This window comes from Pseudomonas sp. NPDC089569 (assembly GCF_050280625.1).
Taxonomy (GTDB): domain Bacteria; phylum Pseudomonadota; class Gammaproteobacteria; order Pseudomonadales; family Pseudomonadaceae; genus Aquipseudomonas.
In genome coordinates this window covers 1-48,572 of record NZ_JBNNVQ010000042.1, presented here as the reverse complement: position 1 = coordinate 48,572, position 48,572 = coordinate 1, and the positions used below count along the sequence as shown (strand labels likewise).

The window sequence follows — 48,572 nt, the reverse complement described above, 5'->3', positions numbered from 1 at the left end:
GGTTAGCCTGGTACTCGCCGGTTGCGATTCGCAAACCAGCGTAGAGCTGAAAACCTGTAGTAGTTCATCATCGCCGCGTTGCCCTTGTAGACGTTCTGCGCGGTGAAATCGAGCATGTGGTCATGGAACCAGTGGGTACTCATGGTTTCGCGCCAGTCGCCGCGAATCTTGATGGTGCCGTGGTCGCACGTCTTGAGGCCCGGACTTCCATCGTTGGTCCACAGGGTTTCACCCGGCGCGCAAGGGAATGCCGCCCGAGGATCGCTTGCGGTGGTATTGATGGTGTCGTAGCCGGCCAACTGGATCGGCCAGCGATAGTCGTAGTACTGCCCCGGAAAGAAGAATGCGTTGGCATAGCCGTCGCTTTCCGCCGGCGCATGGCCGTTGTGCTCGTGGGTGGTGATGGTGTGCAAACCGAAGCCCATGTTGGCCGACGGGTCGATGGGCAGGCCGTTGTAGTGACGCATCAACACCGGTTGACCGTAGCGCACCATCAACAACTTGGGCGGGAAGGTGCCGTCGAACGTCCACAGCGAATTGTGGTTCTGTATCGGGAAGTTGGGGTGGAAACGTGGACCGACGCCTTTGGAGGTGCCGTCCGTTGCCGTTATGCCCGCCACGTTGTGGTACAGGCCGCCCGGGCCGAATTCGCCCACGGCATAGTGGTGCATCTGCACGTTGTCACGCACACCGCCATTGAGCCGGGCACCTGTCTGCACGGTCTTGTAGGCGTTTTGCGGATAGAACTCGTTCCAGCGCTGATGGGACCAGCCTTTTCCTGGTGGACGACCCTCGGCGGACGCGCCGATGTGCCGGTTGAGGAACTGTTCGATCTGCGCCTGCCAGGGGTTGCGATCGACCGTGTTGGAATACTGGCTGGGAAACGGCGTCAGCCCCGGTTGGCGCAAGAACTGATCGAGCGCTGCACTGGGCGGCGCGCTGCGGGCCACGCTGGTAGGGTCCTGTTGCGGCAACGGGCCGATGGCCGCCGCCGGAAACGGCAGCGGTGCTGGCGGTGTGGTGGGGTCGAGTTTTTCCGGTCCGAACTCCTCGAACAGCATCAGTTGCTGGGTAAAGGGCTGCGCACCGTACAGCGGGCTCGGCTTGCCATTGGTGGGGTAGTTGAAACTGGTTTGTGCGGCGGGTGGCAGTATGTTTTCCACCCGTGTGGTATCGCGTGTGCCTTTGACGCCGTCAGGCAAATCGAAGGAATCTTCGTTGGCCTCCGGCATGGTCAAAATGGCGTTCAGCGCCGCTGGTTCGTCAGCGGGCTCGTCCTGGTAAGCCGAAGGATCGGTAGGTTCTGGCTGTCGTTCGTCATCGATGGGGCTGGCGCGCAGTGTCGCTGTGCCCAGCGCCATCGTCAGCAGGACACCCAAGGGTGCTATCAGTCCTAACCGTTTGAAGTTGTACCGCGCTTTTCTGTCCATCACCAGCCGCCTCGTAGTCGTGAAGGGGGTGATGGTGGTTTTGCAAATCCCTCGCCAAATTTGTAACCGCTTTATACAAAAGTATTAACACCCACCAAAACAATGGCTTATCAACATCAATGTGCCATGACCGGGGAAAACGACTGGGGAATGACACCCGCTAACGGGGATAGTTCATCCCCATTTTCAGGGGACCAACATAAACGACAAACGGACACGGGTGCCCTCGCCTTCACGGCTGTCCAGTGCCACCGCACCGCCGAAACGCTCCATGATCCGTTTCACCAGCACCAGCCCGACACCGAGCCCGCCTTGCTTGGTGGTGAAGAAGGGACGGAAGGCCATGCGCCGCTGCTCCTCGCTCATGCCCTTGCCGGTGTCGCTGATCACCGCACTGATGCGCTGGGCGCCGTTGGGCTCCAGTGCAACGGTCAAGGTTCCGCCCTCGTCCATGGCTTCCAGTGCATTGGCCACCAGGCTGTTGAGGATTTGCGTCAACTGTATCGACTGACTCATGACCATCGGCGTCTCCTTGGGCTCGAAGACCACGCTGATCCCGGCCTTGGCGATTTGCAGCTCGAAGGCCATCAGGCTGTCATGCACTGCCGCCACCAGGTTGACCGATTCGGCCTCGTCGGTCAGAGGCCGCAACGATTGCAGCAACTCACGTACCCACTTCGACATGCGGTCGACCTGGCCGATGATGTCATTGATGTTCTTGTGTGCCGGGCCGTCGTCGAACTCCAGCGCCAGTTCGGCGCTTGAGCGAATGGTCGCCAGGGGATTGCGCAGGCTGTGGGCCACCGCCGACGACACTTCACCCAGGGCGACGAACGTTTCATTGGTGATCAGCTGCTTTTGCTGGTTCGCCAGCAGGATCGCCGCACGCCGCACGATCCAGTACAGCCCCAGGTAAATCAGCCCGCCGCCCAGGGCCGTGGCCAGCCAGATCAACACCAGGCCGCGCTCCATGCGATTGATCAGGTCTTGCGGCTCTTTATAGATCTCGACCATGGCCGTGACGTTTTTGCCGTCGGCGTCGAACAGCGGAATGTAGTTTTCTATGAAGATGTATTCCGGTGGCGTGACGAACTTCTGCTCCATCCGTGTCTTGTCCACATTGTGATAGCTGGCCGACACCGGGATCTTGTTGTTGAAGGCCTGGTCGAGGTCTTCGTCGGCGTGGATGGTCGTGCCCATCAGCGCCGGATTGGTCGACCAGATCACCATGCGATCGGGTGCATAGATGTTGGCCAGGATCACGTCCGGCAAGTGTTCGATGTGGTCGAGAAATTCGCCACGGGCGTTGGCGCGGGCCAGTGGATCGACGTCGTTAAATTCCCGGTCCTTGCGCGGATCGAGCAGCTCGCCCATGGTCCGCACATTGGGTATCGCCACGTGGCGCACCTCGGCGGCAGCAATCGCCTGAATGAACTGCGAGGTCAGCAACGCATCGCGTTGAATGCTTTCGGTAATCACGAACCTGGTCGACACCGCGCCGAGCGCCACCGCCACCGTGCCGATCACCGCCATGCTGATCAGCGAAAACCAGCGCAACAGGTTGAACGGTTGTTTGCGCGTGCTCAGGCGAATATCGCCCTTCTCTACCGGAAGTTTTTTTGCAAGCGTGATCATGTAAGCGTTCCCATACAATCCCTTAAGGTTTATAGCCCACCGCTGGCAGTTTGCCCGACTACGGGTCGATTTCCCCCCCACCTTCCCCCACCCCGCCCGCTTGCCCCACCTACCCCCAATCCTGGGGAAAAAGGCCCTATCCCGTTTTTGGGTGATGGCCAGCGGCCGCCTGGCAAACGCCTGTGGACCGGGCATTTGAGAAACATTTCCAATGATTGGCATGGGAGTTGCCGAAGACCTGCCAACTGACCCGCATCCCTAGGGGCAGGTACTTTGATAGAGGGAATACTCATGCACCCTTTACTGTCCAAAACCACGATCGCCCTGATCGTGAGTGCGCTGGCCCAAGGCGCTGCGCAGGCCGCGCTGTTTGCTGTAGACCCCGGCGCCTATGTGCCTGCCAACGGTAATTTCGCCGCCTGGTATCAAGACACCCACGGTCGTACCCTTGACTTGTGCCTGTCAAAGGCTGTCAGTTCCAGGGTTGCCGGCGCACCCGGCGCACCGGCCTACATGTGCCTTTTGAATCCGAGTCCCGGCATTTTCGATGACACTCTTGCCATTGCTTTCCCGGGCAATTTTCCCGATGAAGCGTTCTGGTTCACCGGCGACGGTTCCATCGTCGATGCCGCACGGGGCATCGACCTGACCTATGTCAGCGCCGTAGAAGCGGCCTTCAGCGGAGGCGATCCACTGGAAGGCGACCAAATCAGTTTCGCCCGGATCCGTATCCGGGTCGACGTCCCCACCGCCGGTACGTATGTCATCACCCACCCCTACGGCGTGGACGTATTCAACGTCGACACCCCCGGGCGCAAGGCGATCAACATGACCCGCGACATCGGCATTGGCGCGCCCAAAACCTATGACGGCGCGCTCAAAGGTGATGTCGGCCCATTCCTGCGCAGCCTCAACGGCCCTTACACCGAGACCAACCCGGCCAACGGTGCGGTCGAGCAATTCGTTGGCGATCCGAACCTGGAAGAAGCCTTCACCGGCAGTCCGTTCAACACCAATTTCATCCGTATCGAAGGCCCTGGCGGCATTGATCTGCGCACGACGGTGATGGCCATTTCCGGCAAGTTGTCGACGGTGGCACGCCCTACCCCGATCATCGCCGAGCGCAGCACTTACTCGCGCAAGGCCGGTTCAGGTGCACCTGTAGCCCAGCAGGACGTGTTCGTCATGGCCCCGCCGCCACCGGCCAGCGTGACCCTGACCAGCAACAGCCCGGTGTTGAACCTCAGCGAAGCGGACACCACCGGCCACTGGTACGCCCAGTCCGCCACCAACCCGACGTTGCCGAGCACCTTGCAGGTGACTGCCGACAACCACCTGGCCATCCCCACCAGCTCGCCGACCACGGTGCCTATGCCGCTGACCGACCTGGTGGTGATTTCCCAGGCTGAATACAACCTGCATACCGGGCAACTCACCGTCGTGGCCTCCACCAGTGATGAAACGTCGCCGCCCGTGCTCACCGTCACCTCCGGCACGGGTGTCGCCATCGGCGCCCTGAGCGGCGACGGCGCGGTGAAATCGCTGACGACCGGCATCTCGCCGATTCCACCGGCCAAGGTTCAGGTGACGTCATCCAATGGCGGCACCGACACCGAAGAAGTGGTCATTGTGCAATGAACGCACTCATGCCCAGATCCGCATCAGGAGGCACTATGAACAAGTGGCCACGCTTTGCGCTCAACGCGCTCGGGCTGACTATCTCGCTCTCCGGCAGTGCGTTCGCGCAACTCGCCGCCGTCGACACTGGCCCCTACACCTTTGCCACGGGGAAATTCCCCATGTGGTATCAAGACACCAACCTGCTCTCGCTGGAACTGTGCCAATCAAAGGCCACCAGTTCGCGGGTAGCTGGCGCTCCCGGCGCTCCCGCCTACATGTGCATCCTGAACCCGGAACCCGGGGTCTTCGACGACACCCAGCCGATCGTGTTCCCGGATAACTGGCCACCGGAAGCGTTCTGGTTCCTGGCTGAAACCAACATCCCCAACAACGCCGCCGGCTATGGCGTGGATGCCTACGTGGCCGGGATCGAGGCGGCTTTCGCTTCGGAAAACCCCATCGATGGCGATCAGCAGAGCTTCGCGCGGATTCGCATGCGGGTGAACATTCCCATCGCCGGGACCTACAAAATCACCCATCCGTATGGTGTGGAAACGGTGACCGTTACCACGCCAGGTCGTCGGGCGATCAACATCACCCGCGACGTCGGCATCGGCGCACCGGGCAATTTCAGCGGCGCACTCGCCGGCGCGGTCGGGCCATTCCTGCGCGCCAACGGTGGGCCTTACACCGAACTGAACCCGGACACCGGCGCCATCGATACCTTCATCGGCGACCCGAACGTCCCCGCTACGGTCACCGGCGGCCTCAACGGCAACAACCTCCTGATGATCGAGGGGCCGGCGGGGACCATCCAGACCAACCTCTTTACCGTCTCCGGCAAAATCCTCGACAGCCGCGCGCAAACGCCAGTGGAAATCGGCCGCGCCACTTACCGCCGTACCTCTTCGGGGCCAGGCACCAGCAGTACCCAGGTAGAGGTCTTCGGCAAAGCGGCCAATGGCTCCAGCGTGTGCTTCCGCGAATCGGTGGCACTGGTGCCCGGACCACCACCAACGCCTTGCCTGACCGCCATGGTTGGCGACCCCAATGGCCAGTACTTCGCCCAGCGCCTGGTCGGCGCCAACGTGCCACCCGTGGTGGTGGTTACCGCCTCGGATCCGACCAACGTCACCCGGCCAACGGCGGTGTCGAGCAAGGTCTCCGACGTGGTGAAAATCCAGACCGCTCGCTACAACTGGAGCAACCACAGCCTGCTGATCGAAGCCAGGTCCACCGATGAAGTAGTGGTACCGGACATGGTTGCCCAGGGCTTCGGCCGGCTGACCAAATCCGGCACGCTGCAGACCCTGACGGTTGCCGACCTGCCGCAGCCACCGGCCACCGTCACCATCAAGTCCGCCGCGGGCGGTAACGACACCGAAGCGGTCGTGGTCGTCGGCACCGCACCGGACACCGGTGAGAACCAGGCACCAATTGCCGTTGCCGACACCGGCAGCACCAGCTTCGGCGTGCCGATCACCCTCAACCTGCTGGCCAACGATCACGACCCGGACGGCAACACACCACTGACCATCACCGCGCTGACTCAACCGGCCACCGGCCAGGGCACCGTGGCGTTGAACGGGACCACTACCGTGGTCTACACCCCACCAGCGGTGGTCAACGCACCACTGACCACGACCTTCACTTACAAGGCGCAAGACGCCAAAGGCCTGGCCTCGACCACGGCAGCGACCGTGACCATCACCGTGGCACCCAACCAGGCGCCAACGGCCGTCGCCGATGCCGCCACGACCCTGGGTGTGGCCATCCCCATCAACGTGCTGGCCAACGACACCGATCCGGAAGGCAACGTGCCGCTCGCAGTCGCCAGCTTCACCCAACCACCGGCAGGTCGCGGCACCGTCAGCAGTAACGGCACGGTCCTGACCTACACCCCACCGGCCACCGTGACCACGGCCTTCACCACGACCTTCACCTACTTCGCCCGGGACAGCTTCGGCGCTGTGTCGACGTCGCCGGCCACGGTCACGGTGCAAGTCTCGCCACGGCCTGCCGCCGAAACCTTCACGGTGACCACGGCCACGGTGTCGGCCCGCTCCAACAACCGCTTCACCTGGGACTTTGCAGGGACCTCTTCGGTGACGACCGGCAACACCATCACCATCCAGGTCAGCACCCCGACCGGGCTGCAAACCCTGGGTACCACCACGGTACCGGCGACCGGTCGCTGGCGGCTGACGGTGAACAACACCACCACCGTGGTGCCTTCGGCCAACCCGACCGCCACCATCACCTCGTCCCAGGGCACCGTACGCACCGTGTCGGTGATCTCCAACTGAGCCGCCGCCCCATTGACTCGCCGAGTTGATGGGGCTGCCCTCAACCCAAAAGGACAACGCCATGAAAACGCCGACCGCCGCCCTGCTCTGCCTGCTCCTGCTTTGCAGCAGCGCAGGCGTGCGCGCCGACGATTTGATGGACAACGATGACCTGGCGCCCGGCGCCGATCTGGGTGAGCTGCCACCGCCGGTGGGCCAGCATGCCCTGATCGACCAGAACGGCCAGGCCAACATCGCACTAGTGCAACAGAACGGCCAGTCACTGCTCGGCCAGATCGTGCAGTCAGGCAGCAATCAGGAAGCCTACATCCTGCAACAAGGCACCGACCTGATGGCCTGGATCAACCAGCAAGGTTCCGGCAACGCCGCGTCAATCAACCAGAGCGGCAGCCACAACCGCGCGCAGATTACCCAGAACGGCAATAACAACGACGCCAGCATTGTCCAGGCAGGCTCGGGTCAAACAAGCTCCGTGACCCAGGCCGGCAACGGAATGAGCGTATCGGTTACCCAATATCGCTAAAGCACTGCACCACTTGGAGGTTCACCATGTTCAAACTGACGCCCATCACCGCCGCCATCCTGGTCGTGGTCAGTGCCCATGCATTGGCCAATGACAGCGAATCGACCCAAAGCCAGTACGGCACGGCCAACATTGCCGACGTGAAACAGACCGCGGCCCCATTCAGCACCGTCACTCAAACGCAATACGGCCAGGGCAACGACGCTGCCGCCGTGCAGGACACCGCCAGCACCACCATCACCCAGACCCAGTCCGGCGACTACAACGCAGGCTACGCCGAGCAACTGTTCGAAGAAGGCAGCACCATCACCCAGACCCAGAACGGCAGTATGAACACCGCCCACGCCAGCCAGTCGATCGGCGTCGGCGCCAGCGAAGCCCTGCAACATCAGGAAGGCACCGGCAACTTCTCGTTCGTCTACCAGGACAGTCAGGACGGCACCGCCGGCAAGACCTACCAATATGGCGACAACAACGAAGCCAACATCGAACAGATCCAGCTCGGCGTCGACAACCACGCCACGATCATCCAGTACGGCACCGCCAACTACGGCACGGCCGAGCAGATCAACCAGACAGGTGGCCAGATCAACATCAACCAGTCCGGCAGCACCAACTATGCCTACGGTGACCAGCGCGATGGCGAAGGCAGCCACCTGACCATCAACCAGTACGGCGACAACAACGGCAGCGAAGTCTGGCAGGACACGCAAGTCGCCAGCCAGGCCACCGTTAACCAGAACGGGATGAGCAACGAAACCATCATTGACCAGAGCTTCGGTGACCATAACGTCGCCACGGTGTTCCAGGCCGGCGACCTCAACGCCATCTACGCCGACCAGTTCGAATCCCTGGGCTCCACCGTCACGCTGAACCAGACCGGCACCGGCAACGTGCACTTCACCTACCAGACCGGCGACAGCCATGTACTGAACGCCACCTCCACAGGTAACGACAACAAGGTCTACGCCAGCAACTGGAAAGGCCCGCAAAAAGGCGGTCAGTTCGGCAGCAACCAAACCGCCAACGTCACCCAGAACGGCAACGGCAACACCGCCAACTTCACCCAGAACAACGTCGGCCATGTCATGACCACCAAGCAGACCGGCTACGGCAACAAAACCACCGTCACCCAGTCCGACAACTACAACGAGCTGTACTTCGACCAGAACGGCAGCGACAACATCCTCATCGCCGACCAGCGCGGCACCACCAACCTGGCCCAGGGCAGCAGCAACGGCAACGGCAACAGCACCGACTTCAAACAGGACGGTACTGGCAACCAGGCCTACACCGCACAGCTCTACGGCGACGACAACATGATCACCATCAAACAGGCCGACACCATGAACGTGGCCTACGTCACCCAGGGCGGTACCGGCAACATTGCCAACGTCGACCAGAGCGGCATGACCCAGACGGCCAGCATCCAACAGTTCGGCGACGCCAACCAGGCGACCGTCATGCAGAAATAATCGGGAGGCATGAAAAAGCCGCGGCCCTTGGGGAGGGTCGCGGTTTTTTTATGCGGGCACAGATCGTTCCCACGCTCTGCGTGGGAATGCCGCAACGGACGCTCCGCGTTCGGCTCTGGAGGGGACGCAGAGCGTCCCAGGTTGCATTCCCACGCAGAGCGTGGGAACGATCATCGAGGTGGCGACTGTACGCGGGTTAGCAGACCAGGAATCAAGGAACCCGGCGCACCGAAGTGCCCCACGCACAGCCACCATGACGCAGACCTGCCTGCACGACACACAGACTGTTCTAAAGGTGACACTGGCGAACCTTGAAATTGACTGGGCTGCTAAACCCGATCGCTGAATTGGCAGCGACCCGGTAACGATAGAGTCGGGGGTCCAAGGCGCACAAGCCGGCGGATTCTGGCGTAGTTGTAGGCCGCGACGCAAGGCGATGTAGCTTGCAGGAAAAAACGTTAAACGCCTTTAAACAACAGCCCCAAGCCACCACAGAACCCCTATGTGGGAGCGAGCCTGCTCGCGATGGCGTAGTGTCAGCCAACCTCAATGTTGAATGCGCAACCGTAATCGTCGGAACGCCGCCCGGAGCCGGCTCGCTCCCGCATCTTTGGGCGCAGACCCACATTGTAGGAGCCAGCGGTGCGGCGATCCGACTTGCCGGCGAAGACATATCTGGAGGCGCCTTCGCCGGCAAGCCGTGCTCCTACAGGGGAATGAGTACATCCGAAAAATCAGGTCGGCCGGTAGGCTGCCATCGCTGGCAAGCCAGCTCCCACATTTTTTGGGCGCAACCCCACATTGTAGGAGCCAGGCTTGCCGGCGAAGGCGTATCTGGAGGCGCCTTCGCCGGCAAGCCTGGCTCCTACAGTGGACCGAGTACATCCGCAAATTACGGGCCAGCTTCTAGGCCGCCATCGCGAGCAGGCTCGCTCCCACATTTGGATGGGGCACATCCGCAAAATGCGGGTCGGCTATCAGGCCGCCATCGCTGGCAAGCCAGCTCCCACACTGGACCGAGTACATTCGCGAAAATCAGGTCGGCTGTCAGGCCGCCTTCGCCGGCAAGTCGTGCTCCTGCAAAGGCCAGGGCCCGAAGGCCTCCCGCTCAATGGCCAGGCGCAGCATCCTCACCCTCGGGCACCACGCGATTCTGCGTCAGGTACCGATCCAGCGTCTCACCGCTGGCCGCCGAGTTATCCCCGGCCACCTGCCACAAGCGCCGCTCGATCCCCTGCGCCAGCAGATGCCCCACCGCCGCCTCGATGGCCGACAGCACACACAGTTGCGCCGGTTCGTTGGTGGTATAGCCGACCTCGGCTTCCAGCAGCTTCTTGAACTCGATGAACTTGAACACCCCGGCGCTGCGGCCCACAGAGTAGATGGTCTTGCTGGTCATCACGTTGGCCAGCACCTGACCGCTGCGTACATCCACCGCCCGCAGGTTCACGGTGACCTGGTCCACGCGGTACTCGCGGGAGATGTCGATGCCCAGGTAACGTGCCCCTTCCCCGCCGCTGCGCACGTTGGTGTCGTAGGCGATGATCCCGCCCTCGAGCATCATGTTCGCCGCTTGCAGCGGTGGCAGCTCACCCTGGATGTTCACCGGGGTATTGGGTTTCTTTTGCGAGGCGCGGATGATCTTGCGCTCGGTCAGAAGGTTCTGCAGCCCTTCGCGTTCGAGCACCACGAACCAGCCGCTGGCCTGCATGGCGTCCATCAGCATGCTCGCCGCGCCCTGGGTGACGCTGGTGGAGAAGGAGCTGGCCGGGGTCGGCTTGTACTGTCCGGTCTGGTCACGGAAGCCGTACACCACCGCCATCAACCGGCCCTTGGGTCGTGGCATGTTCAGCAAGTCGTAGTAGGTCGAGGCCCTGGGTGTCAGGGTCGGAATCGCGGTGTCCTGCTCGGCCGGCATCGGCTCGCGCAAACCGCAACCTTGCAATGTCGCCAACATCAGCCCTAGCGCAATTATTTTTTTCATGTCCTTGACTCCCCATCGACCCAAAACCCCATCAAGGAGTCAGGCCATTGACCTTGATTTCCGAAAGCTCACCACTCGCCCGGTCTGTCACTTGAATCGTCAATTGCCCTGAGTCGTCGACGACGTTGACGATAAAAGCATCGGTGGAAAGGCTTCCTGTGTTGCCCGTGTTGATGTTGTCCAGCAATTGCCCCAGCAATCTCGATTGCAGCTGACTGGTGAAGCGCTCCAGCGCCGAAGTCCCGGCTGCCGTTGTGCGGTTTTTCAAGTCGGGATCATCGAAGTCGTTCTGTGCCTGGGCATTGTTGAGCAACCAGGTGCCGTTCAACGGGTTGCCGCCGAACGATGGGTTGATGGGCGTGTAGACCAGCTCGGTGGCTTGCACCAACCCGCCGCCGACCAGGCCGAGCAGGCAAAACCCCGTGCACTGCAAGAACGTTTTCTTTTTCATAGTTCGTCCCTCTCAAGGTCCGTGGTGTCCTGCAGCAAGGTCTCCAGCTTGCGCTGGACAATTTGCCCGCGTACCCAGTCGGCGGCGTCGTAAGCCTCGTCCTTGAGTTCCACGGTGTTCGGCGGCAGGAAACGCCGATAAACCAAACGTTGCTGATATTCCACTGTGACCAGGCTGCCCCAGCGAGCCGAAGGTCGTTCGCGCACCACCAGGTTGAAATCCATGGGGCTGGTGGCGCGCAGCCGTTCACTGAACGAGTAGTAAAAGTCGTGGCCGATGTGCGAAATGGTGTCGTCGATGATGAAACCGAGCATTTCGTCCTCCTCTGCGGCCCAGGATGCAGAGGTGCTCAGCACCAGGATCAACGCCAGGCAGAAGCGGTTCATGGCTGCAACGCCTGCGGCAGTTGTGACTGGCCTTTGGGCGGGCCTGCCGGGCCATCGAGAAAGGCTTTTTCGGCAACGAACTGCCAGTCCTTGTAGCTGGCCATGCCGTTGAAGTCCGACCACTGGGCGGGGAAGTTCGCCTGTTTGAGCGGCTTGTCCGTGGACGGGCTGCTGACACCGCTGATACGTCCGTCGGTACCGCGCACCAGGAACCATTCACCGCCGCCGATCGGGTCCGGATACAGCTGGCGGATATGATGCTTGGCACTTGGAAAACGCTCGTCCTGCAACAGGTCGGCCAGCTCCTTGGGGTACTGGGCCAGGCCGGGCGAGCTGCGGTAGTAGCTGCGCAATGCCTGGGCGTACTGGGTGCCGACCCACAGCAGTTGGCGCTCGCGGTCACGGCGCGCGGCGGTGGCCCACAACTCGCCCGCGCTGGCCAGGCCCATGCCCATCACGATGATCAGAAACAGCACACCCAGGTAGGTGAAGCCGTCTTCGCCCGAGGGCTTACCACTCGGAATACAGGCTGCCATCATGCGCCCTCCCTGTGGCACCGCTTTTCACATCGGCCACCCCGCCGGCCACGCCCTCTGGGGGGGCCACCATGACCCAGCTGTCCTTGCGCTCGGCAATCGGGTCCATGGGCTGGTTGCGCAGGTAGCGCAGTTCGACCAGTTGTTCCAGTGAGTCGGGATAGCGCCCGGTGTCGCCGTAGTAGTGATCCAGCGCTTCGCGCATCGCCGACAGGCTCTGGCGCAACGTGGTCTCCTTGGAAGCCTCCAGGCTGTTGAAGTAGCGCGGCAAGGCGATGGTCATCAGGGTCGCGATGATTGCCATGACCACCATCAGTTCCAGCAGGGTAAACCCCTTTTCCCGGCGCATAGTCTCACCACTCCCGGTACGCGATGCCGTTGAGGCCTTTGCCGCGGGCCTTGGAGTAAACGTCGAAGACGTCCTCGCCCTCCCGCGGGTTTTCAGCCGAGCTGTCGTAGGAACGCAGGCCCCAGCCACCTTCGTCGTCACGCTTGACCGCCGCCAGCGGGTCATGGGGCACGCGCCGCAGGAAATAGAACTTGGCGCCCTTGGCACTGCGCACATCGCGCACGCCGTCGACCAGCACTTTCAGGTTCGGCGGGTAGCCGCTGCTGTCGAGCGTCTTCTCGATATAGCCGGCGTCGAAAGCGCGCTTGTAGGCATCGATGGCATCGCGGATCTGGTACAGCGCGGTGCGCAGTTCCTGCTCTTTGCCACGGCGCACCACGGTCTCGGTCAGCGGCGCGGCCATGCTGGCCAGCAGGCCGATCAGGGCCAGCGTCACCACGACTTCGATCAAGGTGAAACCGCGTTGCGAGGCGTTCATGATCAAGGCTTCCCGACAGTGATTTCGGTGGTCGTGCCGTTGGCGGCAACTGGCCGATTGGCGACAACCGGCGGATTGATGGGCTCGGGCTCCACTGCTCCGATCAATCGGCGGTCCGGCGCCTGGATGTGCATGCTGGTTTCGGTGCCGGTGGAGAACTCCATGTCCGATGGGCTCTGGTACGGCAGGTTGCGCACGATCCGCGGGGTGATCGACAGCACCAGCTCGGATTTGCTGACGTCGTCCTTGTTGCTGCCGAACAGGCGGCCCAGGCCGGGAATGTCGCCAAGGCCCGGGATCTTGTTGCCGCTGGCGCCGTGGTCGTTGCGCACCAGCCCTGCCAGGATCTGGGTTTCGCCATCATGCAGACGCAAGGTGGTCTGGGCGTTGCGGGTATCGACCTGGACCGGAATGGTGCCCTGAGCGGTCGGCTGCAGCGGCGTAGCGTTACTGACTTCCAGGGCGACCTTGATCGCCACTTCGTTGTTCAGGTGCACGGTGGGCTGCACCTCCAGTTTCAAACCGACATCCAGATAAGTCACGCTTTCGGTGATCACCGGTCCCTGGGTGGAAGGCACCGAGGTGGCGCTGATGATCGGTACGCGCTGACCGATGTGGATACGCGCCTGTTCGCGGTTGCTGACCCGGATGACGGGGCTGGCCAGGGTGTTGATGTCCTTGTCCTGGGCGTTGATCTTGGCCTGTGGCGAAGGGTTGATGGTGATGCGGCTGGAGTCGATGCCCTTGAGTTGATCGAGCAGCGTCACTGGCGAGCCATCACTGTTGACCACGCCGAAGGTATTGGGCCATTGCAGGCCGAGGTCGAGAATGCGCTGGCGGGCGACTTCCATCACTTCTACTTCCAGCACCACTTCAGGGTTGGACTGGTCTTGAGATTGCAGCAGTTTTTCGGCCATGCGCACGGCGTCGCCGGTGTCGCGCATGGTCAGGGTGTTGAGGCGCTCGTCGACAAACACGTCGCGGGTCTTGAGCATGGTCTTGATCATGTTCAGCGCGGTGTTGGCATCAATGCTGGTCAGGTAGAAGGTGCGCATCACCAGTTCCTGATAGTCCTTGAGCTTCTGCGGCGAGTCCGGGTAGATCAGCAAGGTGTTTTCGTTCACCACTTTCTGGTGCAACTGGTTCTGTTGCAGCAGCAATTCCACGGCGTCCTCGATGCGCACGTCACGCACGAAGATGGTGGCTTTCATGTCCGGGCGCAGATCCTTGTCGAAGATGAAGTTCAGGCCGGCCACCTGCGACAGCACTTCGAAGATGGTCTTGAGGTTGGCGTCGCGAAATTCCAGGGTCACCGGTTTGTCCAGGCGGGTACGCAACTGCGGATAAGGAATCACGTTGCGGCTCTGCACCAGGCGGATGTTGCCTTGCAGCTCCTGGGCGCCTTCGTTGTTCGGGTCCAGTTCGAGGATCTGCCGCACCTGGCGATCGGCACCGTTGATGTCACCGCGACGCAGGTCGCCGCGGGCCAGTTCGAGTTTTTCATCGAGGCTGCGCATGTGGTCGAGCTGGCGCAGCGCGTCCTGGGCGCGGCGGTTGTTCGGCTCGATATTCAGCACCCGGCCATAGGCCAGGCGGGCCGAAGGGAAATCGCGCTGGGTGCGAGCCATGTCGCCCTGGGTCAACAGGGCCGTTACCGCACGGGCACGCGTGCTGTTGAGCAAGATATGCAAATCGGTGTCGCGAGGGTTTTCCCGCAGGCCTTCCTGGATCCGGGACAGGCCGGCTTCGTACTGGCCTGATTCAATCAGGGTGGACGCTTCATCCTTGGCAATTTGCGCCGAAGTACACGCGGCCAGCCCTGCACAAATGCAAATGCTCAACAGCAAACGTGATGTGTTCATTGCGCGCTCCCCACAGACAACGTCTGGGACATATGCAGAGGCAGATAGACCAGGCTCAGCTCCATGTCGGAAATCCGCTCGATCTTCCAGGTTTCGTCGATGACATCCCCCTTGCGCACGACGTATATTTTTTCGCCGTTCTGCAAAAACACTTGCAGATCGGAACGGTCATCCATCCTGCCGATGAACTGGAACGGCATCGGAGGGACCGTGGGGGCTTGCACTACCGGTGTGACGTTGACCGCTTGTTCGGTGACGCTGGCCAGGGTCGGCGCCGCTTTCCAGCTGCGGGCGGCGAACAGATCGCCCGCCGGGCCCAGGTCCTTGATTGCCGCAGGTGCGGCACCGGCCTTGGTGGCCGGCAGCGTGCCGCTGCTCTTGTCTTTGGCGGGCGCGACCACGGCGACCGCTTCGGTGTCGGTGTCGTCGGCTTTTTTGAAGTATTCGGGCAACCAGGTCAGCGCCGCGGACACACCGAGGAACGCTACCCAACCCATGACACGTTTATTGTTCATCATGACCTCGACAGGTAAAGGGTCATGCGGATCCGGCCGTTGAGGTCGGTGTCGGCGATCTTCTTGCGCTGCAACTCCACGTCCTCCAGCACCACCGCCGGCAACTGGCCGAGCAAGGCGTGCAGGAAGCGCCGCAGTTGCGGGTAGCTGCCGCGCACCGGCAGCAGAATCTGATAGCGGGCCAGGTGCGTCTTGGGATCGATGCCCAGCGAATATTCGCCCCGGGCCAGGGTGATGCGTTCCTGGGCGGCCAGTGCGTAGATCTTGTCGATGGCCACCGTGGCCTGGGGCTGGGCCGGCAGTTTGCTGCGGAAGTCGTCGAGCTGACGCTGTGGCACCACCGGAGGTGCCACCGTGCCGTCTTCGACCTTGGCCAGGTACTCGCTGGCTTCGCGGGTCTGCTGGCTCAGTTGCTGCAGCGATTGCCAGTCCGGCAACAGCCCGACCAGGCCATAGCTCAGCGCCAGCACCAGCAGGGCCACCCCTGCCAGGCCGGGCACGCCCAGGCTTTGCAGGTATTCGCGCACGATCAATTTAGGGATTTGCATCGCCGATCTCCCAGGTAGCCGACAGGTTGAACTGCACCGGGTGTTCCGGCACGTTGGCGACGATTTCGTGACTGAGCAGCGAGACGTCGGACAGCTCGTCGGTGGCCTCCAGACGACGGTGGAAGTCGAGCATGGCGTCCAGGTCCCGCGCCTCGGCCGTGATGCGCACCTGGCCCTTGCGTGCATCGGGGGTCAGGGACAGCAGCGCAATGTTGTCGCGCGGCATGGCTTCGAGGGTGGCGAACAGGCGCTCCCACGGACGGCGCAGTTGCTGCGAGACCTTGCGCATTTCGGCCAGGTTCTGTGCCTGCTCGCGGGTTTGCGCCGGCGTCAGGCTGACCTTGACGCCGCTGTCGCCGGTGAGCACTCGCTGAGTGGTTTGCAGATGACCTTGCTGCAGTTCGGCCTCGTCACTGAGGTGCTGTGCAAGTGCGATGCAGGTCAGCGCCAGTACCACGCCACCGGCCAGCAGGCTCCAGCCCAGTGGCGTGGAGCGGCGGCGTGGCTGAAAGTCGAGCATCAGGGCGCGCATGTCAGGCCACCGCCCGGGACATGACGTACAGGCAATCGTGTACGGCTGTCCGGTCCTCTTCGAGGGTCCTCAGGTGCACACCCGGCACGTCGGGGTGCGATTCGATGCGCGCCGGGGCGTGCAGGTAAACATTGAGCGGCCGCTCGCTGGTGGAAGCCTGCAACTGGCATTCGCGGCCGATCAGCGCGGTCAGTGCGGCATCGCTGTCACTGCCGCCCACAGAACGCACGGTGGTCCAGCGCCCCTGCCGCGCCACCAGCAACACGCTGCGTACCGGTTCGGCAACCACGAACAGGAAATCCCCGGCGTCGAAACTCTTGTCGAAATGATTGAACGCAGTCATCAGGTACGGCTGCACCGAGCGCAGGCGCAGTCCGCGACCGCTGGCCACCGCCCGCAGGCGTTCGAGCAGATCCTGTGGCAGAGCCGTGGCGACCCGGTCGTAGCCGGCCGGTTCGGCCGAGAGCACCAGGCTCCAGGGCTGGTTCGGAGCACCGTACAGGTCTTCGAAGCACAGCTGGGCGAAGCCCTGCAATTCGTCGGGGCTGCTGATCTGGTCGCTCCAGGGCACCAGGCAAAAACGGCTGAAGTGGCCGGAGATCACCACGGTCAACTCCGAGCCGGCGCGGGCATGTTCGCCCAGCAGGCGATCGAGGGTTTCCAGGGCCACGGTCCAGGCCAGAAAGCCTTCATCGATGAAGCCGACGCTGCCCAGCCACAGGGTTTGACTGCCCTGGCGCTGGCCGAGGCCGACACCACTGGCGCCGAGGACGGCGACATAACGCTCACGAGATAAAAGTGACACGATTGATCTCCTCGAGAGTGGTCCGGCCTTGTTGCACCAGTTCCAGCGCGGATTCGCGCAGCAGGCGCAAGCCACGTTTGCAGGCGTGGGCCTTGATTTTCGAAATCGGATGGCGCTCGACGATCATTTGCCGCAGCTCGTCGTCCAGATGAAGCAGTTCGGCGATGGCGCTGCGCCCGCGGTAACCGGTGCCGCGGCACAGGCCGCAGCCCTTGCCATGGACGAAGTGGTAGTGCGCGACCTGATGCGGATCGAGCCCCGAGGTTTCCAGCTCTTCTTCGCTCGGGGTGTAGGGCGTGCTGCAACCGCTGCACACCAGGCGGATCAGGCGCTGGGCCAGTACCGCATTGAGCGCGGACACCAGGCTGTAGGGATCGATTTCCATCTGGGTGAAACGGCCGATCACATCGAACACGTTGTTGGCGTGGATGGTGGTGAACACCAGGTGGCCGGTGAGTGCCGATTGCACGGCAATCTGTGCGGTGTCGGGGTCGCGGATTTCACCCACCATGATTTTGTCGGGGTCATGGCGCAGGATCGAGCGCAGGCCACGGGCGAAGGTCAGGCCTTTCTTCTCATTGACTGGAATTTGCAGCACGCCGGGCAGTTGATATTCGACCGGGTCTTCGATGGTGATGATCTTGTCCACGCCGTGGTTGATCTCGGTGATCATCGCGTACAGCGTGGTGGTCTTGCCGCTGCCGGTGGGGCCGGTGACCAGCACCATGCCGTAGGGTTCGGCGGCCAGGCGCCGCAACTGGCGCAGGGTTTCCTCTTCGAACCCCAGGGCCTGCAACTGCACGCCACAGACCTTGTCGGCCAGGTCCTGCTTGTCGAGCACCCGCAGCACCGCGTCTTCGCCGAAAATGCTCGGCATGATCGATACCCGAAAGTCGATCTGCCGGCCGCTGATGCCGATCTTGAAGCGACCGTCCTGGGGCACGCGCTTCTCGCCGATGTCCAGTTCGGCCATGACCTTGACCCGCGAAATCACCTGTTCGGCGAACTCGTTGCCCTGGATTTTGCTGATGTTGTTGAGCACGCCGTCGATGCGGTACTTGATCACCAGGCCACTGCCGGTGGTGCCCAGGTGAATATCGCTGGCATGCATTTTCAGGGCGTCGTACAGGGTCGAGTTGACCAGTTTGACCACCACGCTCGAGTCTTCGCTGATGCTGGTCAGCGACAGGCTTTGCAGGGTGTCGGATTCGGTATTGGCGTCGGACTGGGCGTTGAGCGACTCGACCGCGTGGAAGCTCTCTTCGTGGCGCGCCAGGTAGGCCTTGAGGTCGTCGGCATGCACCAGGTACAACGGCGCGCCGTGCAGGCAATCGTCGATCCAGGACAGTCGCGCCGTGTCGAAGGGGTCGGCAAACACGCCGATGACCGCGTCGCCGTGACGCAGCAGGATGAATTCACGCTTGAGGCATTGGGCCAGGGTGACCCGGTCGAATACCGGAGTGGCCTGGAACAGGCTGTCGGTGTCGAGCACCGGATAATGCAGGGTGGCGCCCAGGCACTGGATAAAGGGCATCGGGGCCAGTTCGCACAGTTCCCCCAGGGCTTGCAGGACCCGCTCGCCGGAGGTGGCGGCCAGGGAACGCGCCTGGGCTAATTGCTCACTGGAAAACCGGGTGGGAACACAGTCAAGCGGCGCTGCATCGACGACAAGGGATAGACGGTCCATGGCTTGCTCTCCAACGCCCGGGGCTTTGAGCCCTGTCGGCGCGGCGAGCAATTGCGGCGGGTGCCGGAACGTCTTGTCGCGCCATTACTCCCCGGTGAGCAATTGTTCGTCGTCTGGCGCTTTGGAGGCCGAACTTCGCCGGCGATCCGCAAGCACCCAACTACCGTCGTACAACTGCAGCGGGAAACTTTCGGTCCTGCTCTGGCGTCGCTCGACAAAACCTTCGGAACTGTTCACACCTGCTTTGGGTTCGCGCTGCATCCCCAGAAGGTCACACACTGCACGGGCCAGTTCCGCCATCGGAAACGGTTTGAACAGGATATGGCTGACTCCCAGTTGCCGGGCCCTTTCGCAGACTTCTGCGGTGGGGTGCCCTGTGATCAGCACAAAATGACACTTCCTGTTCTGGCGGACGGCATCGAGCACCTGAAAGCCTTCCATATCGGGCAAGCGGTAATCGAACACCATCACGTCGGGTGAAAAACTTTCGGCTTCGCCGATCGCTGTTTCACCGTTGTGAGCAATCCGGACTTCCAGCGCTTGCGCCTGCAGGTAACCCTGAAGGTTTTCCGCCAGCAGCTGTTCGTCTTCGACAACCAGTACTTTGTTTAACAAGGTGGACTCCTTGAAACCGCAGGTCCGAATACCGAGCCTGATGGAGTGCGCGCCTTACTACCTCTAACGCACACTTCATGCCAGGCTGAGCGCCGGTCGTTTTAATGCTTCATGTCCTTGAATTTAAAAACAATGCCTTTTCGTCCACATGCTGCCTCCCCCAAAATCGGGGAAAGTGGAACGGATTTGCATTGAAGCTTTCCCCCACTGTTGGGGAATCGCTCAATCGTCGGCAATCCGTTCGATCCTATTGCTGGAACGCAGTTGAGCCAGCGCCTGCAGACGAGCCTGAACCTGTTTCTGTCGGGCAAGGTACGCCCGAACCATCTCAAGTCCCTGATCCTCTGTGACATCGGCTGCCTCCATTCGGTTCTGCAAGTAAATCAAATGCCATCCCACCGCCGTGCGCACCGGCTCGCTGACCGCCCCCGGCGCCAGGGCAAAGGCCGCCGCATCGAACTCCGGCAGCATGCGCCCCCGTGGAAAGTAGCCCAGATCGCCGCCTTCGCTGGCCGACGCATCTTCGGAGCCGCTACGGGCCACGCTGGCAAAGTCGGCACCGTTAATGATGCGCGAACGCATTTCTTCCAATCGTAGTCTCGCGGATGTAACAGTGGAAGCCTCCGCACCCTGAGGCACCTTGATCAGGATATGCCTGACCTGAATCTGTTCGGGACGGTTCATTTCGGCGCGGTGCTCTTCGAAAAAGGCCCGGACCTGTTTTTCGTCCGGCTCGCCGACCTGGGTGAGTTCGGCGAACACCTGCCGGGCCGCCAGGTCACGGCGGGTGTACTCGATGTAACCGGCCTCGTCGAAACCGGCGTCTTCCAGGCGCCGGGCGAAAGCCTGCGCGCCGCCCATGGCCTGGCGGGTCTGATCCACCTGGCTTTGCACCGTGTCATCGCTGATCACTACCCCACGCCGGACGGCCTCCTGCCACAGCAGCTCCTTGTCGATCAGGGCGTCCAGCGCCGCCTTGCGCAACTGTTTGTAGGCGCTGGGGCTGCGGATGCTGGCAACCGCCCGGCCCTGATCCTCCAGGTATTCGGCGAAATAGCGCTCAAGACGCAGTTGGGAGATGTCCTGGCCGTTGACCCGCGCCGCCACGGGTCCATTGCTGCAGAACGCCACGGGTACCCACAAGGTCAACAGCATCAGCACCGTGTTGAGTCTCATCTTCAGCCTCCGCTCAGGGCATGGCGGTAATGGGTTTATAGGGTGCCACCAGGTAAAAGCGCTGGTCGGGCAAATCGACCGTCACCACGTGAGCCCCACTGAGGCCCAGGCGACGACCCGGGCCGAAGCTGATCAACGGGGTCAGGCCGGTATCGAAGTCATGCAGGCCCTCCAGGGCATTGACCAGTTTTTCGCGGCTGGCGTCCCGACCGGCCTGCTTCATGCCTTCGCTGAGCAGCATCATCGAACTGAACGCACCGACCTGCAGAACCGCGTGCTCGCCACCAAGGCGCTGGCGTTCACGCAACTGGGTCAGGGCCAGACGCCCGGCCAGCGTCCAGTCGCTGGGCACGAACGGATAGGCCAGGAACACCCGCCGGGAAAATCCGCTGGGCACCTGGAACAGATCCCCCGCCACCTGATTCGAGGCGGCAAACAGATACGGCACCTGCCCTGCCGTTTGCAAACGCTCGGCCAGTCGGCTGAAGCCGTTGCTGCTGCCCAGGTAGAACACCGAGCGCGAGCCCAAAGGCAACTCGTCCTGCGCCGATTGATAGGTTTGCAGGCGTACCTGCTTCCAGGCGTTGTCTTGCAGGTAGCGCGCGAGTTTCTCCGCGGCCAGCCGCTGGCCGGGCTCGTCGGGGTAGGCGATCAGGGTCGGTCCCGGCAGGACCCGCAGGCTGGTGGCGGCGTAGTCGGCCAGGGCGATCATCTGCTCGGGCAACCCCGGCAGCGGCTCGAAAATCTGCCGACTGAGCTGGGCGCTGCCCTGCAACGACAGCGGGCCGATCAAGGGCACGCCGGCCTGCTCAAGGCGTGACGCCAGCAACCCGTCGATGGCCGGTGCCAGCGGTGCGATCAGGGCGAACACTTGCTCCTGTTCGATCAGCTGGTTCAACGCCCGCTCGGCACTGGCGCGGTCCGGCCCCGGGTCGAGGATGGTCAGGCGCAGTTGCCGACCATGAATGCCGCCCGCCTCGTTGATCCGTGCCACACAGCCTCTGAGCACTGCCGCCACCGTCATGCCCTCTTCTCTCAACACGCCGCTGCCCGGCAACAGGGTGCCCAGGTGCAACGTATCGGGGGTGAGGCCCGGATCGCGATCATCGGCCAGGCGCTTGAGGTAGGCGGTGAGGTTGCGCTGATCGTTCATCGACAGCACGAAGCGCGGCATCGCCGAATCGAGCCGATTGTTGCCCGGGTCGCGCCCCTCCTGCACCGCCCGGGCAAACGTCGCCTCGGTATAGGCCGGGTAGGTGCGCCCGTTGATCTGCTGCTGGCCGTAGGTGCTGGTCAGACGGGACCAGGTCAGGTCCGGTGGTCGCACCCCGCCCTCGGGGCGCCCCAGGCCATCGGCACCGTGACAATTGGCACAGGGCAGGCTGCTGGCCGGCAGCAGCGTATCCGCAGCGCCGATGCGCGCCATGATCGACTCACCGCTGGCCGACACGCCCTCGCGGTACAGCCGCTTACCGGCACTTTCGCTGGGGGTCAGGCTCAGCGCCTGGGCCGTGAAGCTTGTGGCACCCAGGATAAGCAGGCCGAGGATAAGGGCGTTTTTCATGGTGCAGTCTCAGCGCCCGGCCACAGGCATTGTCAGCAACTGCAAGCGCTGGGCAATGGCGGCGGCCGGGGCATCGGGACGGATTTTGCTCCAGCGTTTGTTGGCCACATCCCCGACAATCAGCTGGGTCGAATGTTGCTCGGGAGTGGGCACGATCTGGCCGATACGACCCAGGACCAGATCCATTTGTGCCTTGTCGCCGGTAAGAAAAAGCCAGTGCGGGCCATCGACGCCCTGCTTCAAGGTGTAAGCCTTGAGGACCGCCGGCGTGTCGCGCAGCGGATCACTGGTAAGGGAAATAAAGGTCACGCCATCCGCCTTGTCGCCCAGAACCTCGCGCACTTGCTTGAGTTTTTGGGTGATCAACGGGCAGGCATCGGTACAACTGGTGAAAATCACATTGAGCAACACCACGCGGTTTTGCAGCGCATCACTGTAGAAACGCAGGGTGTTGCCGTTCTGGTCCTGCAACGGGGTATCGGTGAACCAGGTTCTGGCATCGTGGGTGCCGCCTGCCGGCTGCGCCGCGACTGCCGACTCCGCAGCAGGTGCTCCTTGCTCATGGCCCTCATGGGCAAACGCCACCGCACTGAAAATGCAGAAGCAGATGCTCAGGGCGATCCAGTCGATGGCTCTCATGGCTGTTGCTCCATGGCGATGGCGGTGTGCTTGGCGTGGGCGTTGCGCTGGCCGCTGAGCTTCTCGACTTCACGGCTGAGCACCGCCGGGTCGGTGAAACCGTAGTAGCGTGTCCAGTGGCGACTGTTGCCGTCACCGACCAGGATCAGCGGCTGGTGATTCTTGAAGTCGCCGCTGAAGCTGCCGAGGCCCTTGAGGGTTTCGTTGACCGATTGCGGGGAACCGGTGAGCCAGCTCCAGCCCGGACCGTTCTGGAAGGTACGGGCATAGTCGTTCAGGCGCTTGGCGTCATCGCGTTGCGGGTCGATGCTGATCGACACCAGTTGCACCTCGTTGCCCACCCGCGCGCCCAGCTGTTTCTGCACCTTGCCCATGATCGACGAGACCACCGGGCAGACCGTGGTGCAACTGGTGTAGATGAAGCTCATGACCACGATCTTGTTGGCCACCAGGTCTTTTTCCAGGCGCACGGTCTTGCCGTTCTGGTCCACCAGCGCCACGTCGGCGAACTTGACCTGGGTACTCTCGGAGCTCGCGCCCTTGGCTGGCATATGCCCGGCATGTTCATCCGCCGAGTGAGCCAGCGCCTGGCCGACGCCAACGGCCAGCAGGCAGAGTGTCAGCAGTCCACGATGTGCGAATCGGTTCATGTCGATGTCCTCTCAAGGGGCTTCGCCGGGCAGTACCCGGACGCTGGCAAATGTCTGGTCGTCGAACGTCGCGCCCAGGGACGCCGCACGCACGTGCAGGTACCAGGCGCCTTTCTGGTCGAGGGTCAGCGGGGCCTCGTACACGCCATTGCCGACCTCCCGCGCGGCGACTTCCTGAGGCCTGGAGGTGGGTGCCAGGAAGTAACGCACCTGAACGTCCTTGACCCCGCTGCGCTGCTGCTTCTGCTTGCCCTGCACAATGCGAAAGCGCACCACGTAGGGACTGCCCAGGGCGGCGGTGGACGTGTCGAGCATGAACTCCACTTTTGGCGTGCCGAGCGGTTGCGCAGCGCTGGTGTTGGCTTCAACCAGGGTGCTGAAGCAATGGATGATGTTCGGCTGGTTGAGCAGGAACGCCACGTCAAAGCGCCCGGCCGGCGGCAGTTTGATCCGCGCGCTGTACAACCCCGGCTCGACTTCGCGCAGGCTGCGGTCGATCACCAGCGCCGCCCGCGCCACCTGCCCCCGGTTGGGGTAGCCGGACATCGGCGCGTTCATGCCTTCGGCGTAGAAGTAGGTGGTGTTGTCCACCGGGTTGACCACAAACACCGCGTTGTCGTCGCGCGATACCGCCAGGCTCGACGCCAGCGGCAGGTCACCGGCCAGCCTGGGTGGCTGCGGCCCGGCTTCGAACCCCTGGCTGATGGGCGTGCGCCCCTCGCCCAGCGACGACAGGTTGATCATCGTCACCTTGGGCGATGCCAACCCGCGCACATAGGCATAGGCCTTGGTGAACACCACTTGATAAGGCTCGGTGGATACGTCCAGCTCATGGATCAGCGAGTCGGTGGCCGCGTCGATCACCGCTGCCTGGTTCTCCAGGGTATTGAGCACGATGCCGAAACGGCCGTCGGCGCTGAAACCCATCGGGCCGAGCCCCTGTTTCATTTTGATCACCCGCCGCACCGACTGGCTGGCGGCGTCGACCACGGTCACCGTGCCGTCCTTGCCGTCAGCCACATACACCGCCCCGGACAGCGGCGAGTACGCCACCGACAGCGGGTGCGAGCCGGTCTTGAGCTGTTTGATCAGGGTCAGGCTGGCGATATCGATGATGCTCAGGGTGCCGTCGTCGCGGTTGCTGACAAAGGCAAAACGGCTGTCCTTGCTGAAGGCGATTTCGTGGTGGCCGCCACCGGTGGCCAGGTGCTTGAGGGTTTTGAAGCTGCGGGTATCGATCACCGTGACCCCGGACTGCTCGGTCGCTTTGGCGTTGTTGCCGACCCACAACAGGCGTTCGTCCGGTTGCAGCGCAACGCGTACCGGGTTGCTGCCGGCCGCTACCGAATCGAGCAGTTTGAATTGTTCGGTGTCGATCACCGCGACCTCATTGGCCGTTGGCATCGACACGAATACGCGTTTGTTGTCGCGCGGGGTGACCCAGTCCATCGGTGCCTGCTTGATATCGATCCGGGCCATGGTGCTGGTGATTCCCCCCACCGACACTGAGGGATCGACCACCGAAACGCTGGCATCGCGGTTCATCACCAGCACGAAGTAACTGTTGAGATCGAGCAGCGGCCGCGCGCCGATGTTCGACTTGAGGAAAACCCCCACCCGCGCCTTGCAGCTCTGTTCGCGGCCCTGGGCCTTGTCGGCAGCCAGGGTTTCGGGGTCCAGCCAGGCGCCGGGGGCGACACCCGACAGCGGCTGGCCCGAGGCCTTGTCGGTGACGCGGAACTGCACATCGGCGAACTCGCCTTCACGCAACACGCCGTCGCCGGACAGCGGTTTGACCTCCAGGACCACCGACACACCATCGCGCTCAAGGGTCTGTCCGCTCCAGGTGTCGGGCATTGCAATCTCGCTGAGCATGTCCGGTGGCGACGTGCGCCAGACACCCAGCCAGATCAGCGCCACACCAAGAACCAGTGCGCACGTGGCAATTTTGATGGTCCTGTTCATTCCACATCTCCCCTTCAGATCTCTGCCTGCCTCACTTCCCACAGCAATACGGCCCTTGTGGGAGCGAGCCTGCTCGCGATTGAAGCCACCTCGGTCTTTCGTGGTGTTGGCAATGACGCCATCGCGAGCAGGCTCGCTCCCACAGGTGTTGCGTTGTTACGGTGCCGGTGCGGGCTCCGGTTCATTGGTCACCCGCAGCAGCCCCCACAACCCGGCGGTATTACCGAAAGAGGCGTTGTCGCGGTACAGGTAGTCCCCTGGTATCGCATTGCTGCCACCGGCACTTGGGTGCATGAAGCTGAAGTGCGCCGCCGGCAGTACGCTCTCGCGCGCGCCGATGTACATCGACATCGGGTTGAGCCCGAAGCGCACCGAGCCAACGCCCGGCGTACCCAGCGGATAGCCACCCACATCGCTTTTTTCCGACTGGAACGGGTTGACCGACCAGACGTGCCCATCGAGCTGGAAGGTCGAGCCGCGACTGCCGCCCGAAGGCATCAGGATGTGGGTACGGAATGGCTGCCCCGGTTTGACGTAGAACACCGGCGTTTGCGGATCGCCGCCCACCAGCGCATTGCTGTAGGCCATGTGCGCGTTCGGCACGTTGCCGTAGGTGCCAGGGCTGCCGGCATGACCGAACGGTGCATCCGGGGCCAGACCGAAGCGGAACCACATCGGTTCGATCCTGTAGTTGATGGCCATGCTGGCGTTGTCCTTCGGATCGTTCGGCACACCGTTACCTTCCGAGGCGATGCCTTCCACCGGCCGACCATTGGCCCAACGCGTGTTCAAGGCGCGCTGCCAGACCATCGCAAAGTCGCGGTAAGTCGGCTGGCCGGGCGCCGTGACCGTGGCCGAGGCGCGCTTGGCATCCTCCACCCAGGTGGCGCCGATCGGCAGGATGCTCATCGCGCCACCCAGGCCTTTTTGCGGCTGCTTGATCACGTCCGCCGGGGTGATGTTCAACCCACCAAACTCCACCGCCGTGGCGTTGATGTTGTCGACGTTGCGACCCAGTTGAGTAATCGGCTTGCCCTCACGTTCCAGGTGTCCGGCGTAGTACTGGTAGGTACGGGTCGGATACTCGCCGGTGTTGCCCACGCGTGGCGGTACGGTCTGTATCGGGTTGGCGCCGACATTGGTGCCGTCGGATTTGGTGATGTCATACGACAGCAGCTGCGCGTGCAGGCCGACATGGCTCGATGGCCGCAACAGGTTGTTGTTGAAGGTTGTGGAACCCATGCCATCGTTGCGGTCACGCTTGGCCAGACCTTGCAGGATGGCGGTCTGGGCCAGGTCCGGCATCACGCTCGGCAGGCGGTTTTCCAGGGTGATGTTGATGCAATCACCGGCTGCCGCACGCAGTACCAGCGGTTCGACAGGCACGCCGGGTTTGAGCTTGCCGGTAGTGGGGTCGAGGTCGGCCTTGCGCACATACAGGATGGCCGTCGGGTCATGCAGCGGCCCGCTTTGCCCGCCGATGGTGAAGGTCTCGCCATCTTCGGGATCGGTCACAGTCACCTGTGGGATGTTCACCGGCCGCGAATTGAGCACCAGGGTGCCGCCTGCCGGCTTCAACGGCCCGCCGACATGCTGCCCGATACTTTCGGCGTCGCCGATGGACAGCCCCAACGGATTGCCGAGGATGTCGTTGGCCAACGCCGCGACCACTTCATAATTGCGTTGCACGGTAGGCCTGGTGCCAATGCCGTTGGGGTTGGCGCCAATCCGCGGACAGATGCCGTCAAATGCAACGGTGTTGCGCATGCCGGTCGGTTTCGGATTGTTCGGCAAGGCGAACAGGTCGTTGCGCTGCGCGGTGTAGTTGCGCATCACGCCCCAGATGCCGTTCCAGTATCCCTCGATGGACGCGTCCATGGTGTAGAGGTAGTCACCGGTAGTGGCTGCCGCACTGGAGATCATCGACACCGGCGCGTTGAATCCCATCTGTTCGGAGATCCCCACCATTTGTGAAGCACGCCAGCCGGAGTTGGAGCTGTTGCCGAAGCCGGAGCCGCTTTGCAGCCACTTCACACCATGCAGGGTGACGTTGTGCTCCTCTTCGTGACCACCGGCATGCACCCGCAGCCGCACGTTGTCGCCGGTGTAGGTACGCAGCATCGGGGTGAACGGATCCCCCGGTTCCGCGCCGCCCTTGTTGATGTGTGGCGGGAACAGCGTGGTGCCGCCCGTGGGGCCGGTGGCCGCGGTGATCAGGTTCGGCGCCAGGTTCATCGCCGGGATCGCACGGTCGGTACGGCTTTGCATGGCGTACGCCAGGTCCCCGCCCAGGCCGTCGGCCTGCATGCCGCGCTTGCCGTCCGGGCCGACCTTGTTCGGGTCGAACACCCTCAGGGCCAGCGGTTCGTTGCGATAGTTGACGACGAACATGCCTGGGTCATCCACCGAAATCGCTTGCGGACAAGGACGGCTCGGGCAACCCGGTTTGACACCGCCGCGCAATTCCACCACCGCTTCGAGCAACTGGCTGGTGTTGTCACGTACCGGCGGGTTGATCGCATAGCGGAAGCTGTCGGCGGTGGCCGGAAAGGCTTGCGGGTCCGGCACGCCGTTGGGGCCTGCGCCGACATACACGCCGGCTTCATAGGCGTGCTGGAAGTCGCTGTATTCGAGGAAGAACTCGCGGAAGCTGTCGTTCTTGCCGTCGTTGTCCAGGTCACCGGTGGAAATCACCGCTTGCCAGGATGTCGGCCCGCCGTCCTGCCGCGCGCCGCTGTACAGCGGTTCGCCGGTTTCGGCATGGAACCAGGTGGAACCGGCCGGTTCGGCCAGCACGGTGGCGTACAGCCCGATCTGCTGGTGAGTCGATGGGCCGAGATGGTCGTGGGTGAAAATGGTGCCCAACCCGCGGTCGACACCATTGGTGTTCACCACCGGATCGACGAACCAGCGCTGCATGGCGGTACGCGCGCCGACCCAATCGGCCCGGCCAAACTGGCCAAAATACGGATGGTTTTTGGCCTTCGGACAGGCCGGGGTGCCGTCACGCGGGTCGGTACCTTCGCACTGGTTGAACTCGCGAATGGCGTGGATACGTTCTTGTACGGCGCCTGGGGAGAGCACGCCATCTTCGTAGTTCCAGCCGTTGGCCGAGCCGTCCGCCGCCGTCAGGTCCCATTTGGGCAGATGGATGTGCTGGCCGATTACATCGGTCGGTGTACGCACCTGATAGTCGTCCATCTCATAGACGGCCGGCACCAGGTTGGTTTGCTGGTACTGCACGCAATCGAAGGTGTTCATGCGCATCACCAGCGGCTCTGGTGGACGCTGTTTGGTGATCACCGGCCAGGCGTCTTCCCACAGTGCCAGGATGCGCGCTTGCGGGAAGTGGTAGCCAACCTTGTTGTACACCGCGTCGAACTGGATGTTCGCCGCCTTGTAGACTCGAGGGCGGTCGGCGGTAAAGGTCGAGGAACCGATAAACGACATACCGTCCAGACGCTCGCCACTGGCGAACTCACCTGTGCCGGCGCTGCTGGTCAGGCGTTTTTGCCGGTCATCCATGCAGGGTTCGTAGTACGGCGCACCGGCCACCGGCAAGGCGCCGTTGGTGCGGAAGTTGCGCGCCACGATCTGGTTGCCCGGCAGCAGGGCATAGCTGGGGTGATCTTTTTTGGCGTGGAATGCCATGGCCGCCTGTTCGACTTCGGTGCCCTCTTCCGGTAGATAAAGCGGTTTGGCGCGCTTCACTTCCTTGGAGAAGTCCAGCGAGGTCGTCACTGTGTGTGCCTCGCCGCCGGCGGAAAAGCCGTCCAGGGAATGCCGTCCCAGACCGCCGTCCCAGCCACCGGACTGATTCGGATCGAGGTTGGCCCACAAGGCCTTGCCCGAAGCTTTCAAGCTTTGCGCCGTGGCAGCGTCGAGCATGTCCAGCGGCGGAGTCGGTGGGCGCTGGCCAACCGAGCTTTCCATGCCGCCGATCCAGAACGGATATCCGGGGTTTTTCAGGGTGCCATCGGCATTGCGGTTGGCCTGGCTGCGATCGATCAGCGCCAATGAGCCGATGGCCTGGGAGCCACCGCTGCCACTGTGGTGCTCGCCGTCATCGTCACCCTCTTCTTCATCATCGTCGTTTGCAGCCACCTGAGTTTCGCCGATTTTCGGAATGACCACCACTTTGCCCGGCATCGGCGGCATGGCTTTGCCTGGCAGCGGAACAACAGCCGGAATCGGTGTACCGGCGACAATCTCGCCATCGGGCAAGGCCCGGGCATCGGCGGCCGGCTTACCGTTGCGCAAAGCAAAAGGTTCGCGATGGAAACCGTCGCTGCCTTGTTGCGACACCTCAAGCCGGGTGCCTTCTTCGAACACGTCATGCACGCGCCACATGGCCCACATGCCCTGGGCAAAGTGCGGGTAGAAGTGACAGTGATAAATCGCATCGCCTGCTACCCGGTTGCGGTTGCCCGAACCGCCGTTGGCGATTTCATAGGTGTAACCGGCTCCCGGACCTATGCCCTGGGCATCCACATAGTCGGAGTTATCGTCATTGGGGTTGAACAGCCATTGATGGCCGTGCAGGTGGAAGATGTGATGCTCGTAACCATTGTGGGTGTTGCGGAATTTGACGAAGTCACCGATGTAGCTGTGGGCGACGTTCGACGGTTCCGACGGATAAAGCGCTGCGGTGGCCTTGACCCCGACCTGATCGGCCCTCGGCACCTGCCCGGGCGCGATGCCTTCGAGTCCGGCGTTGGCGGGCACGTCCACCAGCATCGCCACGTCGCCGACGGTGTGGGCACTGAGGAAGAACTCCTCATAGGCACAGGACAGGCAATCGTGCATCGGTCCGACACCCAGGCGGTTGGCCACTACTTCGGCGCCCATGCCGCCGGAGCCATAGTTGATCATGAACGAATCGCGCGTCGGCTCCAGCACATGCGCCATGACCGGGTCGGCCCAGTACCCCGGGAAGGCTTGGGTGACAGCGGTCTCATCCTGGAACTGCGCGGAAAAATCGCGGAAAGGCTCCAATCGATTGGGAAGCGCCGGGTTGCGTTTGCCGATGCTTTCCAATGGATAGGTCGAGGCCGGGAAACTGCCGTCGGCGTTGCTGCCCATGACGATGGCATCGGCTTCACTGGAGACGATTTCACTGCCGTCGACCATGTTGATGATCGGCTTGCCGGCCTTGCCTTCGCGAATCCACGGCTCGCGTTGCGGGTAGCGAGCCTGATAATCGACGATTGGCTGACCCGCCGGCGTGCGTCCGGTAGTCGCCAATCGCATCTCTTCTTCGGTGATGGTGTTGCGATAGCTGCGACCACCCTTGGGCATGACCGCCACCTGGCCGAACAGCCCATTGGCGTTGTTGCCGGCTGCACCTTCGCTGCCGAATGTCGCGCCGCGGCTGCTCACCGTGAACGCCCCTTCGCGCTCGGCGAACAGGGTGTAGGAGCGGCTGGCGCCAGGGGCGACGAGGGTGTTGGCATTGCGCCCGGTGTACGAGGCAATGTCATCGATACTGTTGACGGCCTGCATGCCGTTGACCTGGAAGCCGACATGGCGGTCAGCCACTTGCTCGTCGGCCTTGAACGGCTCACGGCCGTCACCGACTTCTGTACCTTCCTGCTCTTCGCCTTCCTCTTCCTCAATCCCCTCGCCACCGGAGCCCGGGTTGGCCTGGTAGGCCAGCAGGTTTTGCAGATTGACGGTCAGGCAATCACCGGCCGCAACCCGCAGCACCAGCGGACGCGGGCGCTTGTCGGGACGCAGAGAGACTTTGCCCGGCACCGCAGCGCCCCCCTGTTCCAGGGACACCTGACGCTCATCGACCACATCGCGGCGCAGGGCGAACATCATGCCGTTGACGTTCTGCGCACCCAGGCGGTTGAACATCAGCGGCTGATCCAGGGCAACGACGTTGGCCACCAGGTTGCGCTCACAGCGCGCAGACGCCTCGGCGAACTCGATGCCCAGCACCGATGCAGCCAATATCAGCCAGGGAAGCAGGGTTGGTACGTGGTGAATGCCGGTCATGATCTCGGACCCTCACTGTGTCAATCACAGGGAATAATTCTCGACAACATCCCTGAGCAATCTGCATGCCACAAAAATTTCTTTTATTTATCAATTGCTTATAGTTGTAACTTAATTTGTCGGGGGAAATCCCCCACTTATTCCCCACTTTTTCGCCGGGGCCACCATTCCCCAATGTTGGGGAAAACCAGGCCCTCTCCCGTCACAGCGGGGCGTCCGCCGCCAACCCCTGCAAGCGCCGGTACTGGCGCAGGACGCTGGGCACATAACGCTGGGTTTCGGCGAAGGGCGGGACCACTCTTCCCCGACTGATCACCGCTTGCGGCCCGGCGTTGTAGGCCGCCACGGCCAGGGTGATGTCGTTGTCGAACAGGGTCATCAGGCGCTTGAGGTAACGGGCGCCGCCCTGGATGTTGGCCTTGGGTTCGTAGACGTTCGCCACGCCCATCTCGCGGGCGGTGTCGGGCATCAACTGCATCAGGCCGCCGGCGCCCTTGGGCGACAGGGCGCTGGCGTTGTAGTTCGATTCGGTCTGAATCACCGCATGCAGCAACGCCGCCGGCAGCTGGTTGGCCGTGGCGGCCTGCGAGACGAGTTCGGCATAGGGCCTGGCGGCGATCATCTGTGGCTGCTGGTCAAGGCTGACCACCGCCGCCTGGGGCTCGCGGATGACCCGTTCGTAGTGACGACCGGGCCTGTGAACATTGGACAGGACGAAGTTGCCCCTGGCGTCCACGGACACGAACACATCGGCCTGCGCGGCACCGGCCAGCAGCGTCAGGCCGAGCAGTCCTGTGGTGAGTGCTTTCATGGTTTTACCTCCCCTGCCCGGCCCCGAAAAATGGGGCTAATGCCCCAATGGCCAGTCGTTTTTCAGCCATACGCAAGCACTGTGCCGAAAGCGCAGAGGGCCTTGGAACGAGGGGTGCAGAAGAATGCCGAAACCTTTACCGGCCCTGTGCATGGCAATTGCATGAGCCGTTGCAGCGACCCTTCTGCCGATTGTGTGAGGTCATCATGAAACAGCGTATGCGCTCTGCCCCGCGTGATTGTTCCCTGCGAAATCAGCGCGGGTTCACCCTGCTGGAACTGCTTGTAGTACTGGTGGTGCTGGGGCTGCTGGCCGGCATCGTGGCGCCCAAGTATTTCTCGCAACTGGGCCGCTCCGAAGTGAAAGTGGCCAAGGCGCAAATCGAAGGCTTGGGCAAGGCACTGGATCTCTACCGACTGGAGGTCGGTCATTACCCCTCCACCGAACAGGGCTTGCAGGCGCTGGTCACCGCGCCCAGCGATGAACCTCACTGGACCGGTCCTTACCTGCAGAAAAAACTGCCGCTCGATCCCTGGGGCCGTGCCTACACCTACCGCTACCCCGGCGAGAACGGCGAGTACGATCTGTTGTCCCTGGGCAAGGATGGCCAGCCCGGCGGCGAAGGCGAGAACGCCGAAATCACCAGTTGGCAGTGACGGATATGGCAACCATGCGTTTTCACCTCAAAGCCGTCGGCAAGGCCGGCGTTGTGTCGATGACCGTCGAGGCGCCCGGCCATCTCGAAGCCCGGCGCATTGCCGAAGATCAGGGTCTGCGGGTGGTCAGCCTGCAGGCCGAGAGGCACTGGCGCACGCTTCGCCTCAAACAACGAGAGATCTTCAACCTGGTGCTGTTCAGCCAGGAACTGACGACGTTGCTCAATGCCGGCCTGCCCTTGATCGATGCGCTGGAAAGCCTGGCGGAAAAAGAATCCGCGCCACAGGCCCGCAAGACCCTGAACGAGTTGGTGCGCCTGCTTTATGAAGGCAAATCGTTTTCCCAGGCATTGGGCCAGCTGTCGGCCGTGTTCCCCCCTTTGTATGTCGCGCTGGTGCAGTCCAGTGAAAAAACCGGTGCAGTGGGCGATGCGCTCGGCCGGTATGTCAGCTATCGCCAGCGCATGGACGAGGTTCGACAGAAGATCGTCAGCGCTTCGATCTACCCCATGTTGTTGCTGGTGGTCGGCGGTGGCGTTGTGTTGTTTTTGATGGGCTATGTCGTGCCGCGTTTCAGCCTGGTATTCGAAGGGTTGGGGTCCAACCTGCCGTGGCTGTCGCAGATCCTGATGAGCAGCGGCATGTTCCTGCATGCCCACCAGGGTGAATTCTTCGGCGGGTTCCTGGCGATCATCGGCGCGATTGCCGTGCTCCAGCGACAACCGGCCTTCCGTCGTGGCGTGGATCGCCTGATCGAAAAGCTGCCGGCGGTGCACCAGCGCATTTTCATGTATGAACTGGCGCGCTTTTATCGCTCCCTGGGGATTCTGCTTCAGGGCGGCATTCCCCTCGTCACCGCCATGGGCATGGTCCGCGGCCTGCTCACCGTAGCCTCCCGTTCGCGCCTGGACCAGGCCTGCGAACGGGTGCGCGAGGGGCAGTCGCTGTCCACGGCGCTGGAGCTCAATCACCTGGTGACACCGGTCTCCCTGCGCCTGCTGCGTGCGGGTGAGCAGTCCGGCAATCTCGGGCAAATGATGGAGCGCAGTGCCGACTTCTACGACGAGGAAATCAGCCGCTGGATCGAGTGGTTCGTACGCCTGTTCGAACCCTTGCTGATGACGTTCATCGGCTTGCTGATCGGGGTGATCGTGATCCTGATGTACATCCCGATTTTCGAGCTGGCCTCAAGCATTCACTGACCTGCGAGGAGAGGGTCGCGCGGTGCGTTGCATTTTTTTCAACGTGCGACTGAATAAAACAGGACCTCAAGTTGTTTACCGAGTGAATCAGGCAGCACGTTGCCATGTTCATCAACGTTCCAACCCGAGTTATAAAGACGGAGAACGACATGCACATCAACAAGCTTTTGTTGGCAGTAGCTATTGGCGCGGTTTTGTCGGCGTCTACCGTATTGATTCCACAGAGTCTGTCCGATATATCGAGCGCCCACGCACGAGAGGGCGGTAGTGGTGGCGGAGGCGGCGGTCACGGCGGCGGTGGCGGCAGTGGTGGTGGAGGCGGCGGTGGCGGTCACGGCGGCAGCGGCGGCGGTGGTGGAAGCGGCGGCGGTGGCGGCGGTGGCAATGGCGGCGGTCACGGAGGCAGTGGTGGCGGTGGCAATGGCGGTGGCGGTGGCGGTGGCGGTGGCAATGGCGGCAGCGGCCACAGCGGCAGCAATAGCGGTTCGGATCACAGTGGCAGTAGCGCCTCGAACTCCGGACGCAGCAGCACCCATGCCGAACCGAACGATGATCGTGGGCTTCACCATGCCGGCGAAGTCGGCGATGACCACGGCGTTCATCGTGGTGGCGAGGTCGGTGACGACCACGGCGTTCATCGTGCCGGTGAAGTGGGCGATGATCGCGGTCTGCATGCCGCCGGTGAAGTCGGCGACGATCGAGGCGTGCATCGCGCCGGTGAAGTCGCTGATGATCGTGGCGTACACGTCGGCGGCCAGGTGGGTGACGACAAACGCATAAACTGAGTGGATCTTCCCCCTGTAGGAGCGAGCCTGCTCGCGATAGCGGAGTGTCAGACGACGGGTATTTGTCTGCCAAACCGCTATCGCGAGCAGGCTCGCTCCCACAATGGTTATGTGTAAGTTTCCGATCTACACCCCACACTCAACCTCATCCAGTTGCTCGCGCAGAAAGCCGATCAATGCCTGCACCGGTCGCGATGACTGGCGATGTTGCGGATAGACCGCCGACAGCGTCAGCGGCTCCGGTCGATACTCATCGAGTACCGTCAACAACCTGCCCCCCTTCAAGGCCGAGGCAACGATAAAGGTCGGCAGGTAGGTGATGCCCATCCCGGCAATCGCCGCGTCCTTGAGCATGTCGCCGTTGTTGACGCGCATCCGTCCGGTGACGTTGACCACCATTGGCTTGCCCTGCCCCGCGAATCGCCACTGCACCTGGCGACCGTGACCGTAGGGCAGGCAATCGTGCAGGAGCAGCTCGTCGGGACTGACCGGCGTGCCTCGCTCGGCCAGATAAGCGGGGCTGGCGCAATACACCCGTTCGATGGATGCAATGCGCCGGGCGATCAGCGTCGAGTCTTCCAGCGTGCCGATGCGCAGCGCCAGGTCGTAGCCCTCGCCGAGCAAGTCCACGGGGCGGTCGCTCAGGTCGAGCTCCACCGTGACATCGCGATAGCGCTGCAAAAACAGCGGCAACAGACAACCCAGATGCGCCAAGGCAAACGACAGCGGCGCGCTGACGCGGATAGTGCCACGCGGCTCCGTGGTCTGCCCGGCGATCCCCTGCTCCACCTGCTCGACTTCGCCCAGCAGGCGCAAGGCCGATTCGTAGTAACTCTGCCCCAGGGGCGTGACATCCAGACGCCGGGTCGACCGATTGAGCAATCGCACGCCCAGGCGTTCTTCGAGCTGCATCAGACGCCGGCTGACAAATTGCTTGGACAGGCCCAGTTGATCGGCCGCGGCAGTAAAGCTGCCCGAGTCCATCACCTGGCAAAAAATACGCATGTCTTCAAACGGGTTCATTGTCACTTCCTGATTGACAGTAAAACGCTTTATAGCGGTTTTTTGTCTTTCGCTGTAGGCGCCAGGCTTGCTGGCGAAGGCGTTTTCAAAACCACCACCCGGCGCGAGGCCGCCTTCGCGGTAGGAGCCAGGCTTGCCGGCGAAAGCGTTTTCGAAACCACCGCACGACGCGAGGCCACCTTCGCTGTAGGAGCCAGGCTTGCCGGCGAAGGCGTTTTCGAAACCATCGCACGACGCGAGTCCACCTTCGCTGTAGGAGCCAGGCTTGCCGGCGAAGGCGTTTTCGAAACCATCGCACGACGCGAGGCCGCCTTCGCTGTAGGAGCCAGGCTTGCCGGCGAAGGCGTTTTCCAAACCACCGCACGACGCGAGTCCGCCTTCGCGGGCAAGCCTCGCTCCTACAGGCGAAGGCGTTTTCGAAACCATCGCACGACGCGAGTCCGCCTTCGCGGGCGAGCCTCGCTCCTACAGGCGAAGGCGCTTTCGAAACCATCGCACGACGCGAGGCCGCCTTCGCGGGCGAGCCTCGCTCCTACAGGCGAAGGCGTTTTCCAAACCACCACCCGGCGCGAGGACGCTTTCGCCGGCAAGTCGGATCGCCGCACCGCTGGCTCCTACAGGCGAAGGCGTTTTCGAAAGCGAAGGCGTTTTCGATGGTGCCGCACGTCGCGAGGCCCTCTTTCTGACGGTCGGTTTACGCATCGGCGCCTACAGTTATGTGCGTTGTCTTGGCAGGCCGGGGAAAAATTGAGCACGTACATGCAATTTTTTCCTGCCCTGCCCCGGCACTCTTGTTTCCAGTCCTGTTTCGCCGGAGTCCTTTGTCATGTCACAAGCCCCTTCCCGGAACACACCAACACCGGGGTTCGATGAAGTGGTCACGCTGATCGTCAAGCATCGGGTCAAGGCCGGGCTTGAAGCCCCCTATGAGGCCTGGTTACGGCGCATCGTCGGTATTGCCGCGCAACGCGAAGGCCACCTGGGTGTGGATGTGATTCGTGGCCAGCATGGCGGTCTGCGGATGTTCACCTGTGTACTGCGCTTCTGCTCCACCGAGGCGATGCAGCGCTGGCTCGACTCGCCGCAGCGCAAGGAACTGGTCGAAGAGGCAGCGCCCATGCTGGCGGACGGCGACCAGACCGAGGTCAATCCGGTCAACGAATTCTGGTTCGCCCCGCTGGCCGATGCGGCCTCGCCACCGCCACGCTGGAAGCAGGCCCTGGTCACGCTGCTGGTGATCCTGCCGCATACCTTGCTGGTGCCGTTGATCTGGGGCCCGCTGCTGCAGCTCAGCACCGTTCTGTCGAACTACGTGGTCGCGACGTTCCTGATCACACTGACCATCGTTCTTTCGGTGGTTTACATCTTCATGCCGATGGCCACGCGCCTGTTCGCACCCTGGCTGGAAGCCGGCCGGCCCCATTCCACACTGCATTGAAGGAAACGCGATGAACGCCGATCTGATTTTGTTCAATGGTCAATTTCATACGGTTGACCGTGAGAAGCCGCTGGCCAGCGCAGTGGCCATCAGCGATGGCCGTTTTGTGGTCGTCGGCAGCGATGCCCAGGCCATGGCGTTGCGCGGGCCTGCCACGCAGGTCATCGACCTCAAGGGGCGCTGCGTGATTCCCGGTCTCAACGACTCGCACTTGCACCTGATCCGCGGCGGCTTGAACTACAACCTTGAGCTGCGCTGGGAGGGCGTGCCGTCCCTGGCCGATGCATTGCGCATGCTCAAGGAACAGGCCGACCGCACGCCGACCCCGCAGTGGGTTCGGGTGGTCGGCGGCTGGAATGAATTCCAGTTCGCCGAAAAGCGCATGCCGACCCTCGAAGAACTCAACCAGGCGGCACCTGATACCCCGGTGTTCGTCCTGCACCTGTACGACCGCGCCCTGCTCAACCGTGCGGCATTGCGCGTGGCCGGCTACACCCGAGACACGCCAAACCCGCCGGGCGGCGAAATTGTCCGCGATGCCAACGGCAACCCCACCGGCATGCTGGTGGCGCGACCGAATGCAATGATTCTCTACTCGACACTGGCCAAGGGGCCGAAGTTGCCGCTGGAGTATCAGGTCAACTCGACCCGCCAGTTCATGCGCGAACTCAATCGCCTGGGCCTGACCAGCGCCATCGATGCCGGCGGCGGTTTCCAGAATTATCCGGACGACTACCAGGTGATCGAGCAGTTGGCCAGGGACCAGCAACTGACCGTGCGCATCGCCTACAACCTGTTTACCCAAAAGCCCAAGGAAGAACTCACCGATTTCCGCAACTGGACCGGCAGCGTCAAGTTGCATCAGGGCGACGATTACCTGCGGCACAACGGCGCCGGGGAGATGCTGGTGTTCTCGGCAGCGGATTTCGAAGACTTCCTGGAACCACGCCCGGACCTGCCGCAAAGCATGGAAGACGAGCTCGAACCGGTGGTGCGCCACCTGGTCGAGCAACGCTGGCCATTCCGCCTGCACGCGACCTACAACGAATCCATCAGCCGCATGCTGGATGTATTCGAGAAGGTCAACCGCGACATTCCATTCAATGGCCTGCCATGGTTCTTCGACCACGCCGAAACCATCACCCCGCAGAACATCGAACGGGTGCGCGCGCTGGGTGGCGGCATCGCGATTCAGGATCGCATGGCCTTCCAGGGTGAGTACTTCGTCGAGCGCTATGGTGCCAAAGCCGCCGAGGCTACACCGCCGATCCAGCGCATGCTCGCTGAAGGCGTGCCGGTGGGTGCCGGCACCGATGCGACGCGGGTATCGAGTTACAACCCGTGGACTTCGCTCTACTGGATGGTCAGCGGCCGCACGGTGGGCGGCCTGGCACTGCACGCCGAAGGCCTGTCGCGCCAGACCGCGCTGGAGCTGTTCACCCACGGCAGCGCCTGGTTCTCCTCCGAGCAGGGCAAGAAGGGCCAGATCAAGGTCGGGCAACTGGCGGATCTGGCTGCACTGAGCGCGGATTTCTTCAGTGTCGACGAAGAAGCGATCAAGTGGATCGAGTCGGTGCTGACCGTGGTCGGCGGCAAGGTGGTGTATGCCGCCGGGGATTTCGAAAAACTCGGGCCGGCCAGCCTGCCGGTGCTGCCGGACTGGTCGCCGGTGGTGAAAGTCCCCGGGCACTGGCGGCCGAACTCGCCGTTGCAGGCACAGGTTCACCAGTGCAGCGGCCCGTGTGCGGTGCACTCGCACAGTCATGAACGGGCGCGTCTGTCGAATGCGCCGGTCAGTGACTTCGCCGGTTTCTGGGGCGCCTTCGGCTGCTCGTGCTTCGCTTTCTGACACATACCAAAGAGCGCCGGTGCCGTTGATCGGCACTGGCGCAATACGCGACACCCATCCACCAAGGAGTTTCTTATGAGCAATGTTCCGTACAAACGCCTGAACAAAGACGATGCCGTGGTGCTGCTGGTCGATCACCAGACCGGTCTGATTTCGCTGGTGCAGGATTTCTCGCCCAACGAATTCAAGAACAATGTGCTGGCCCTGGGTGATATCGCCAAATTCTTCAATTTGCCGACCATCCTCACCACCAGTTTCGACCAGGGCCCGAACGGTCCGATCGTGCCGGAACTCAAGGCACAGTTCCCGGATGCACCGTTCATTGCCCGCCCCGGCCAGATCAACGCCTGGGACAACGCCGACTTCGTCAAGGCTGTGAAGGCCACCGGTCGCAAGCAACTGATCATTGCAGGCGTGGTCACTGACGTGTGCGTAGCGTTCCCGACCCTGTCGGCGCTGGCCGAAGGCTTTGACGTGTTTGTGGTGACCGATGCTTCCGGCACGTTCAATACCACCGTGCAACAAGCGGCCTGGGCACGAATGACTGCGGCGGGTGCACAGTTGCTGAACTGGTTCTCCGTGGCGTGCGAGCTGCAAGGCGACTGGCGCAATGACATGGAAGGCCTGGCCAACCTGCTGTCCGAACGCATTCCGAACTACCGCAACCTGATCAACAGCTACACCGCCTTCACTGCCAAGTAAGGGTCAGCGACCCGTGAGAGCGCCCCTGCCGACCCGCAGGGGCGCTCTTGTCATGCAGCGCCCGAAATCTCCAGCGACGCCGACATGAACTGACTGATACGCGAACGCAACCAGCGTTCGGCCGGGTCATTGTCATGCACCCCGCTCCAGGCCATCGACAGTTGCGCCGCATCGATGGCAAACGGCGGATCTTCGGCACGCAGGCCACAGCCCTCCACCAGGGCGCAAGCGGCATAGTCCGGCACCGTGGCGATCATTTCGGTCCCGGCCAGCAACGCGCGCAGACCACTGAACTGCGGCACACCGAGAACCACCCGACGGCTGCGACCGACCTTGGCCAGGTCCAGATCGATGTTGCCGCTCAGATCACCGGAAAACGACACCATCGCATGGGGTCGCGCGCAGTATTCGTCCAGGGTCAGCGGTCCTGGCCGAGTGTCGCCGCGCAGCACCTTGCAGGGGATGTCGCGCAGTTTCTTGCGCTTGGCATTGGCCGGCAGATCCGTGGTGTAGCTCACGCCCACGGAGATTTCCCCGGAGGCCAGCAAGGCCGGCATCAACAGGTAATTGGCGCGGCGCACCACGACCACGATGCCCGGTGCCTCTTGCTGCAGCTGACGCAACAGCGGCGGAAACAGACCGAACTCGGCATCGTCCGACAGCCCGATGCGGAACACATCACAGCTCGACGCCGGGTCGAACTCCTTGGCCCGACTGACCGCGCCGGAAATGGTGTCCATCGCCGGTTGAAGTTCCTTGAGGATCGCCTGCGCCCGCGCCGTCGGCTCCATGCCGCGACCGTTGCGCAGCAGCAACGGATCGTCGAACAGATCGCGTAACCGCCCCAGCGCAGCACTCACGGCCGGCTGGCCCATGAACAGTTTTTCGGCCACGCGGGTCAGGTTCTTTTCGAACATCAGCGCTTCGAAAATCACCAGCAGGTTCATGTCGACGCGACGCAGATCGTTTCGGTTCATGGGCACGGGGTCCTTGTGGATTGAGTCAGGTGTGAAGGTGGACGATTGTGTCTGGTTTTTCGCGGTGTTGCCCGCGATGAGCGAGGAATTAACAACGTTTAACTCGCTAGCCAGAGCCTCGGGACTCAAGAATGGGGTTCACCGATCCGGATATTCGCCATGGCTCGATTGCAGCAAAACACCGCCCGCGAGACCGTCACGCAACCACCGGAGAAAACCTCCGGTGGCCTTAATCCGCAGCGCGAAAGGATGATCAAGCAACTGATTCTCGAACGCCTGGACCAATCCCTTGAAGTGGCTGAACTGGCCCGGGCCTGTTCGTTGTCGCGCAGTCATTTCTCCCGCGCCTTCAAGTGCAGCACCGGTCTCTCGCCCCAGGACTGGATTCGCCGGCAACGTATTACGCGGGCCAAACTGTTGATCCAGCACACGGACCTGAGCCTCACGCAGATCAGCCTTGAGTGTGGTTTCTGCGATCAGGCGCACTTCTGCCACATGTTCACCCGCAGCGAAGGCATCAGCCCGTTCGCCTGGCGATGCCGGATGGTACGCACCGTTCACCGGCCTTGTGGCCACCCTGCCCTGTAGGAGCCAGGCTTGCCGGCGAAGGCGATTTCGGAAACACCATATGACGCGAGGCCGCCTTCGCGGGCAAGCCTCGCTCCTACAGGCGAAGGCGTTTTCAAAACCACCACCCGGCGCAAGACCGCCTTCGCGGGCAAGTCGGATCGCCGCACCGCTCGCTCCTACAGGCGAAAGCGTTTTCGAATCCACCGCACGACACGAGGGTGTTTTTGAATGCACGTTGCACAGATGAAAAAACCTGAGGATTATGCTCCAAAGCCGCGAGCCAGACGGCCGCACGCAGGAGCGAATCGTTGCCAAATACCCTTGAACAGGCTGTGCATTTCGGCCCCTACAGGATCTACCCCGAACAACGCCTGGTCATGGAGGTCGGCCAACCCCTGCGTCTGGGCCGACGGGCCATGGACATTCTGCTGATTCTGCTGGAGCACGCCGGGCGTGTCGTCAGCAAGCACCAACTGATTACCCGAATCTGGCCCGATTCGGTGGTCGAAGAGATCAACCTGCGGGTGCATATGGCGGCCCTGCGCAAAGCGCTCGGCGATGGCCAGGGCGGCCAGCGTTATATCGTCACCGTCGCCCAGCGCGGCTACAGCTTTGTGGCACCGCTCTCGGTGGAAAACATCGAGCAACGCCCGCCCAACGAACCGGTTCGATCCGGCGAACACAACCTGCCCCTGCGCCGCACTCGACTGATTGGCCGTCAGGCGCTGGTCGATGGCCTGGTGGCACAACTGCCGCGCCAGCGTTTCATTACCCTGGTCGGCCCCGGTGGCATCGGCAAGACCACCGTGGCCCTGCGCGTCGCCGAACAACTGATCGGCCAGTATCCCGACGGCATTCGTCTGCTGGACCTGGCACCGATCCACGACCCCTCGATGATCACCGGGCATCTGGCCACGCTGCTGGGCCTGCCCTTGCACAATGACGACCCTGTGGAGCAACTTGCCCGGCTCCTGAGCGAACGGCGGATGTTGCTGGTCATCGACAACTGCGAGCACCTGCTCGACACCGTGGCCCCGCTGTGCGAAACCCTGCTGCGCGGTACACCGCACCTGCATGTTCTGGCCACCAGTCGCGAGAGACTGCGGGCCGAAGGCGAATACGTCCAGCGCCTGGAATCCCTGGACTGCCCTCCTGCGATTGCCCTGCCGGACCGCGCCCAGGCCTTGGGCTTTTCCGCGTTGCAACTGTTTGTCGAACGAACCATGGCCAGCCACGACAGCTTCGAATTGACCGACGCCCAATTGCCGCTGGTAGCCGACATCTGCCGACGCCTCGACGGCATTCCCCTGGCCCTGGAACTGGCGGCCGCCCAGGTCGCCAACCTGGGCCTGGACGGTTTGCTCGCGCAACTGCAAAACAGTTTTCGCCTGCTTGCCCACAGCAGCCAGGCGACCCTGGCCCGGCATCAGACGCTGCGGGCCACACTGGACTGGAGCTTCGAACTGCTCACCCCCTGCGAACAGACCTGCCTGCGCCGATTGGGCATCTTTCGCGGTGGCTTCACCCTGGCGTCGGCGGCGGCCGTGATCGTCGGTGAGAGCGTCGAACACCCTGAAGTGTTCGCCTCGATCACGCAACTGGTGGCCAAATCCTTGCTGAGTGTGGATGTCGGTGATGAAGAGGTGTTCTACCGCCTGCTTGACACCACCCGCCGCTATGCCCTGGAAAAACTCGAACTGACCGCCGAGCTGGCCGGCACCCGGGAACGCCATGCCGAACGCTGCCTGAACTTGATGCATCAGGCACAGGAGGACTGGGAGCGCATTGCCACCGGCCTTTGGATCGAGCGCTATGCCCGTAGCCTGGAGGACATTCGCGCAGCCCTCGACTGGGGGCTGTCGGCACAAGGCGCGCAGGCGCTCGCGATTCGCCTGACCGCCGCCTCGACGCCGCTATGGCAGGAGTTGTCGCTGCTCAAGGAGCATGGTGGTTATGTACGCAGGGCCCTGGACTTGCTCGATGCCACGCCCGAGCCCTGCCCCCGTTTGAAAATGTCCCTGAAGCTGGCGCTCGGCAGCGCCTGTTACCACACCCAGGGCGGCTCCCCGCAAACCGTGGAAGCCTTCCTCAGTGCCCGGTCCCTGGCCCGGCAATGCAAGGACGTGGCAGGACAACTGCGCGCTATCTCCGGACATCTGGCGGTCAACCTCAGCTGCGGCCATTACCGGATGGCCCTGCAGCAGAGCCAGCAATTCGACCGGCTGGGCCTGCACGGCGACCCGCTGCTGTCACTGAGCACCCATCGCCTGCGCGTATTGGCGCTGCACTTTGCCGGGAATCAGCCACAGGCACGGGTAAATGCCGAAGAGGTGATCCAGCGCATGGCCCACAGCGGTCATCTCAACCGTTTCACCCATGGCTTCGGCGTGCAGTACGACCAGAGCGTTGCCGCCCTGACCATCCTGGCGCGCATCCTGTGGTTGCAGGGGTTACCGGAACAGGCCTGGCGCACGGCCCGACAGGCACTGGACATTGCCCTGCAAATCAACCACGGCACTTCGATCTGCTACACCCTGGCGCTTTCCGGTTGCCTGATCGCCCATTACAACGGCGACACCCGCAACGCCCGCGAGCTGTTGCAGCTGTTGCTGGATCAGTCGCAGAAGCACTCGGTGCCGTTGTTTCACAGCTGGGCGCAACACTATGCGCAAGTCATTGACAGCGCTCATGTGCAACCGGCGCCACCTGCAGCTACAGGCCTGATCAAGGAAATCATGGTGACCCTGTCTGCCGCTTGCATCGACGATGACTTGCGCCATCGCGCCAACAGCGGCGCGGCGGGCTGGAGCACCGCGGAAATCCTGCGTGCCGATGCCGAAACGCTGCTGAGCGCCGATTGCCCGGTGAAGGAGCGCACGGCCGAAACCCTGCTGCTGGGGGCGCTCGATGTGGCGAAGTCTCAGGGTGCGCTGGCCTTTGAACTGCGCAGTGCGACGTCGCTGGCACGACTTTGGCTGCATCAGCGCCGCTTTCAGCAGGCCCATCAATTGCTGGCGCCGATCTACCATCGCTACACCGAGGGGCATGCCACACCGGATCTCACGGCGGTACGCACCCTACTCGACGAGTTGCAGGCTCACGTGCCGGCCTGAGGGGCGGCGCACCTGACTGATGTAGCCGGCATAGCGCATTTCGACCGTACGCAATGCCCCGCTGTGTTCGAGTTTTTCCAGGGCATAGCGGCGGGTGGTGTTGAGGAAGCGATATCGGCTCTGCCCATGGGTGCGCTCCTTTGACAACAAGGATTTGAGCACCAGGCTTTCCAGCACCACCGTCAGATCCACAGGCAACAGCGAGGCACAGCTGACCACGCCCATGGCCGCGTCCAGAGTGAATGCCGACTTGAACACCGCCAGTCGTTGCAGCACAGTCTGCTGCAACGGAGTCAGGCGCTCATAACTCCAGTCCAGGGCGGCCTTGAGGGTCTGGTGCCGGGGCACGGCAGTACGTCGCCCCTGGGTCAGCACCTGAAAACAGTTATCCAGTTGCGCCTGCAACCCGACCAGTGCCAACGCATCGATCTGCGCCGCCGCCAGTTCAATCGCCAGGGGCAAACCATCCAGGCGCCGACAGATTTCGCGCACCGCCTTGAGGTCCTGTTCTCGCAGGGTAAATCCTTGCTCAATGGCCCGGGCACGGTTGACGAACAGCTGCACCGCCGAATACCCCATGACTTCATCGACACTGTGCAGTGCCGATACCGGCGGCACCACCAGCGGCGGCAATGTCAACAGCGTTTCGCCGGTGGCCAGCAACGGCTCACGGCTGGTGACCAGGATCGACACGCGCGGCGCCGAAATCAGCAATGCCTCGATCAGTATCCGGCAGCTTTCCAGCACGTGCTCGCAGTTATCGAAGATCAACAACGCATGCCGATGCGCCAAGGTTTCGAGGGTCGTGCCGACATCCATTTCCAGGGTGCGGGTCAGGTGATCGACCACTTGCGCCGGGTCGTCGATCACTGCCAGGTCCACTCGCCACACGCCGTCGCCGTAATGCTGCAACAGCAGTTCGGCGGCCCGCAGGGCGACGGTGGTCTTGCCAATGCCGCACGGGCCGGTCAGCGTCATGAAACGCCGTACCGGCAGTTGCCGCACCAGGCTGCCCACCAGTGCATCGCGGCCGGTGACCGGCGTCAGCCGGGCCGGCAGGTTGTGATGGGCGCGCGGGCCTTGCGGGCTAACAGGCAGAGGCTGCGCTATCTGCTGTATCGGTGCGACGAAGCTGTAGCCGCGCTGAGGAATGTTGACGATGTAGCACTGGCCGCCCTGTCCGTCACGAAAGGCACGGCGCAGCGCGGCAATGTGCACCCGCAGATTGATTTCCTCGACCACGGACCTTGGCCAGACCAGCGCGATCAACTCGTCCTTGCCGACCACCGAGCCCGCGCGCTCGACCAGCACCTGCAAGATGTCCAGGGCCCGACCGCCCAGGCGCAACGGGCGATCGCCTTCCAGCACCAGTCGTTGATTGAGGTGGAAGGCATAAGGGCCGAAACCCAGCACCCTGTCGCTGTGAATGTCTCTGAGGCTGTTCATGCACTGTCACCCGCCGGGGGCCTGTTTCCATCCAGGCGCCGTACCTTCCTTGCAATGAGTTCAGGCGTATCTTGGCAGGCCCGGGTGACGGTACAACGGCCATGGGGGGAGCGACACGGCCATTACGGTGCGCATGACGGCCCAATGAGAACACGCCCTAGCTGAATTGCTCGCGATACTGGCTCGGGGTCAGGCCAAGCTTTTCTGTGAACAGAAAACGCATGTGCCGCACGCTGCCGAAACCACTCTTGAAGGCCACGGTCTTGAGCGGCAAATCGGTGGTCTCCAGCAGGCTGCGGGCGTTATCGATACGCGCACTCTGCAGGAACTCCATGGGTGTCATACCCACTTCCCGGGCGAACACCCTGGCGAAGTGGCGCGCACTCATGGCGGCCAGGCCGGCCATGCGTTCGATGGTGAAGCTTTCCTCAAGATGTTCCAGCACATGGTTCTGCAGCCGGGTAATCGGTGTTTCCTGGGGCGCCACGGCGGCCATCAACGGGCTGAACTGCGCCTGCCCGCCCTGACGCTTCATCACCACCAGCAATACCTTGGCCACGTCCTGGGCGACTTTCTTGCCGTGGTCCCGGGCCACCACCGCCAGTGCCAGGTCGATGCCGGCAGTGACGCCGCCGGAGGTAATGAGGTTGCGGTCCTGAATGAAGATCTGGTCGGTTTCCACCACGGCCTCGGGAAAGGCCTTGGTCAGCCGTTCGGTGTAGTGCCAGTGAGTCGTGACGCGATAACCGTCCAGTAATCCCGCATGCCCCAGCACGAATGCGCCGGTGCAGATCGAACCATACCCGCCCGCCCGGCCGACGCTGTGCCGCAGCCAGTCCAGCAGCGGCGGGTGTTTTTCGTTGTAGGCACCGGGACCGCCGGGCACCAGCAGCAAGTCGAACCCCTCGCAGGCCTGGTCGATATGCAGGTCGGTTTGCACGCATACGCCATTGGATGCCCGCAGTGCGCCACGTTCGGTGCCGATGGTGGACAGCACGTAATGGTCGTCGGGCTTCAAGTACCGATTGGCAATGGAAAACACCTCCATCGGCCCGGCCATGTCGAGCAGGAGAAAATTGGGGAACAGCACCATTGCCACGGTTTTCATGGGTGGATTTCGCCGGGATCAAAAGATGATTAACGACTGAACGCCAATCCCTTGTGGGAGCGAGCCGGCTCGCTCCCACAAGGGTCAACGCCTGGCTGTGCATTATGGCGAAGTGCGGCACTGGCGTCTGCTTACCACTGTCAACTACAAGGAGACAGTATTTCAATTTCTATCTACTTATTCATCTACCGAGTAGACATTAACCTTCTCCTCACTCGGACGAATTCACGTCCCCAAAGGAGATTTCATCATGCTGACCCTTCGTAAAGCTTCTGATCGCGGCATGGCCAATCATGGCTGGTTGAAGTCGTTCCACACCTTTTCCTTCGCCAACTACCGCAATCCGAAAGAGCAGGGTTTTTCCGACCTGCTGGTGATCAACGATGACCGCGTGGCGGCGGGCAAGGGTTTCGGTCAGCACCCGCACCGCGACATGGAGATTTTCTCCTACGTGCTCGAAGGCGCCCTGGAACACAAGGACACCCTGGGCACCGGCTCGGTGATCCGTCCCGGTGATGTGCAGTTGATGAGTGCCGGCAGTGGCGTGGCGCACAGCGAATACAACCACTCGGACAAGCATCCGGTGCACTTTCTGCAAATCTGGATCGTGCCTGAAGTCAGCGGCGCCAAACCGCGTTATCAGCAGGAGCATTTCAGCACGCAAAAGAAACGCGGACGCCTGCAACTGATCATCTCCCCCGACGGTGCCAAGGGCTCGCTCAAGGTGCGCCAGGATGCGCGGGTGTATGCCGGCCTGTTCGACGGCCAGGAAAGCGCCACCCTGGAACTGGCTGCCAATCGCTATGCCTATGTGCATGTGGCCAGAGGCAGCGTCGAACTCAACGGCCTGCGCTTGCAGGAAGGTGACGGTGTACGGGTTCGCCAGGAACAGGTACTGACCCTGGGCAACGGTGTGGATGCCGAAGTGCTGGTGTTCGACTTGCGTCCACAGGAACTGCCGGAAATGCCGTGATCGCTGCACTTTGTGGGAGCTGGCTTGCCAGCGATGGCGACCTTGCGTGTTGCGTTGTCCATGATCACGCCTTCGCCTGTAGGAGCCAGGCTTGCCGGCGAAGGCGGCCTTGAATGTTGCGTTGTGCATGAACACGCCTTCGCCGGCACCGCCAGGTGAGGTGTTGGTTGTGGGTCGAGGATGTGATC

The 48,572-nt window shown here is 62.5% G+C and carries 38 protein-coding genes and 1 pseudogene; 13 read left to right on the top strand and 26 right to left on the bottom strand.

Features of this window, described 5'->3' with window-relative positions:
• Positions 1 to 56: 56 nt before the first annotated feature.
• Positions 57 to 1,430: pseudogene (locus ACQKP2_RS17740) on the bottom strand (copper oxidase); the annotation flags it as partial.
• A gap of 186 nt (positions 1,431 to 1,616) precedes the next feature.
• The gene (locus ACQKP2_RS17735) at positions 1,617 to 3,065 is read right to left on the bottom strand and encodes a sensor histidine kinase (RefSeq protein WP_427578239.1); all 1,449 of its coding nucleotides are present in this window, start codon (positions 3,063 to 3,065) and stop codon (positions 1,617 to 1,619) included.
• A gap of 291 nt (positions 3,066 to 3,356) precedes the next feature.
• Here ACQKP2_RS17735 and ACQKP2_RS17730 point away from each other — a divergent pair, with 291 nt between their 5' ends.
• From ACQKP2_RS17730 to ACQKP2_RS17715, 4 genes are all read left to right on the top strand, one after another.
• The gene (locus ACQKP2_RS17730) at positions 3,357 to 4,703 is read left to right on the top strand and encodes a hypothetical protein (RefSeq protein ID WP_427578238.1); all 1,347 of its coding nucleotides are present in this window, start codon (positions 3,357 to 3,359) and stop codon (positions 4,701 to 4,703) included.
• Between the two features lie 35 nt (positions 4,704 to 4,738).
• Positions 4,739 to 6,991: an Ig-like domain-containing protein gene (locus ACQKP2_RS17725; protein WP_427578236.1), complete on the top strand. Its 2,253-nt coding sequence runs from the start codon at positions 4,739 to 4,741 to the stop codon at positions 6,989 to 6,991.
• A gap of 61 nt (positions 6,992 to 7,052) precedes the next feature.
• The gene (locus ACQKP2_RS17720) at positions 7,053 to 7,514 is read left to right on the top strand and encodes a curlin (protein WP_427578235.1); all 462 of its coding nucleotides are present in this window, start codon (positions 7,053 to 7,055) and stop codon (positions 7,512 to 7,514) included.
• A 26-nt stretch (positions 7,515 to 7,540) separates the two neighbouring features.
• Positions 7,541 to 8,989 carry a curlin gene (locus tag ACQKP2_RS17715; RefSeq protein WP_427578233.1) on the top strand — a complete coding sequence of 483 codons (1,449 nt, stop codon included), beginning with the start codon at positions 7,541 to 7,543 and terminating at the stop codon, positions 8,987 to 8,989.
• A 1,108-nt stretch (positions 8,990 to 10,097) separates the two neighbouring features.
• On the opposite strand, the gene ACQKP2_RS17710 is transcribed toward ACQKP2_RS17715, so the two are convergent.
• The 20 genes from ACQKP2_RS17710 to ACQKP2_RS17615 all read right to left on the bottom strand — a co-directional run bounded on the left by ACQKP2_RS17710 (position 10,098) and on the right by ACQKP2_RS17615 (position 32,542).
• Positions 10,098 to 10,973 carry a CsgG/HfaB family protein gene (locus ACQKP2_RS17710; protein WP_427578231.1) on the bottom strand — a complete coding sequence of 292 codons (876 nt, stop codon included), beginning with the start codon at positions 10,971 to 10,973 and terminating at the stop codon, positions 10,098 to 10,100.
• 31 nt (positions 10,974 to 11,004) lie between these two features.
• Positions 11,005 to 11,424 (bottom strand): curli assembly protein CsgF, encoded by a 420-nt coding sequence (locus tag ACQKP2_RS17705; protein ID WP_427578229.1) that lies wholly within the window; start codon positions 11,422 to 11,424, stop codon positions 11,005 to 11,007.
• Positions 11,421 to 11,810 carry a curli production assembly/transport protein CsgE gene (gene csgE / locus ACQKP2_RS17700; RefSeq protein WP_427578228.1) on the bottom strand — a complete coding sequence of 130 codons (390 nt, stop codon included), beginning with the start codon at positions 11,808 to 11,810 and terminating at the stop codon, positions 11,421 to 11,423. Before csgE ends, ACQKP2_RS17705 begins: the two co-directional genes overlap by 4 nt.
• The gene (locus ACQKP2_RS17695) at positions 11,807 to 12,346 is read right to left on the bottom strand and encodes a type II secretion system protein (protein ID WP_427578242.1); all 540 of its coding nucleotides are present in this window, start codon (positions 12,344 to 12,346) and stop codon (positions 11,807 to 11,809) included. The genes csgE and ACQKP2_RS17695 overlap by 4 nt, the downstream gene beginning before the upstream one ends.
• On the bottom strand, positions 12,321 to 12,695 hold the full coding sequence (locus ACQKP2_RS17690; RefSeq protein WP_427578227.1) for a type II secretion system protein: 375 nt from the start codon (positions 12,693 to 12,695) through the stop codon (positions 12,321 to 12,323). Before ACQKP2_RS17690 ends, ACQKP2_RS17695 begins: the two co-directional genes overlap by 26 nt.
• A 4-nt stretch (positions 12,696 to 12,699) precedes the next feature.
• Positions 12,700 to 13,173 (bottom strand): type II secretion system protein, encoded by a 474-nt coding sequence (locus ACQKP2_RS17685; RefSeq protein WP_427578225.1) that lies wholly within the window; start codon positions 13,171 to 13,173, stop codon positions 12,700 to 12,702.
• Between the two features lie 2 nt (positions 13,174 to 13,175).
• Positions 13,176 to 15,035: a secretin N-terminal domain-containing protein gene (locus ACQKP2_RS17680; protein ID WP_427578223.1), complete on the bottom strand. Its 1,860-nt coding sequence runs from the start codon at positions 15,033 to 15,035 to the stop codon at positions 13,176 to 13,178.
• Positions 15,032 to 15,550 (bottom strand): hypothetical protein, encoded by a 519-nt coding sequence (locus ACQKP2_RS17675; protein WP_427578222.1) that lies wholly within the window; start codon positions 15,548 to 15,550, stop codon positions 15,032 to 15,034. The genes ACQKP2_RS17680 and ACQKP2_RS17675 overlap by 4 nt, the downstream gene beginning before the upstream one ends.
• The gene (locus tag ACQKP2_RS17670) at positions 15,550 to 16,098 is read right to left on the bottom strand and encodes a GspMb/PilO family protein (RefSeq protein ID WP_427578221.1); all 549 of its coding nucleotides are present in this window, start codon (positions 16,096 to 16,098) and stop codon (positions 15,550 to 15,552) included. The genes ACQKP2_RS17675 and ACQKP2_RS17670 overlap by 1 nt, the downstream gene beginning before the upstream one ends.
• Complete coding sequence (locus tag ACQKP2_RS17665; protein ID WP_427578220.1) at positions 16,085 to 16,630, bottom strand: PilN domain-containing protein; 546 nt, start codon at positions 16,628 to 16,630, stop codon at positions 16,085 to 16,087. The genes ACQKP2_RS17670 and ACQKP2_RS17665 overlap by 14 nt, the downstream gene beginning before the upstream one ends.
• Before the next feature lies 1 nt (position 16,631).
• A complete protein-coding gene (locus ACQKP2_RS17660; RefSeq protein ID WP_427578218.1) occupies positions 16,632 to 17,435 on the bottom strand; it encodes a hypothetical protein in 804 nt (267 codons plus the stop codon).
• Entirely contained in the window at positions 17,416 to 19,122 is a 1,707-nt protein-coding gene (locus ACQKP2_RS17655) for a GspE/PulE family protein (RefSeq protein WP_427578217.1), read from the bottom strand. The genes ACQKP2_RS17660 and ACQKP2_RS17655 overlap by 20 nt, the downstream gene beginning before the upstream one ends.
• An 84-nt stretch (positions 19,123 to 19,206) precedes the next feature.
• Positions 19,207 to 19,737 (bottom strand): response regulator, encoded by a 531-nt coding sequence (locus ACQKP2_RS17650; protein WP_427578216.1) that lies wholly within the window; start codon positions 19,735 to 19,737, stop codon positions 19,207 to 19,209.
• A gap of 222 nt (positions 19,738 to 19,959) precedes the next feature.
• Positions 19,960 to 20,913, bottom strand: coding sequence for a peptidylprolyl isomerase (locus tag ACQKP2_RS17645; protein ID WP_427578215.1), 954 nt, complete (start codon positions 20,911 to 20,913; stop codon positions 19,960 to 19,962).
• Positions 20,914 to 20,926: 13 nt separating this feature from the next.
• Positions 20,927 to 22,477 (bottom strand): ABC transporter substrate-binding protein, encoded by a 1,551-nt coding sequence (locus tag ACQKP2_RS17640; RefSeq protein WP_427578213.1) that lies wholly within the window; start codon positions 22,475 to 22,477, stop codon positions 20,927 to 20,929.
• Positions 22,478 to 22,486: 9 nt separating this feature from the next.
• Positions 22,487 to 23,116, bottom strand: coding sequence for an SCO family protein (locus ACQKP2_RS17635; protein WP_427578212.1), 630 nt, complete (start codon positions 23,114 to 23,116; stop codon positions 22,487 to 22,489).
• Positions 23,113 to 23,766 (bottom strand): SCO family protein, encoded by a 654-nt coding sequence (locus ACQKP2_RS17630; protein WP_427578210.1) that lies wholly within the window; start codon positions 23,764 to 23,766, stop codon positions 23,113 to 23,115. The genes ACQKP2_RS17635 and ACQKP2_RS17630 overlap by 4 nt, the downstream gene beginning before the upstream one ends.
• A 12-nt stretch (positions 23,767 to 23,778) precedes the next feature.
• Positions 23,779 to 25,731 carry a YncE family protein gene (locus ACQKP2_RS17625; RefSeq protein WP_427578209.1) on the bottom strand — a complete coding sequence of 651 codons (1,953 nt, stop codon included), beginning with the start codon at positions 25,729 to 25,731 and terminating at the stop codon, positions 23,779 to 23,781.
• Between the two features lie 156 nt (positions 25,732 to 25,887).
• Positions 25,888 to 31,731, bottom strand: coding sequence for a manganese-oxidizing multicopper oxidase MnxG (mnxG, locus tag ACQKP2_RS17620; protein ID WP_427578207.1), 5,844 nt, complete (start codon positions 31,729 to 31,731; stop codon positions 25,888 to 25,890).
• Positions 31,732 to 31,933: 202 nt separating this feature from the next.
• A complete protein-coding gene (locus tag ACQKP2_RS17615) occupies positions 31,934 to 32,542 on the bottom strand; it encodes a lytic transglycosylase domain-containing protein (protein WP_427578206.1) in 609 nt (202 codons plus the stop codon).
• Positions 32,543 to 32,748: 206 nt separating this feature from the next.
• On the opposite strand from ACQKP2_RS17615, the gene gspG reads away from it, so the two are divergent.
• From gspG to ACQKP2_RS17600, 3 genes are all read left to right on the top strand, one after another.
• A complete protein-coding gene (gspG, locus tag ACQKP2_RS17610; RefSeq protein WP_427578205.1) occupies positions 32,749 to 33,198 on the top strand; it encodes a type II secretion system major pseudopilin GspG in 450 nt (149 codons plus the stop codon).
• A gap of 14 nt (positions 33,199 to 33,212) precedes the next feature.
• Positions 33,213 to 34,400, top strand: a complete 1,188-nt coding sequence (locus ACQKP2_RS17605) for a type II secretion system F family protein (protein ID WP_427578204.1) — start codon at positions 33,213 to 33,215, stop codon at positions 34,398 to 34,400.
• 149 nt (positions 34,401 to 34,549) lie between these two features.
• Entirely contained in the window at positions 34,550 to 35,185 is a 636-nt protein-coding gene (locus tag ACQKP2_RS17600) for a hypothetical protein (protein ID WP_427578202.1), read from the top strand.
• Between the two features lie 126 nt (positions 35,186 to 35,311).
• Here the strand turns inward: ACQKP2_RS17600 and ACQKP2_RS17595 are convergent, their stop codons facing one another.
• The gene (locus tag ACQKP2_RS17595; protein ID WP_427578241.1) at positions 35,312 to 36,208 is read right to left on the bottom strand and encodes a LysR family transcriptional regulator; all 897 of its coding nucleotides are present in this window, start codon (positions 36,206 to 36,208) and stop codon (positions 35,312 to 35,314) included.
• A gap of 826 nt (positions 36,209 to 37,034) precedes the next feature.
• On the opposite strand from ACQKP2_RS17595, the gene ACQKP2_RS17590 reads away from it, so the two are divergent.
• The 3 genes from ACQKP2_RS17590 to ycaC all read left to right on the top strand — a co-directional run bounded on the left by ACQKP2_RS17590 (position 37,035) and on the right by ycaC (position 40,197).
• Positions 37,035 to 37,646, top strand: coding sequence for an antibiotic biosynthesis monooxygenase (locus ACQKP2_RS17590; RefSeq protein WP_427578200.1), 612 nt, complete (start codon positions 37,035 to 37,037; stop codon positions 37,644 to 37,646).
• A 10-nt stretch (positions 37,647 to 37,656) separates the two neighbouring features.
• Positions 37,657 to 39,495 (top strand): amidohydrolase, encoded by a 1,839-nt coding sequence (locus ACQKP2_RS17585; RefSeq protein WP_427578198.1) that lies wholly within the window; start codon positions 37,657 to 37,659, stop codon positions 39,493 to 39,495.
• 75 nt (positions 39,496 to 39,570) lie between these two features.
• Positions 39,571 to 40,197, top strand: coding sequence for an isochorismate family cysteine hydrolase YcaC (gene ycaC / locus ACQKP2_RS17580; RefSeq protein ID WP_427578197.1), 627 nt, complete (start codon positions 39,571 to 39,573; stop codon positions 40,195 to 40,197).
• Between the two features lie 50 nt (positions 40,198 to 40,247).
• Here the strand turns inward: ycaC and ACQKP2_RS17575 are convergent, their stop codons facing one another.
• The gene (locus ACQKP2_RS17575) at positions 40,248 to 41,174 is read right to left on the bottom strand and encodes a LysR substrate-binding domain-containing protein (RefSeq protein WP_427578195.1); all 927 of its coding nucleotides are present in this window, start codon (positions 41,172 to 41,174) and stop codon (positions 40,248 to 40,250) included.
• Positions 41,175 to 41,333: 159 nt separating this feature from the next.
• Between ACQKP2_RS17575 and ACQKP2_RS17570 the strand changes: the two genes are divergently transcribed.
• Positions 41,334 to 41,762 carry a helix-turn-helix domain-containing protein gene (locus ACQKP2_RS17570; RefSeq protein ID WP_427578194.1) on the top strand — a complete coding sequence of 143 codons (429 nt, stop codon included), beginning with the start codon at positions 41,334 to 41,336 and terminating at the stop codon, positions 41,760 to 41,762.
• Positions 41,763 to 42,052: 290 nt separating this feature from the next.
• Positions 42,053 to 44,857, top strand: a complete 2,805-nt coding sequence (locus ACQKP2_RS17565; RefSeq protein ID WP_427578192.1) for an ATP-binding protein — start codon at positions 42,053 to 42,055, stop codon at positions 44,855 to 44,857.
• Here ACQKP2_RS17565 and ACQKP2_RS17560 read toward each other — a convergent pair.
• Together ACQKP2_RS17560 and ACQKP2_RS17555 are read right to left on the bottom strand one after the other, a co-directional pair.
• A complete protein-coding gene (locus tag ACQKP2_RS17560; RefSeq protein ID WP_427578190.1) occupies positions 44,822 to 46,303 on the bottom strand; it encodes an ATP-binding protein in 1,482 nt (493 codons plus the stop codon). The genes ACQKP2_RS17565 and ACQKP2_RS17560 overlap by 36 nt on opposite strands.
• Before the next feature lie 157 nt (positions 46,304 to 46,460).
• Positions 46,461 to 47,411: a GlxA family transcriptional regulator gene (locus ACQKP2_RS17555; RefSeq protein WP_427578188.1), complete on the bottom strand. Its 951-nt coding sequence runs from the start codon at positions 47,409 to 47,411 to the stop codon at positions 46,461 to 46,463.
• Positions 47,412 to 47,661: 250 nt separating this feature from the next.
• On the opposite strand from ACQKP2_RS17555, the gene ACQKP2_RS17550 reads away from it, so the two are divergent.
• A complete protein-coding gene (locus ACQKP2_RS17550) occupies positions 47,662 to 48,384 on the top strand; it encodes a pirin family protein (protein ID WP_427578186.1) in 723 nt (240 codons plus the stop codon).
• The last annotated feature ends 188 nt before the right edge of the window (positions 48,385 to 48,572 follow it).

What these genes read in the sequence shown, in the direction of transcription:
- ACQKP2_RS17725 (WP_427578236.1), top strand. Translation starts at nt 4,739, where the DNA reads ATGAACAAGTGGCCACGCTTTGCGCTCAACGCGCTCGGGCTGACTATC.
- ACQKP2_RS17590 (WP_427578200.1), top strand. Translation starts at nt 37,035, where the DNA reads ATGTCACAAGCCCCTTCCCGGAACACACCAACACCGGGGTTCGATGAA.
- ACQKP2_RS17625 (WP_427578209.1), bottom strand. Translation starts at nt 25,731, where the DNA reads ATGAACAGGACCATCAAAATTGCCACGTGCGCACTGGTTCTTGGTGTG.
- ACQKP2_RS17595 (WP_427578241.1), bottom strand. Translation starts at nt 36,208, where the DNA reads ATGAACCCGTTTGAAGACATGCGTATTTTTTGCCAGGTGATGGACTCG.
- ACQKP2_RS17665 (WP_427578220.1), bottom strand. Translation starts at nt 16,630, where the DNA reads ATGCGCGCCCTGATGCTCGACTTTCAGCCACGCCGCCGCTCCACGCCA.
- ACQKP2_RS17555 (WP_427578188.1), bottom strand. Translation starts at nt 47,411, where the DNA reads ATGAAAACCGTGGCAATGGTGCTGTTCCCCAATTTTCTCCTGCTCGAC.
- ACQKP2_RS17685 (WP_427578225.1), bottom strand. Translation starts at nt 13,173, where the DNA reads ATGAACGCCTCGCAACGCGGTTTCACCTTGATCGAAGTCGTGGTGACG.
- gspG (WP_427578205.1), top strand. Translation starts at nt 32,749, where the DNA reads ATGAAACAGCGTATGCGCTCTGCCCCGCGTGATTGTTCCCTGCGAAAT.
- ACQKP2_RS17575 (WP_427578195.1), bottom strand. Translation starts at nt 41,174, where the DNA reads ATGAACCGAAACGATCTGCGTCGCGTCGACATGAACCTGCTGGTGATT.
- ACQKP2_RS17550 (WP_427578186.1), top strand. Translation starts at nt 47,662, where the DNA reads ATGCTGACCCTTCGTAAAGCTTCTGATCGCGGCATGGCCAATCATGGC.
- ACQKP2_RS17585 (WP_427578198.1), top strand. Translation starts at nt 37,657, where the DNA reads ATGAACGCCGATCTGATTTTGTTCAATGGTCAATTTCATACGGTTGAC.
- ACQKP2_RS17605 (WP_427578204.1), top strand. Translation starts at nt 33,213, where the DNA reads ATGCGTTTTCACCTCAAAGCCGTCGGCAAGGCCGGCGTTGTGTCGATG.
- ACQKP2_RS17640 (WP_427578213.1), bottom strand. Translation starts at nt 22,477, where the DNA reads ATGAAAAACGCCCTTATCCTCGGCCTGCTTATCCTGGGTGCCACAAGC.
- ACQKP2_RS17570 (WP_427578194.1), top strand. Translation starts at nt 41,334, where the DNA reads ATGGCTCGATTGCAGCAAAACACCGCCCGCGAGACCGTCACGCAACCA.
- ACQKP2_RS17645 (WP_427578215.1), bottom strand. Translation starts at nt 20,913, where the DNA reads ATGAGACTCAACACGGTGCTGATGCTGTTGACCTTGTGGGTACCCGTG.
- ACQKP2_RS17635 (WP_427578212.1), bottom strand. Translation starts at nt 23,116, where the DNA reads ATGAGAGCCATCGACTGGATCGCCCTGAGCATCTGCTTCTGCATTTTC.
- ACQKP2_RS17615 (WP_427578206.1), bottom strand. Translation starts at nt 32,542, where the DNA reads ATGAAAGCACTCACCACAGGACTGCTCGGCCTGACGCTGCTGGCCGGT.
- ACQKP2_RS17680 (WP_427578223.1), bottom strand. Translation starts at nt 15,035, where the DNA reads ATGAACACATCACGTTTGCTGTTGAGCATTTGCATTTGTGCAGGGCTG.
- ACQKP2_RS17730 (WP_427578238.1), top strand. Translation starts at nt 3,357, where the DNA reads ATGCACCCTTTACTGTCCAAAACCACGATCGCCCTGATCGTGAGTGCG.
- ACQKP2_RS17695 (WP_427578242.1), bottom strand. Translation starts at nt 12,346, where the DNA reads ATGGCAGCCTGTATTCCGAGTGGTAAGCCCTCGGGCGAAGACGGCTTC.
- ACQKP2_RS17735 (WP_427578239.1), bottom strand. Translation starts at nt 3,065, where the DNA reads ATGATCACGCTTGCAAAAAAACTTCCGGTAGAGAAGGGCGATATTCGC.
- ACQKP2_RS17630 (WP_427578210.1), bottom strand. Translation starts at nt 23,766, where the DNA reads ATGAACCGATTCGCACATCGTGGACTGCTGACACTCTGCCTGCTGGCC.
- ACQKP2_RS17690 (WP_427578227.1), bottom strand. Translation starts at nt 12,695, where the DNA reads ATGCGCCGGGAAAAGGGGTTTACCCTGCTGGAACTGATGGTGGTCATG.
- ACQKP2_RS17715 (WP_427578233.1), top strand. Translation starts at nt 7,541, where the DNA reads ATGTTCAAACTGACGCCCATCACCGCCGCCATCCTGGTCGTGGTCAGT.
- ycaC (WP_427578197.1), top strand. Translation starts at nt 39,571, where the DNA reads ATGAGCAATGTTCCGTACAAACGCCTGAACAAAGACGATGCCGTGGTG.
- csgE (WP_427578228.1), bottom strand. Translation starts at nt 11,810, where the DNA reads ATGAACCGCTTCTGCCTGGCGTTGATCCTGGTGCTGAGCACCTCTGCA.
- ACQKP2_RS17720 (WP_427578235.1), top strand. Translation starts at nt 7,053, where the DNA reads ATGAAAACGCCGACCGCCGCCCTGCTCTGCCTGCTCCTGCTTTGCAGC.
- ACQKP2_RS17670 (WP_427578221.1), bottom strand. Translation starts at nt 16,098, where the DNA reads ATGCAAATCCCTAAATTGATCGTGCGCGAATACCTGCAAAGCCTGGGC.
- ACQKP2_RS17600 (WP_427578202.1), top strand. Translation starts at nt 34,550, where the DNA reads ATGCACATCAACAAGCTTTTGTTGGCAGTAGCTATTGGCGCGGTTTTG.
- ACQKP2_RS17710 (WP_427578231.1), bottom strand. Translation starts at nt 10,973, where the DNA reads ATGAAAAAAATAATTGCGCTAGGGCTGATGTTGGCGACATTGCAAGGT.
- mnxG (WP_427578207.1), bottom strand. Translation starts at nt 31,731, where the DNA reads ATGACCGGCATTCACCACGTACCAACCCTGCTTCCCTGGCTGATATTG.
- ACQKP2_RS17705 (WP_427578229.1), bottom strand. Translation starts at nt 11,424, where the DNA reads ATGAAAAAGAAAACGTTCTTGCAGTGCACGGGGTTTTGCCTGCTCGGC.
- ACQKP2_RS17675 (WP_427578222.1), bottom strand. Translation starts at nt 15,550, where the DNA reads ATGAACAATAAACGTGTCATGGGTTGGGTAGCGTTCCTCGGTGTGTCC.
- ACQKP2_RS17560 (WP_427578190.1), bottom strand. Translation starts at nt 46,303, where the DNA reads ATGAACAGCCTCAGAGACATTCACAGCGACAGGGTGCTGGGTTTCGGC.
- ACQKP2_RS17655 (WP_427578217.1), bottom strand. Translation starts at nt 19,122, where the DNA reads ATGGACCGTCTATCCCTTGTCGTCGATGCAGCGCCGCTTGACTGTGTT.